The organism is Sphingobium sp. JAI105 (assembly GCF_015752145.1).
Lineage (GTDB): Bacteria > Pseudomonadota > Alphaproteobacteria > Sphingomonadales > Sphingomonadaceae > Sphingobium > Sphingobium xenophagum.
In genome coordinates this window covers 229,327-286,997 of the sequence record NZ_JADOUC010000002.1, presented here as the reverse complement: position 1 = coordinate 286,997, position 57,671 = coordinate 229,327, and the positions used below count along the sequence as shown (strand labels likewise).

Annotated in this window: 52 protein-coding genes and 2 pseudogenes (2 of these 54 only partly in view); 27 read left to right on the top strand and 27 right to left on the bottom strand. The window is 63.0% G+C overall.

All coding sequences use genetic code 11. From position 1 onward, the window contains the following. Positions 1 to 401 (bottom strand): annotated as a pseudogene (locus IWY39_RS18810) (helix-turn-helix transcriptional regulator) (it extends 687 nt beyond the left edge of the window). A gap of 364 nt (positions 402 to 765) precedes the next feature. Here IWY39_RS18810 and IWY39_RS18805 point away from each other — a divergent pair. Beyond that, positions 766 to 1,248: a nuclear transport factor 2 family protein gene (locus IWY39_RS18805; protein ID WP_107123914.1), complete on the top strand. Its 483-nt coding sequence runs from the start codon at positions 766 to 768 to the stop codon at positions 1,246 to 1,248. 20 nt (positions 1,249 to 1,268) lie between these two features. Further along, complete coding sequence (locus IWY39_RS18800) at positions 1,269 to 2,264, top strand: SMP-30/gluconolactonase/LRE family protein (protein ID WP_146147657.1); 996 nt, start codon at positions 1,269 to 1,271, stop codon at positions 2,262 to 2,264. Positions 2,265 to 2,783: 519 nt separating this feature from the next. Here IWY39_RS18800 and IWY39_RS18795 read toward each other — a convergent pair. From IWY39_RS18795 to IWY39_RS18785, 3 genes and pseudogenes are all read right to left on the bottom strand, one after another. Beyond that, positions 2,784 to 3,785 (bottom strand): IS30 family transposase, encoded by a 1,002-nt coding sequence (locus IWY39_RS18795; RefSeq protein WP_196871728.1) that lies wholly within the window; start codon positions 3,783 to 3,785, stop codon positions 2,784 to 2,786. Positions 3,786 to 4,411: 626 nt separating this feature from the next. Then, positions 4,412 to 4,501, bottom strand: a pseudogene (locus tag IWY39_RS18790) (enoyl-CoA hydratase); the annotation flags it as partial. 30 nt (positions 4,502 to 4,531) lie between these two features. Further along, positions 4,532 to 5,305 carry an SDR family NAD(P)-dependent oxidoreductase gene (locus IWY39_RS18785; RefSeq protein WP_181316735.1) on the bottom strand — a complete coding sequence of 258 codons (774 nt, stop codon included), beginning with the start codon at positions 5,303 to 5,305 and terminating at the stop codon, positions 4,532 to 4,534. Between the two features lie 178 nt (positions 5,306 to 5,483). On the opposite strand from IWY39_RS18785, the gene IWY39_RS18780 reads away from it, so the two are divergent. Together IWY39_RS18780 and IWY39_RS18775 are read left to right on the top strand one after the other, a co-directional pair. After that, entirely contained in the window at positions 5,484 to 6,224 is a 741-nt protein-coding gene (locus IWY39_RS18780) for an acyl-CoA dehydrogenase family protein (protein WP_181316736.1), read from the top strand. Positions 6,225 to 6,254: 30 nt separating this feature from the next. Further along, positions 6,255 to 6,686 (top strand): hypothetical protein, encoded by a 432-nt coding sequence (locus IWY39_RS18775; protein ID WP_107124819.1) that lies wholly within the window; start codon positions 6,255 to 6,257, stop codon positions 6,684 to 6,686. Positions 6,687 to 6,720: 34 nt separating this feature from the next. Here IWY39_RS18775 and IWY39_RS18770 read toward each other — a convergent pair whose 3' ends face one another. The 7 genes from IWY39_RS18770 to IWY39_RS18740 all read right to left on the bottom strand — a co-directional run bounded on the left by IWY39_RS18770 (position 6,721) and on the right by IWY39_RS18740 (position 14,713). Next, on the bottom strand, positions 6,721 to 7,209 hold the full coding sequence (locus IWY39_RS18770; RefSeq protein WP_107124820.1) for a MaoC/PaaZ C-terminal domain-containing protein: 489 nt from the start codon (positions 7,207 to 7,209) through the stop codon (positions 6,721 to 6,723). Positions 7,210 to 7,300: 91 nt separating this feature from the next. After that, the gene (locus IWY39_RS18765) at positions 7,301 to 8,224 is read right to left on the bottom strand and encodes an alpha/beta hydrolase (RefSeq protein WP_107124821.1); all 924 of its coding nucleotides are present in this window, start codon (positions 8,222 to 8,224) and stop codon (positions 7,301 to 7,303) included. A gap of 8 nt (positions 8,225 to 8,232) precedes the next feature. Then, on the bottom strand, positions 8,233 to 9,249 hold the full coding sequence (locus IWY39_RS18760; RefSeq protein WP_186441909.1) for a phytanoyl-CoA dioxygenase family protein: 1,017 nt from the start codon (positions 9,247 to 9,249) through the stop codon (positions 8,233 to 8,235). A 37-nt stretch (positions 9,250 to 9,286) separates the two neighbouring features. Further along, positions 9,287 to 9,862, bottom strand: coding sequence for a carboxymuconolactone decarboxylase family protein (locus tag IWY39_RS18755; RefSeq protein ID WP_145169841.1), 576 nt, complete (start codon positions 9,860 to 9,862; stop codon positions 9,287 to 9,289). Positions 9,863 to 10,030: 168 nt separating this feature from the next. After that, positions 10,031 to 12,550 (bottom strand): TonB-dependent receptor, encoded by a 2,520-nt coding sequence (locus tag IWY39_RS18750; RefSeq protein ID WP_107124824.1) that lies wholly within the window; start codon positions 12,548 to 12,550, stop codon positions 10,031 to 10,033. Positions 12,551 to 12,749: 199 nt separating this feature from the next. Then, a complete protein-coding gene (locus IWY39_RS18745; RefSeq protein WP_107124825.1) occupies positions 12,750 to 13,655 on the bottom strand; it encodes an NADP-dependent oxidoreductase in 906 nt (301 codons plus the stop codon). Between the two features lie 158 nt (positions 13,656 to 13,813). Continuing rightward, the gene (locus IWY39_RS18740) at positions 13,814 to 14,713 is read right to left on the bottom strand and encodes an acyl-CoA thioesterase (protein ID WP_181316741.1); all 900 of its coding nucleotides are present in this window, start codon (positions 14,711 to 14,713) and stop codon (positions 13,814 to 13,816) included. A 198-nt stretch (positions 14,714 to 14,911) separates the two neighbouring features. Here IWY39_RS18740 and IWY39_RS18735 point away from each other — a divergent pair, with 198 nt between their 5' ends. Together IWY39_RS18735 and IWY39_RS18730 are read left to right on the top strand one after the other, a co-directional pair. Next, positions 14,912 to 16,144 carry an MFS transporter gene (locus IWY39_RS18735; RefSeq protein WP_107124827.1) on the top strand — a complete coding sequence of 411 codons (1,233 nt, stop codon included), beginning with the start codon at positions 14,912 to 14,914 and terminating at the stop codon, positions 16,142 to 16,144. Positions 16,145 to 16,185: 41 nt separating this feature from the next. Then, complete coding sequence (locus IWY39_RS18730; protein ID WP_107124828.1) at positions 16,186 to 16,602, top strand: carboxymuconolactone decarboxylase family protein; 417 nt, start codon at positions 16,186 to 16,188, stop codon at positions 16,600 to 16,602. Positions 16,603 to 16,633: 31 nt separating this feature from the next. On the opposite strand, the gene IWY39_RS18725 is transcribed toward IWY39_RS18730, so the two are convergent. After that, a complete protein-coding gene (locus tag IWY39_RS18725; RefSeq protein WP_107124829.1) occupies positions 16,634 to 17,611 on the bottom strand; it encodes an NAD(P)H-dependent flavin oxidoreductase in 978 nt (325 codons plus the stop codon). A gap of 148 nt (positions 17,612 to 17,759) precedes the next feature. Between IWY39_RS18725 and IWY39_RS18720 the strand changes: the two genes are divergently transcribed. Together IWY39_RS18720 and IWY39_RS18715 are read left to right on the top strand one after the other, a co-directional pair. Further along, positions 17,760 to 18,572, top strand: coding sequence for an SDR family NAD(P)-dependent oxidoreductase (locus IWY39_RS18720; protein ID WP_107124830.1), 813 nt, complete (start codon positions 17,760 to 17,762; stop codon positions 18,570 to 18,572). Between the two features lie 5 nt (positions 18,573 to 18,577). Continuing rightward, complete coding sequence (locus tag IWY39_RS18715) at positions 18,578 to 19,390, top strand: NAD(P)-dependent oxidoreductase (RefSeq protein ID WP_107124831.1); 813 nt, start codon at positions 18,578 to 18,580, stop codon at positions 19,388 to 19,390. A gap of 52 nt (positions 19,391 to 19,442) precedes the next feature. Here IWY39_RS18715 and IWY39_RS18710 read toward each other — a convergent pair whose 3' ends face one another. Then, entirely contained in the window at positions 19,443 to 20,684 is a 1,242-nt protein-coding gene (locus tag IWY39_RS18710; RefSeq protein WP_107124832.1) for a cytochrome P450, read from the bottom strand. Positions 20,685 to 20,741: 57 nt separating this feature from the next. After that, entirely contained in the window at positions 20,742 to 21,374 is a 633-nt protein-coding gene (locus tag IWY39_RS18705; RefSeq protein WP_107124833.1) for a TetR/AcrR family transcriptional regulator, read from the bottom strand. A 185-nt stretch (positions 21,375 to 21,559) separates the two neighbouring features. On the opposite strand from IWY39_RS18705, the gene IWY39_RS18700 reads away from it, so the two are divergent. Both IWY39_RS18700 and IWY39_RS18695 read left to right on the top strand, forming a co-directional pair. After that, the gene (locus IWY39_RS18700; protein ID WP_107124834.1) at positions 21,560 to 22,933 is read left to right on the top strand and encodes an aromatic ring-hydroxylating oxygenase subunit alpha; all 1,374 of its coding nucleotides are present in this window, start codon (positions 21,560 to 21,562) and stop codon (positions 22,931 to 22,933) included. Between the two features lie 31 nt (positions 22,934 to 22,964). Continuing rightward, the gene (locus tag IWY39_RS18695; protein WP_107124835.1) at positions 22,965 to 23,576 is read left to right on the top strand and encodes a nuclear transport factor 2 family protein; all 612 of its coding nucleotides are present in this window, start codon (positions 22,965 to 22,967) and stop codon (positions 23,574 to 23,576) included. A gap of 4 nt (positions 23,577 to 23,580) precedes the next feature. Here IWY39_RS18695 and IWY39_RS18690 read toward each other — a convergent pair whose 3' ends face one another. Genes IWY39_RS18690 through IWY39_RS18680 form a run of 3 tightly spaced genes read right to left on the bottom strand, consistent with a single transcriptional unit; the run spans position 23,581 to position 27,324 of the window. Next, positions 23,581 to 24,354, bottom strand: a complete 774-nt coding sequence (locus IWY39_RS18690; RefSeq protein ID WP_107124836.1) for an SDR family NAD(P)-dependent oxidoreductase — start codon at positions 24,352 to 24,354, stop codon at positions 23,581 to 23,583. Continuing rightward, entirely contained in the window at positions 24,351 to 26,042 is a 1,692-nt protein-coding gene (locus IWY39_RS18685) for an FAD-binding protein (protein ID WP_196871677.1), read from the bottom strand. Before IWY39_RS18685 ends, IWY39_RS18690 begins: the two co-directional genes overlap by 4 nt. 13 nt (positions 26,043 to 26,055) lie before the next feature. Continuing rightward, positions 26,056 to 27,324, bottom strand: coding sequence for a metal-dependent hydrolase family protein (locus IWY39_RS18680; protein WP_107124838.1), 1,269 nt, complete (start codon positions 27,322 to 27,324; stop codon positions 26,056 to 26,058). Between the two features lie 163 nt (positions 27,325 to 27,487). On the opposite strand from IWY39_RS18680, the gene IWY39_RS18675 reads away from it, so the two are divergent. Genes IWY39_RS18675 through IWY39_RS18665 form a run of 3 tightly spaced genes read left to right on the top strand, consistent with a single transcriptional unit; the run spans position 27,488 to position 31,019 of the window. Further along, positions 27,488 to 28,591: a hypothetical protein gene (locus IWY39_RS18675; protein WP_107124839.1), complete on the top strand. Its 1,104-nt coding sequence runs from the start codon at positions 27,488 to 27,490 to the stop codon at positions 28,589 to 28,591. 25 nt (positions 28,592 to 28,616) lie between these two features. Further along, positions 28,617 to 29,327, top strand: a complete 711-nt coding sequence (locus IWY39_RS18670; RefSeq protein ID WP_107124840.1) for an SDR family oxidoreductase — start codon at positions 28,617 to 28,619, stop codon at positions 29,325 to 29,327. Between the two features lie 21 nt (positions 29,328 to 29,348). Further along, a complete protein-coding gene (locus IWY39_RS18665; protein WP_107124841.1) occupies positions 29,349 to 31,019 on the top strand; it encodes a GMC family oxidoreductase in 1,671 nt (556 codons plus the stop codon). Between the two features lie 21 nt (positions 31,020 to 31,040). On the opposite strand, the gene IWY39_RS18660 is transcribed toward IWY39_RS18665, so the two are convergent. From IWY39_RS18660 to IWY39_RS18645, 4 genes are all read right to left on the bottom strand, one after another. Then, positions 31,041 to 31,991: an NAD-dependent epimerase/dehydratase family protein gene (locus tag IWY39_RS18660; protein ID WP_181316745.1), complete on the bottom strand. Its 951-nt coding sequence runs from the start codon at positions 31,989 to 31,991 to the stop codon at positions 31,041 to 31,043. 7 nt (positions 31,992 to 31,998) lie between these two features. Further along, positions 31,999 to 33,213: a sulfotransferase family protein gene (locus tag IWY39_RS18655; RefSeq protein ID WP_107124843.1), complete on the bottom strand. Its 1,215-nt coding sequence runs from the start codon at positions 33,211 to 33,213 to the stop codon at positions 31,999 to 32,001. Positions 33,214 to 33,295: 82 nt separating this feature from the next. After that, positions 33,296 to 34,516, bottom strand: a complete 1,221-nt coding sequence (locus tag IWY39_RS18650; RefSeq protein ID WP_231377797.1) for a cytochrome P450 — start codon at positions 34,514 to 34,516, stop codon at positions 33,296 to 33,298. A gap of 142 nt (positions 34,517 to 34,658) precedes the next feature. Next, a complete protein-coding gene (locus IWY39_RS18645; protein WP_107124844.1) occupies positions 34,659 to 35,669 on the bottom strand; it encodes a LysR family transcriptional regulator in 1,011 nt (336 codons plus the stop codon). Positions 35,670 to 35,852: 183 nt separating this feature from the next. On the opposite strand from IWY39_RS18645, the gene IWY39_RS18640 reads away from it, so the two are divergent. The 6 genes from IWY39_RS18640 (at position 35,853) to IWY39_RS18615 (ending at position 45,363) form a co-directional block, all read left to right on the top strand. Next, complete coding sequence (locus IWY39_RS18640) at positions 35,853 to 37,088, top strand: CaiB/BaiF CoA transferase family protein (RefSeq protein ID WP_181316746.1); 1,236 nt, start codon at positions 35,853 to 35,855, stop codon at positions 37,086 to 37,088. Continuing rightward, positions 37,075 to 38,421 (top strand): MFS transporter, encoded by a 1,347-nt coding sequence (locus IWY39_RS18635; protein ID WP_196871676.1) that lies wholly within the window; start codon positions 37,075 to 37,077, stop codon positions 38,419 to 38,421. Before IWY39_RS18640 ends, IWY39_RS18635 begins: the two co-directional genes overlap by 14 nt. Positions 38,422 to 38,475: 54 nt before the next feature. Then, positions 38,476 to 40,662 (top strand): TonB-dependent receptor, encoded by a 2,187-nt coding sequence (locus tag IWY39_RS18630; RefSeq protein ID WP_181316747.1) that lies wholly within the window; start codon positions 38,476 to 38,478, stop codon positions 40,660 to 40,662. A 27-nt stretch (positions 40,663 to 40,689) separates the two neighbouring features. Then, positions 40,690 to 41,688 carry an NADPH:quinone oxidoreductase family protein gene (locus tag IWY39_RS18625; RefSeq protein WP_107124848.1) on the top strand — a complete coding sequence of 333 codons (999 nt, stop codon included), beginning with the start codon at positions 40,690 to 40,692 and terminating at the stop codon, positions 41,686 to 41,688. A 785-nt stretch (positions 41,689 to 42,473) separates the two neighbouring features. Further along, positions 42,474 to 43,655, top strand: a complete 1,182-nt coding sequence (locus IWY39_RS18620) for an acetyl-CoA C-acyltransferase family protein (RefSeq protein ID WP_107124849.1) — start codon at positions 42,474 to 42,476, stop codon at positions 43,653 to 43,655. A gap of 55 nt (positions 43,656 to 43,710) precedes the next feature. Continuing rightward, the gene (locus IWY39_RS18615; protein WP_107124902.1) at positions 43,711 to 45,363 is read left to right on the top strand and encodes an electron transfer flavoprotein-ubiquinone oxidoreductase; all 1,653 of its coding nucleotides are present in this window, start codon (positions 43,711 to 43,713) and stop codon (positions 45,361 to 45,363) included. Between the two features lie 77 nt (positions 45,364 to 45,440). Here IWY39_RS18615 and IWY39_RS18610 read toward each other — a convergent pair whose 3' ends face one another. Further along, positions 45,441 to 45,974 (bottom strand): nuclear transport factor 2 family protein, encoded by a 534-nt coding sequence (locus IWY39_RS18610; protein ID WP_181316748.1) that lies wholly within the window; start codon positions 45,972 to 45,974, stop codon positions 45,441 to 45,443. 165 nt (positions 45,975 to 46,139) lie between these two features. On the opposite strand from IWY39_RS18610, the gene IWY39_RS18605 reads away from it, so the two are divergent. Continuing rightward, positions 46,140 to 47,408, top strand: coding sequence for an MFS transporter (locus IWY39_RS18605; RefSeq protein WP_181316749.1), 1,269 nt, complete (start codon positions 46,140 to 46,142; stop codon positions 47,406 to 47,408). Between the two features lie 4 nt (positions 47,409 to 47,412). On the opposite strand, the gene IWY39_RS18600 is transcribed toward IWY39_RS18605, so the two are convergent. From IWY39_RS18600 to IWY39_RS18580, 5 genes are all read right to left on the bottom strand, one after another. Beyond that, complete coding sequence (locus IWY39_RS18600; protein ID WP_181316750.1) at positions 47,413 to 49,077, bottom strand: FAD-binding protein; 1,665 nt, start codon at positions 49,075 to 49,077, stop codon at positions 47,413 to 47,415. Continuing rightward, positions 49,074 to 50,105 carry an alpha-ketoacid dehydrogenase subunit beta gene (locus IWY39_RS18595; protein ID WP_107124853.1) on the bottom strand — a complete coding sequence of 344 codons (1,032 nt, stop codon included), beginning with the start codon at positions 50,103 to 50,105 and terminating at the stop codon, positions 49,074 to 49,076. The genes IWY39_RS18600 and IWY39_RS18595 overlap by 4 nt, the downstream gene beginning before the upstream one ends. Further along, positions 50,102 to 51,088, bottom strand: a complete 987-nt coding sequence (locus tag IWY39_RS18590; protein WP_107124854.1) for a thiamine pyrophosphate-dependent dehydrogenase E1 component subunit alpha — start codon at positions 51,086 to 51,088, stop codon at positions 50,102 to 50,104. The genes IWY39_RS18595 and IWY39_RS18590 overlap by 4 nt, the downstream gene beginning before the upstream one ends. 91 nt (positions 51,089 to 51,179) lie before the next feature. Next, positions 51,180 to 51,596, bottom strand: a complete 417-nt coding sequence (locus tag IWY39_RS18585) for a ketopantoate reductase family protein (protein WP_229380643.1) — start codon at positions 51,594 to 51,596, stop codon at positions 51,180 to 51,182. Beyond that, positions 51,496 to 52,173 carry a ketopantoate reductase family protein gene (locus tag IWY39_RS18580; RefSeq protein ID WP_107124856.1) on the bottom strand — a complete coding sequence of 226 codons (678 nt, stop codon included), beginning with the start codon at positions 52,171 to 52,173 and terminating at the stop codon, positions 51,496 to 51,498. Before IWY39_RS18580 ends, IWY39_RS18585 begins: the two co-directional genes overlap by 101 nt. 187 nt (positions 52,174 to 52,360) lie before the next feature. Here IWY39_RS18580 and IWY39_RS18575 point away from each other — a divergent pair, with 187 nt between their 5' ends. The 7 genes from IWY39_RS18575 to IWY39_RS18545 all read left to right on the top strand — a co-directional run. Continuing rightward, positions 52,361 to 53,113, top strand: coding sequence for an SDR family NAD(P)-dependent oxidoreductase (locus IWY39_RS18575; protein ID WP_107124857.1), 753 nt, complete (start codon positions 52,361 to 52,363; stop codon positions 53,111 to 53,113). 90 nt (positions 53,114 to 53,203) lie between these two features. Beyond that, a complete protein-coding gene (locus tag IWY39_RS18570; RefSeq protein WP_107124858.1) occupies positions 53,204 to 53,431 on the top strand; it encodes a hypothetical protein in 228 nt (75 codons plus the stop codon). A 59-nt stretch (positions 53,432 to 53,490) separates the two neighbouring features. Further along, positions 53,491 to 54,468: a TauD/TfdA dioxygenase family protein gene (locus IWY39_RS18565; protein ID WP_181316752.1), complete on the top strand. Its 978-nt coding sequence runs from the start codon at positions 53,491 to 53,493 to the stop codon at positions 54,466 to 54,468. Between the two features lie 24 nt (positions 54,469 to 54,492). Further along, positions 54,493 to 55,254, top strand: a complete 762-nt coding sequence (locus tag IWY39_RS18560; RefSeq protein ID WP_196871675.1) for an SDR family oxidoreductase — start codon at positions 54,493 to 54,495, stop codon at positions 55,252 to 55,254. 40 nt (positions 55,255 to 55,294) lie between these two features. After that, positions 55,295 to 56,497: a cytochrome P450 gene (locus IWY39_RS18555; RefSeq protein ID WP_181316753.1), complete on the top strand. Its 1,203-nt coding sequence runs from the start codon at positions 55,295 to 55,297 to the stop codon at positions 56,495 to 56,497. A 29-nt stretch (positions 56,498 to 56,526) separates the two neighbouring features. Then, on the top strand, positions 56,527 to 57,312 hold the full coding sequence (locus IWY39_RS18550) for a fumarylacetoacetate hydrolase family protein (protein WP_107124862.1): 786 nt from the start codon (positions 56,527 to 56,529) through the stop codon (positions 57,310 to 57,312). 144 nt (positions 57,313 to 57,456) lie between these two features. Continuing rightward, positions 57,457 to 57,671 carry the 5' portion of an aromatic ring-hydroxylating oxygenase subunit alpha gene (locus tag IWY39_RS18545; protein ID WP_107124863.1) on the top strand. Its footprint extends 1,222 nt past the window's final position, so 215 of the gene's 1,437 nt are visible here — the first part of the coding sequence; it begins with the start codon at positions 57,457 to 57,459; its stop codon lies off the right edge, out of view.

Sequence of the window (57,671 nt, the reverse complement as noted above, 5' to 3'; positions counted from 1 at the left end):
AGACAGCCGAGCCACGCTTCGGACCCGCCGGGTTCCGCAACGCGGATGCTCTGGCTATGGATCATGCCCCAAGGCAATATCAGTTCGTCCAGAAAAGCCCGGTGAAGCGGCTCGGCCGGGTCGATCAGCTCCTCGAAGCGATAGACGCGACCCTCGCGCATATTGCGATAGGGAAGCGGGTCGCGGACGAATTTTTCATGGAACAGCGCGCGCAGATGCAGGGGTGGGGATTCGCCGGTGGACAGCTCGAAAATGGGCTGGTCATCGATAGGACGGAAAATCAGCGAGACATAGCCGGCGTTGGTCCGCTCGCGGATGCGGAGCAGGAAGCTATGCCACAAAGGTTGTTCGAAAGCGCCTTCGTGTAAGGCGGTCAGCAGATTGCTGTCATCCAACCGCATAGAATTTTCACCTCATCTTGGCATCGTGGCCCGTCATGAACGCAACCGGTCTGCGCCCATAGTTGTTCACTCAGATGGCAGGATCAATATCGTCAGGCCGGGTAGAAAGGAAAGCAATGGGCAAATGCGGCACGCCTCCAGTCGTATCCGTCACGGCGCTCCTTGATGAAGCGCAGACGGCACGGCCGAACCGCCGCATCGACATTCGCGTGAATATCAAGGTGTGAATAATGTGAACACGATCTGACAGATATGCGATCAATCCGTTGACCATCGGGTTAGGATTGCCGGAACAGCGATATCCTATATCTTTTCGCTATAAATATGTCCGGCGGTGAATGCCCGGATAGGCAGGAGATGGACGATGGGATGCATTTCCACGATCGATTTGCAGGTCCGAATGGACTTGCACGAAGTGCTCAGCCGTTTTTGTATCGCCCTCGACCGGGGCCAAACAAATGCCTGGTCAAACCTTTTCACAGCTGATGCGACATTCGTCTGGCAAAATGACGAGGCTCTGCAAGGGCGGGATGCGCTAGCGCTAATCCCTGACAAATGTGCAGCTTTGGGGCTGCGGCATCACTTCTCATCCATCGTCCTGGATCGTCTCGAGTCTCCCAAATCCATGCGCTGCCAGGCAACCTGCATCGTTACGGATTGGCAGGACCGTGCCAAAATTTCAGACGTTCTCGATTGCGATATCGTTTTCCGCAAAACATCCAACTGGCAGATCGTCGAAGTCAATGCGCGGAGCGCCCATCATGCGCGGCCCGCCTGTCCGAAAAGGGAAGACCAGCCTGCGGCAGGTGAGGCGAAATCCAGCATCAATTCTCCGAGTTTCCACTAACGAGAAGGCGCGTCTCGCTATTGCATTTTCTCGCGTCGCTGGGGAATTGTCGCGTAAAACAGCGGGACAATCGACAAGTATGCGTTTCCTTCCGATACCGGCGGCATGATTCCATCTCAAGGGCGTACCGACCTGGAAGCATGGCTGAGAAGGGTGGAAATATGCGCCATTACAACTGGCACGATATCATGGATGGACTGATCTTTCCCGAAGGTCCACGCTGGCATGGTGATCGTCTTTGGTTTTCCGATATTCTCAATTTCAAGGTTCATGCGCTGGAGCCGGTGAGTGGGCGCACGACCTGCGTTGCCGAGATGGAGGATCGGCCATCGGGCCTCGGATTTCTTCCCGACGGCAGGCTGCTGATCGCGACGATGGGACGGCGTCACCTCCTGCGCTGCGATCCTGCCGGGACGACTTTGGTCGCTGATCTGTCCGCTCTGTGCGAATCGACGAACGACATGACAGTCGATCCATCAGGTCGCGCGTACATCAACGCCTATTTCGCGGATGGTACGGGTGGGCTTATTCTTGTTGAACCCGGTGGCGTAAGCAGGATCGTGGCCACCGGCATGAAACTTCCCAACGGCATGGCAGTCACAGCCGATGGAAGCACTCTGATCGTCGCCGATTTCTACGGTAACGCAATCCATGCATTCGCTATCTCAAACGATGGATCGCTCGGCCCTCGGCAGCTTTATGCCGATCTCGGCGACCGCTCACCCGATGGTCTGTGCCTCGACGCGGAGGGAGCAGTCTGGGTAGGGTTGCCGTTGCAAAATCGGTTCGAACGCATATTGCCCGGCGGAGAGGTCACGTCCGTGATCGAGTGTGGCCCGCGAAAAGCTGTCGCTTGCGTCTTGGGGGGCGAGGATCGGCGCAGCCTGTTTCTATGTATGGCCGAATTTCCTGTAGAACGGATCAAGGCGTTGATGCGCAATCCGCGCGATGCGGCCCGCCACTGCCGTGGCTGGATCGGTCGAGCAGACGATATCGCTATCCCCGGGCCGCCATAGACCTATTCCGCTTCTGTTCCCGCAATTTGGAGAAGTTCCAATCTTCGCCATCCCTGCTGAAAACGCACCGTGGAAGGTAAGGACCTGTTCCCGCTGCGAAGAGTGGGCCGGTCACCGGCTTTCGAGCAGCCGCTGCGCCGCTCGATTAGGGTGAGCCAACGAAGGGGAGAGCGTCCATGCTTGCGTATCACCGGCGAGTTCTCATTATCCCTCAGGCACCGTAAACAGGGAACGGCCTGTGAACGCCGACACGGCTCGTTGTTATTGCGTTTACGCGACGGCAGCACTGCCTTGGCCATCGCCAGCGCCGCTCCCGGTTGCTCCGCCGTCCGCGCTTCCAGAAAACCAGTGCCTTGGGACCGTCAGCAGACCCTCAGACGTCCCGCAGGTGTGACATCTCTAAGTTGCGAGGGGTGTCATTTCTATTCGGGCTGGCGGTTTCGATTTGAAGCGCGAGACCCGAGGTAATGCGTAGCATTTCATCCGGGGTGGGGCGAGCCCCACCCCGGATGGCAAAATTTATCCGGCCTTGAGCAGGGTGATCTGCTCTCCCAGGACTTCGTGCTGAGTGCGGTAGCCAAGGCACTTGCGGGGTGTGGTGTTGAGGCGATCGGCAACGGCCTGGATCTCTTTGTCCGACAGGAGCGCAATGTCGGTATCGGAGGGCAGGAAACGCCGTATTCGGCCATTGCAATTTTCCACGCCGCCTTTCTGCCAAGGTGCTGACGGCAGGCAGAAATAGCTGGTGATGCCGAGCCTGTTTCGCAGTGTCGCAAAGGCGGCAAATTCCGTGCCGCGATCGAAGGTGATGCTGCGCCGGAGGGGAGGAGGCATGCCGCGCAAATGCCGATCGATGCCAGCCATGACGCCGGCCGAATGCCGGGTCGGATTACGCGCGAGGAAAGTGAACCGGCTGCAGCGTTCGACCAGCGAGGTGAGGTTGGTTTTGCCATACTCTCTCCTGAAGATCAGGAGATCGCCTTCCCAATGGCCAAAGCTGCTGCGATCCGCGATTTCCTGCGGCCGTGCGCCGATCGTATTGGCCACAGGGATATGGAGACCGCGGGGCTTTCGACCATAACGTTGCCGGCGCGAACGGCGGGCAACAGGCAGGCGGCGCCACAGCTTCTGGTGCCGTCCATCAGGGCCATAGACATACTGGTAAATGGTTTCGTGGCACACCGCCTCGCGAACACCCCGATGGCGCCGTAGGTAACCTGCAATCTGCTCTGGCGACCAGGCTGCCGACAAGCGGTCCGCGATATAGGCGGCGAGTTCCGGCTGGCGGGCGATCTTCCCGCCACGGACACGACGCCCACGCGCCATGGTCTGCGCGACCGTTGGAAAATAGCCGCGAAACAGCGGATGCTCATCCAGATGCCGGTTACGCTTGAGTTTGCGATAGATCGTCGATGGATGACGCCGCAGCGCGTCCGCGATTTGGCGCACAGAACGTCCGGTTGCCACCAATCGATAGATATCGCGCCGCTCGTCCAAACCCAGATGCTGATAGCCGTTCATCATGTGCCTTCCTGGAAAAGGGATCAAACCCCTATAAATCCTAGGATTTCGCACTTCGAAATAGAATCCACCTGATCTCTCGTTCCGAGCCGATAATATATCTTATGTTAAATTTATCAATGGCTTAGCTGGACTGACTATTTCTCGGCAGCGCAAATTCGATGATACGGCTATATTCACTTTCATGAGAAGAATCGCCACACGCTGTAATGCGGTCTTTCCAGTGCAGGAGTTCGTTCCCGATGTGTCGGGTTCTATTCCGGACTTCCTCGAACTAATATACCCATCGGCATCCCGCGCCGAATTTTTGAACGATGATCGCGGGTCGACGCACCTAACTGATTCAATCCTCAGCACAAGATGGCTTCGACTTCCCGATCATCGACACATAAGGAACGACCTTCGCGCCTTCGGGAACGCAGCGCCGACATATCAGGAACGTTATGACGACATTTCGGGAACGGATGGCCTTCACGACTCGCCGTATTCCGGCCATCTTCACGACTAAATCGGCCGCTTAACCGTCTAACAACTTTATAAACCGTCTAACAGCAACGAGATATGCATTTTTGGGGGAGAAGGATGAAGGCTAGGCCCGGTCACCTCTGCACAGACAATCCGACATCTCAGCGGCCTTTCCATACGCCCGGCCGCTTTTCCACGAATGCAGCCATGCCTTCGCTCTTATCCTCCGTAGCCGTGAGGATCTGAAAGATGGGGCAGCTCCACCGCCAGCAGACGGGACATCAGAACAGGCTGTTGCCATATCCACCATCGATCCGGATCGTTTCGCCCGAAATATAGGCTGCGCGGGTCGAGCACAGGAAAGCGACGAGAGCGCCCATTTCGTCGGGTGTGCCCCAGCGGCCCATCGCGGTCTGCGCCATCATCTCCTCCTGTGTCAGCGCGCCCGTGTCGGCCATATAGGCGCGCGATAGCTCGGTCAGGAAGGGGCCGGTGGCAATGGTGTTTGCGGTGATGCCCAGCTTGCCATATTCATGGGCGAATGTCTTGATGAAGGCATTCACCGCTACGCGGATATTGCCGATATACATGGGATCGGCCAAATGCGGCGTTTTCATCGCGACGGACCCGATCGCGATCACGCGGCCCCATTGTGCCGCTTTCATAGCCGGGAGCAGGGCGCGCGCCAGCAGGGTGAGGGGATGCAGCCACGCATTCAGGCCCGCGCTGAAATCGGCCTCGCTGGTGTTTTCAAAGCCGCGCGGTCGTCCTGCCGCCGCCGGATTGACGACCATGATCAGTGGGTCGCCATAGCGATCGCGCACAGCCTCCACGACTTGCGCGACCTGGTCTGGATGCTTCATGTCCGCGCCCAGCCCGATCGCGTCATAGCCCTGCTCGCAAAGCGCGCGCGCCGACTCCTCTGCCAGCACGCCCTCGCGGCTGGTCAGCGCCACGCGCACGCCCTCTCGGGCGAGTTCGGTTGCTATCCCGAACCCGCATCCCCGCGCGCCACCGGTGACGATCGCCACCTTGCCCTTCAAGCCCAGATCCATGTCTTTACTCCGGTTGATGGACGCATCGTCGTTCAGACAGGCAGGGGTCGCCAGCCATCGCCCGCCGGCACCGCTTCTCATCGCATATGCGATTGTCCACGCGGCCCATGCGCGCTTTGGGCAGGTCGGCGGTATGCAGAGCGGACGCCGCTTGGCCGCGGAGCCAAAAGAGGGTGAAATGGGCAGCGTTTCTTCAACCGAGGCCGACACATCGGACCAGCTCGTTCGGCGCCGCGATGAACGCCAGTGCGAGCGGATGCGCGACGCCGACGCGCTGATTCCCGAATTGCAGGCTGCCGCCGCCGAAGCGGACGCGCAATGCGACCTTCCCGCGCCGCTTATCGCGCGGATGAATCGGCTTGGCATGTTGCGCATGTTGCAACCCGCACACTGGGGCGGGGACGCGGCGAGCCTGCGGGACTTTCTGGCGGTACAGCGCCGCATTGCCGAAGGATCGGTGTCGGCCGCCTGGGTGCAGGGGGTGTTCAGCGTCCAGGGCTTTGTTCTCGCCCAATATGACGCCCGCGCGCAGGAGGACATCTGGGCGGACGATCCCGCAACGCTGGTCTGTTCGTCTTTTCAGCCTGTCGGCCGGGTGATAATGACGGATGGCGGCTTTCGCCTGAGCGGGCGATGGTCCTTTTCCAGCGGTTGCGTCCATGCCGACTGGTCGCTGCTGGGCGCAATTGCGCCGGGGGAAGGGGAGGGGGATCGGCACATGCGCACCTTCCTGCTGCCCAAGGCCGATTATCGGATCGACCGCATCTGGAATCCCTCCGGGCTGCGTGCGACGGGAAGCCACGACATCATCGCCGACGACGTCTTCGTGCCTGATTACCGGACATGGCGGGTGACTGCGGGGTTGGTGCCGGAATCACCGGACGCGATATCGGGCGCTGCGGTACATCGTCTGCCCTGACGCTATGTTTTCTCTGCTTCCGTATCCAATCTGGGCATCGGCGCGGCGCGGCGGGCACTGGCGGATTTTCTGGCGATCGCGCGGGAGAGGCGCTCGCTGATGAGTGCGGAGGCCACGCGCGACAATCCGGCCGTCCACGCCATGATCGCGCGCGCGGAGATCGCCATTCGCGACGCAGAAGCGCGGTTTGATCGCCATTGCGACGATCTGGACGCCGCTGCCGCCGGCAGCCATGCCATGACCGAGCGGGAAGGGCTGATCATGCGCGCCGAATTGACGGAAATCATGCGCAAGATGGCCGAAATCGTGGACGGGCTTCAACTCCATCTGGGCGCGCGAGGGCTTTCGATGGCGTCACCGCTGACCCGTCCCTGGCTCGACCTGCAAGCCGCGCGGGTGCATCCGGGTAATGAGCCGGGTCCGAGCGCGCTACTCGCGGGCCGCGCGCTTCTGGACGCATAGTCCACCCCCGCGCGGAGGTGGACCAGCAACCAGCTCAACCGGTCGTGCGCGCCTTTACCATGCGGAGCGGGGTATAAGTCAGCACGAGGCTGCCATCCTGCTTGTAGACCCGGTTACGGGTACGAACGAGGCCGCGATTGGGCCGCTTGGCGCTACGGCGGCTTTCGATCACTTCACATTCGGCATGGATGGTGTCGCCGACGAAGGTCGGTCCCTCGATCTTGAATTCCATGCCCAGAAACGCAAAGCCGGTATGCTGCATCGTCGATTGGACCAGCAGGCCCTCGATGAAAGTGAAGACCATCGCGCCGGGGATCACCTGCTGCTTGATGTCGCTTTCTTCCTTCAGAAATTCAAGGTTGGTGAACAAGACTTCGGTCATGCCGGTTGTGGTCGTGAAATTAACCAGGTCGGCCTCGAACAGGGTTCGGCCGATAGTCTGGAACTTCTTACCGAGCGGCAGGTCTTCGTAAAAGCAGCCCAGTCCAATAACCGGATATTCTTGCGTCTGGTCGGTCGTCATAAATCTTCCTTGGTTCTATTAATCGAGCAGCACGGGCCGCGCTGAAAGTGGCTGGAGAAAATCGCGGATGAACGGCGCGGCGTTGCCTCCCTTATCGCGGCAGGCGTCGCGCGAGCATCTCCTCGAAAAAGGCGAGCGCGCGCAGATGATAGGCCCGCCCGACATGGTGAAGGCTGATATTATGGCCGCTGTCGGGTTGCAGGACGACGCGGGCATGGCGGTTGGCAGACAGCCATTCCGTCACGCAGGCAAGGATATCCGCGTCGAACAGCGAGGATCGCTCCTGTGCGGCAAACGTCCATTGCACCGGCAGGTCGAGAGCACGAACCAGCGCTTCCGCCTGTTCGACAATCTCACGCGCCGCCTCGGTTTCTACCACAGGGGTCGCGTGGATCACTGGATCACGCTCAACGACGTTCGGGTCGAAGCTGCCCTCGTCGCCGAAGAACATCAATCGCATGGCGGACGGGGTGAGGGGAGCGAGACACGCATGACCGGCCCGCCGCGCTTCGGCGGCGCGTTGACCCATCATTTCGAGCTGCATGGGGACGAACCGGATCGGCATACCGGCCACGTCGATACCGGCGAAGATGCCCCCGCGCGGATCGATCGCGGCGTGCGCCGCCAAACCGGCCCCCAGCGAATGCCCGATCAGAAAAATTGGCAGGCCGCGAGCGCGATAATGGGCATCAACCAACGAGAAGAGCAGGTCGATCTGGCGGTCGAATGCCAAACCTTCCGGAAAGGCGGCCTGGCTCTCGCCATTGCCGGGCCGATCAAGCGCCACGACCTCGAACCCCAGCGTCGCGCCCAATGTGAGCAGCGAACAGCCGCGCGCTAGCGGATGATGCCAATATTGCGCATCGTGGCCGCCGCCATGCAGGGCGATGACGATCGCGCGCGGCGCTTCAGCGGCAGCGACCAGCGCAGAGAGCGCCTGCCCATCAACGTCGTATGTGATGCGCCGTACCGAAGGCATGTTCCCTGCGACCACGCCAATCTCCTTTTCTGCCATCGCGACTATCAGTGTGAGGGGCGGATGAAGACCGCCGTGCCGTGGTCGGCCGCGACGTAGACCGGTGCGCCGACATGAACCAGTTGTGGAATCTCGTCGCGAGTCAGCGGCATTCCGCTCTGGCGGCCGCGATAGATGCGGCAGAATGTGTCGTCATCGATCCGAAACACATGATGCTGCCCGTCATCCGCATCGACGGCGATCGCGTTATGATCGATCGCCGCGACATGGCCGACGACCGGGATATTCGCCGATTTGGGCATACCCCGGACGTCCATCGACAGGCGGAAATATTTGTCCGACCGATTGGCAAGCCCGCTATGCGGCGTTTCCAGGCTGAACATCAGGACATCGCCCGGCGCATAGATTGCGCGCCGCCAGGCATCGACCGGAACATCGCTTTCTCTGATGCCTTGGGCGGGGCGAGGAAAATCGTTCATGCGCGGCTTGTGCATTCCTTCGGCCAAGGCGAGCCCGCCGGTCTCTTCATCGATGTCGCTGAGCGGGATCCAGCAGATCCGCAGCGCCAGACCCTTATTGTTGGCGCCATCGCAATGCACGAAGTTGAAACGTGACCCCTGATGCGCGGGATTGGGTGGGACCGCGTGGAATTCGGAATTGGGCACCCACATGACCTCGTCGCCGAACACCTGCTCGAAGAAGTGACGGATCGGCGGTTCGGCCAGAAAAGCGCCGCTGGGATAGCGGGCGAGCAGCGGATCGATCGTCGGATCGCCGCCCATCTTGATCGGATAATCGTCGAGCGCCGCGCCGTTGTACAGCGTCTGGTCCGGATCGCCGGCCTCGACCACATCGAGCGCTTCGAGCACCTCGCGATACGTCGCGCGCACCCGCGCGACCGCATCCTTGTCCAGCACGTCCCGGAAAAACCAGTAGCCGTCGCGCTCCCATGCCGCTTCGAGCGCAGCGCGGTCGCCAAGCAGGTGGTTGGAGACGTTGAATTCGCGTATCGTGGGCGTGTCGGCGAAGCGCGATACGATCCCGTCGCTGTGCTGCGATGCCATCATCATTCTCCTTGATCGGCGTTCTTCGACGCCCGGGTCATGCTTCGACCTTGGCCTGGCTCTTCCAGAAGCTGGCACCGACGACGCCATCAATCGGCAATTCGGCCACTTCGCTGATCCGCGCGAGCATCATGTAGTTGCCGATGACATAAGTGGTCTCGACGATCTGGCGATCGTCGTAGAAAGCAGCAAGCGCGGCATAGACATATTCATCGACGCGGACCGATTTCACCACCTGGCGCGTGAAGGCGAGTAAGGCACGTTCGCGCGCGTCGAACATCGGATCGCCATAGCGCTGCTCCTCGATCGCCCTGACCTTTTCGTCGGAAAAGCCCATCATGCGCGCGACTTCGCGATGCTGGGCGATCTCATATTCGCCGCGTTCCAGGAACAGGGTCGCGAGCGCCACGACTTCACGCTCGGCATGGGGCAGGGTGATGGTCGTGGCCATTGCGAGGTTCAGCGCCCTCAAATGCGGATACATGGTGTCGGCGACCGCGAACAAGCGCGACAAATTGGTCCGAGATGTCGGCTTCTCGTCATAATCGGCCTGCTGATCGGGCGTCATATCCTCTCGCGTGCGCAGCCGGATGCGGCCTTCCGTGTTCGTCATGGTCAGAGCCTTTTCCTGTTCGCGAAAACTTGTCAGGCACGGCCGCCCGATCGACAAGCGGGGACCGGCAGAAGGACAGATTCATCAGGCTTGTGTCGCGCAAAGACCGGCACACATAAGAACGGAGCCGGTTGCACCGGCTCCGTAAGCGTATCTTCCGATGATGGATCAGAAGGAAGCGGTGAGTTGTCCGCCAAAGGTACGCGGCGGCATGAAGAACACATCACCAAAGCCTGACCCGCCCTGACGAGCGTTGTTATTGGTGATGTTGTTCATGAAGAACGACAGGTTCAGCTTCGTTGCACCGACATCGATGTCGCGGACACCGATGCGGCCGTTCGCGGTCTGCAAGCGTCGCGGCACCAGATAGTTGCCGGCCGACTGGCGGTTGGTGGTCCGGAACATGCTGCTGTAGGAGCCATCGAGGTGGACATAGAAGGTGCCGAAGTCGGCAAACTCGGTGTCATAGTCGATGTTGCCGCTGATGGTGTGCGGCGGGCTGTTGCTCGGGAAGTACATCGCTGGCGAGATCTGCGTTGCGCCGGCTGGGATGAAGTTCGGCGCGAGCTGCGGATCGAGGGCGACCGGGATCACCGGAAGCTTCTGGTGCAGATAGGCATAGTTGAGGCCGATCGACAGCCCGCGCGTCGGGAACAAAGTCGCTTCCACTTCCGCACCATAGGTCTTGGTCTTGCCCGGAGCGTTGATCGTCGATGCGATCGGCGTGATGCCGCCCGGCGGAATAGCGAACACGTTGAGCTGCTGGCCCAGGATCTCGCTGTAGAAGCCCACGATGTTCAGTCGCAGGCGGCGATCGAAGAACTCGTTCTTCAGGCCGATTTCATGCGCGGTGTTCACTTCCGTGGTGAAGTTGATCACCCGCGGCACGCCGTTCAGCACGACCGACGACGACACCAGATTATAGCCGCCCGCCTTGTAGGCACGTGAGAAGCGGTAATAGATGTTGTTGTTCGGCGTTATGTCATAGGCGATCGTCGCGGCTGGATCGAACCGCTTGGCGGTAAGCACCGGGAGCGAAATATTGGTCAGGATGGTGCCGGCGACAGCCTGACCGTCCGTTGTACGCAGGCCCGACTTCTGGTCATCCGTATAGCGGATGCCGACCGTCAGGTGCAGCTTGCTATCCAAAGCCTCGGGGCTCCAGGTTTCCTGGCCGAAGATCGCGAACGATCGGGAATCGACCGTCGTGTAGAGGCCAGCCTTTTGCGCCGCATTGGTGTAGAAAGGGTTCGTGAACAGGAAGGTTCCAAAGTTGCGAACCACGGCCGCCCCGGTGTTCACGGGATCATAGAACACGCCAGCATTGGCGTTCGACGCCTGCTGACGGATCTTTTCGTTCGAGTAATAGAGTCCCGCGACCCACTGATGCTCGCCCATGTCGCCGACAACCTGAAGTTCCTGGCTGAAGAAGCGAGACTTCAGATAGGACTGCGAGTTGCCCGGAATGATGCCGTAGATGCGCGAACCCGTGGGAACGCCGGCGACGGCCTCCTTCCACGGCACCAACTGACTGACGTCGAACGTGATGCCGGGCAGATTGGTAGGCGCTACAATGGGGCCGCCATTGGCGGTCATGCTGTCCATGCGAAGATAGCCGAGACCGGTGATCGAGCGGATCGTGATGTCGTCATTCGCATTATATTCCATCCGCAACGACTGTTGACGCGACTGCGTGTCAAAGCCGTACAGGTATAGCGGCGTCCACGACTGGTCGGGGCGCGTTGCCCGCAACGGCACCGGACCGCGCCAGATCGGAATCGCGGTCGCGCCATAAAATGCCTGGGCCGCCGGCGTCGGCAGCGCGATCGCCGGAAGGAAGGACGGGCGCGGAATAGCCTGGTTCCATTCGGTCGTCGTGAAGGAGTCGATATAGTTGAAGGCGTAGACGGCCTTGAAATCGGGCGACGGCTGCCATTTTACGGAAACGCGGAAACCCTTGTCATCCTTGAGCGCAAAGTCGTTCGCGCGCGCGATGTTGGGCGACTTGATGTTCTTGGTGAAACCGTCGCGCTTGTCGATGACGCCATCGAACTTGAACGAGAAACCGCCAATGGACGGCAGGTTGATGTGCGCTTCATATTTCTGCGCATCATAATTGCCATAGCTGGCAGTGACGCGGCCGCCGAGTTCGCCGGTGGGCTCGCCCGAGACGATGCGCATCGCGCCGCCCGTGGCGCCGCGCCCAAACAGCTGGCCCTGCGGACCGCGCAGAATTTCGATGCGTGCCGGATCGACAAGGCTGAGCGCGCCGCTCTGGGCGCGCGGCTGATAGACGTCGTCCAGATAGATGGCGGTGCTGGATTCGCGGCCGGCATCGCTTGAGCTGGACGTGGTCGCACCGCGGATCTGAACTTCGATCACGCTCTGCTGGCCGCCAAAGGGTTGGATCTGCACACCGGGAAGGCCTGCGGTCTGTAGCCCTGCTATGTTGTTGATGCCACGATTCTCAAGTGCCTGGCTGCCCAGAGCCGTGATCGACAGCGGCACATCCTGCAGATTTTCCTGCCGCTTCTGCGCGGTCACGATGATGTCGGTCGATTCAAATGCCTGATCCGCCTGCGGCGACTGAATTTCCTGGGCATGAACCGAAGGCGCAAAGGCGCACAGACTGCCCGACAGCAGCAGTCCCAGCCGCATGAAGCGACGACGGGTTTGATGATATGTCATGAACTTGATCCTCCCTCTCGTTGCCGGCTGTTTTAACCGGCTCCCTGTAATATAGCGGTGCTCTATAGGCCCGTTGGGCCTGCATAATCCGGCGGCTTTGCGTCCACAAGCGAGATTGCCTGCGTTCCAAGCCGTTTATCCGTGGGTTTTCGTCAACACAGTTATTCCCGCGCGAACTCTTGCAATTGCGGCGAATTGGTCATGGCTCCAGCACCACCTTTCCCCGTTGCCGGCCGGTTTCGGTCAGCTGCTGGGCTTGGGCGGCGTCGGACAGCGGCAGTCGCATCGCGACCGGCACCGACATATGACCGGCCGCGACGTCACTGGCGAGCTGCGCGAGGCGCGGTGCGTCGGCATGGACCGGAAAGAAGACCGGCGTCGCGGGCAGGCCGTCGACGGGGATGGGGGTGGTGGACACGGTGCGGATCAATCCGCCCGCCCGAAGATGCCGGCAAAGCGGTGCGACGATCGCACCGCCGACCGTATCGGCCACGGCATCGAACGTCTCGCCGGCCCATGCCTCGCCCAGCACTGCAACGGCATCGGCCCCCATCGCCAGCGCTTCGGCGCGATACTCCTCGCGCACCCCCGCCACGACCTTGGCGCCGCGCGCCTTGGCGGCGTGGAGCGCGAAGCGCCCGACCGCTCCCGTCGCGCCGGTGATCAGGATGGTCTGGCCAGGCTGCACGTCCAGCTGCTCCTCGATCATCTGCACGCCGGTCAGTCCCGCCGTGGGCAGGGCGGCAGCGACCGCCAGGTCCAGATCGGGCGGAAGGATCGCGCAGTTGGCTTCGGGGGCCACCACCCATTCGGCATAAGCGCCCTGACGGTGCGAAGGGAGCATGGCCGCGACCCTGTCACCGCTGCGCACATCGCCCGCGTCCGAACTTTCGACGATGCCAGCGACATCATAGCCCGGCACATGCGGCAGGCTGAGCGGCACACGCTCCGCAAACATGCCCTGACGCCATTTGCAGTCGGCGGGATTGACGCCGATCGCCGCCACCCTGATCAATATTTCACCGGGACCAGCGACTGGCGTCTCGCGTTCGGCGAGTTGCAGGACGTCGGGACCGCCATATTGATTGAATTGAACGGCCCGCATTCGTCTTTTCCTCATCGCGCGTTGTTCGCGAACATGATTGTGGAACAAGGGCGGATTTTGACCCCGACCGCGCGCAATGACAATGGCGTCGCCCCGCCGAAGCGCTGCGATCACATATCTGCATTTTGCAGGACAAATGACCTTGATCAGGCGGGGGATCAGGCGGCAGGCGTCATCAGCCTCAGCAAGCCTTCCTGCGCGGCGCTGGCGATCAGGCGTCCGTCGCGGGCGAACAGATGGCCGCGCGTGAGGCCCCGCTGCTGGCCGGTCCAGGGCGATTCCGAGACATAGAGCATCCAGTCGTCGGCTGCGGGATCGTCATGAATCCACAGCGCATGATCCAGGCTCGCCCCGCGTATCTCGTCGCGATAGGAAATCAGCCCGTGACGCAGCGTTGCCGCCAGCAACAGCGCGGAATCGCTGGCATAAGCGAGCATGGCGCGGCGGGTGCGGACGTCATCGACCGCCAGCACGGAGGGCCGCACCCATGCGCGGAACGGCTGAATATTCTCGGCCTTATGGTCCAGCATCGCATGATCGACCGGCACCATCTCGACCAAACGCGGGATGCTCAGATAGCGGCGTAACGCGAATGGCAGCGCGTCGGCGCTGCGGGCAAAATCCGCCCGCAGACTTTCGGGCGACGGAACATTCGGCATGTCGGGCTGGTGGGACACGCCTTCGCCGCGACGATGCAGCATCGCGGAGAAAGTGAGGATCGTCACCCCGTCCTGCTCGGCTGTAACCCGGCGATGCGACACGCTGCCGCCGTCCATGTCGCGCGTCACCTGATAACGTATGCGTCGTGCTTCGTCGCCCTCCCGAAGAAACCGGCAATGCAGCGATGCGGCGGGTCGATCATGCGGCGCGGTCGCTTCCGCCGCAGCAAGCGCCTGCGCTACGACCAGACCCCCATAGACGCGGCCGCGGCCCAGCGAATTTTCCTGCGGGGTCATCGCGCCGAGAAACTCATTCTCGCCGACCTGCTCCAGCGTCATCAGCTTGATCAGTTTTTCCGAAAGAACCGCTCGATCCTCCGACATCATATCGCCCCGCATCACTCTGTCCACGCCACGCACTGCGCGGCACCGATCCATAGCGATTCATCGGCAGCCCTTGTCAAACCGATGGGGACATTCGCCCGCGCATTCAGCAGGGTTGTGATAAGCGCCCGCGCCTCTCGACTGGCACGCCTTCGCGCGCGAGACCATCTCGCCCCAGCTAAGGAAATTCTCGATGATGGTCGTCGATCAGCCATGAGCCAGCACGCACCCTCGCAACTATCCGTCGTCATCGGTGAATGGCGACAATCGTGGCGGCCCGGCGTCGCTGCCCTGGTCGGCGGCGCGGTCAGCTATTCGCTCTGGTCGGCGGTATCGAGCCTGTTCATCGAGCCGCTTCAGGCGGCGTTCGGCTGGAGCAGGGGAGAGATTGCCCTCGTCCACGCTTTCGGCATCGCCACCGCCTTTGCCGCACCGGTCATCGGGGCTCTGGTCGACCGGCGCGGCGCGCGGACGGTGCTGACGATCGGGCTGTGCATGACGGCCGCCCTGTATCTCGCCTTCGCGACAATGACCGGATCGCTCACCCAATATTATATCACCTATTTCCTGTTCTCGGCGACCGGCTACACATCGACCGGCATCACCTTCACGCGGATCATCAGCGGCTCTTTTGAAAAGAGCCGGGGATCGGCGCTCGCCATCGCGCGCGCGGGGCTGGCGATTTCGGGCGCGATCATGCCGCTGCTGCTTCATCCCGTGCTGGACCGTTTCGGCCTGCCGGGCGGATATATTTTGCTCGCCGCTTTCTTGCTGTTCGTGGCGCTGCCGCTGACTTTGCTATGGGTTCCGGGCAGGACGCCGCCGGCGGCGACCGGCACAGCGCCCGATCAACGAACGGGTCGATGGCGGCTGCTGGTGCGCGAACCCAAGATCCGCGTCCTCACGCTCGCCGCGTTGCTCAACTATATGCCGGTGGTCACCTTGCTCTCGCAGATGAAGCCGCTGGCGGTGGACAAGGGGCTGAGCGCCGGTCTGGCGGTCGGCGCGGTGTCGATGATGGGTCTGGCCGCAGCGGCGGGCGCACTTTTGAGCGGTGTGCTGGTGGATCGTTTCTGGGCGCCGGCGGTCGCGTTCGTGCTGAACGCCTTGCCGGCGATCGGCTGCCTGTTCCTGCTTCAGTCCGACGTGCCGCCGATCCTATTCTATGGCGCGGTGTTGCTGATCGGCGTGGGGCAGGGGGCAGAGATCGATATCGTCGCCTTCATGATCGCGCGTTATTTCGGATTGCGCGACTATGGAGCGATCTATGGTCTCACCACGCTGGGCATCGCACTCGCGGTCGCGCTCGGCGCGAGCCTGATCGGTCATGTCTATGATCTTTACCACAGCTATGATCCGGCGCTGATCGGCTGCTCGCTTTCCTTCGCTCTGGCGGCCTTCATGTATCTCGCGATGGGCCGCTATCCAAAGGAAACTGCGGCCTGAGCGGGGGCGGGGAAGCAATTTTCAAGAAGGAGAGAGACGCGATGGACTATCGGGAAAAGGGGTTTGAAACCTTTACCAAAATGATGGGCGAAGAAGCGGCGGGTCGCTTGCGCGATGCCGCAGAGCGCGAGGATTTCATGTCGGCGTCCGCCGCACTGTCGCTGGACTTCCCGTTCGGCGCGGTCTGGTCACGGCCAGGTCTGGGGATGCGTGAGCGCAGCATCGTGGTTATCTCCACGCTGATCGCCCAGAAATGCTATCCCGAACTCAAGAATCATATCCGCATCGGCATCCGCAACGGCCTGACCACGCAGGAGATCGAGGAGATATTGATCCAGGCGATTCCCTATTGCGGCTTTCCGGCGGTGGCGTCGGCGACCGGGCCGGTGCTTGAAGCGCTGCGGGAATTCGGCCTCGGCGGCGATGCCCAGACGCCGGAAGAGCGCAAGATGCTCTGACGCTCTTCCGGCCGGCCGCGTGAGAGAGGGGTCAGGCGGCCGCTATCTTGCCCAGCCGGCTTCGGATGATCTGGGATGCGTCGGCGATCATGCGGTCCAGCAAGGTCCGGCAATCGGGAATATCGTGGATCAGCCCCTGAATCTGTCCGCCCCAGATCAGGCCGGCATCGACATCGCCTGTTTCCAGCGCTTCGCGATTTTTCAGCCCTTTGACCAGATCGGCGACATGTTCATATTTCGCGTCCGGGTCTTTCAATATCTCCGCCACCTTGTTCGATACGGCGTTGCGCGCGACCCGGCCGGTGTTGCGGAACTGGCGATAGATGAGGTGCGTGTCGCGCTCGCTATTTTCCACCAGCAGCTGCTTCACATTGGGATGGATCGGCGCTTCCTGCGTCGCGCAGAAGCGTGTGCCCATGTTGACGCCCTCGGCGCCCAGCGCCATCGCCGCAACCAGACCGCGCCCGTCGCCGATGCCGCCGCTGGCGATCACGGGAATCTTCACCTTGTCGACCGTCGCGGGGATCAGGACGAGGCCGGGAACATCGTCTTCGCCGGGATGGCCGGCGCATTCAAAACCGTCGATCGAGATGATGTCCGCGCCCAAACGCTCCGCCGTCACGGCGTGGCGCGCGCTGGTGCATTTGTGGATGATGGTGATGCCGGCCGCCTTGAAAGCCGCGAAATGCTCCCTGGGGTCGCTGCTGACCGTTTCGACAACCTTCACGCCGCTTTCGATGATCGCCTGACGATATTCCGCATAGGGACGCGGCACGACGCTGGGCAGCACGGTCAGGTTCACACCAAAAGGCTTGTCGGTCATGCTTTTGCAGCGCGCGATCTCTTCGCGCAGCGCGTCGGGCGTCGGTTGCGCGAGCGCGGTCAGCATTCCCAGACCCCCGGCATTGGAGATGGCCGAGGCGAGTTCGGCGCGGCCGACCCACATCATCCCGCCACACACGATCGGGTGGCGAATTCCCAGCATCTCCGTAACCCTGGTCGACAGCATATCCTAAATTCCCCGTCTGCACGCGCCATGCGGCCAATTGGCGGTGTCACATCCCATACTGCGTCACAAGCGCCGGAGCGGGCGATGGCGACTCATCACATGGATGCTTTTGCACGCGGGCGGCTTTTGCTCTTAGCCCCGGCTCGCCATGCTGTTCGCCATCAATGGAACAATGGGATGGATGCGCATGAAACTGGCGGGAAAATCAGCGATCGTGACCGGTGCCGGATCGGGGCAGGGCCGGGCGGTCTCGGTCGAATTTGCGCGCGAAGGGGCCAGCATCCTGCTGTGCGACATCAACCTTGCCGGGGCCGAGGAAACGGCGGCGATGATCGCCGATGGGGGCGGCAAGGCGCTCCCGGCGCGCTGCGACATATCGAGCGGCGAGGATGTGCGCGCCGCGATTGCACTGGCGGTCGCGCAATTTGGCGGGATCGACATCCTCTATAATAATGCGGCGCGGAACCGGCCGACCGATCCCATTCCCGAGCGCGTCGGCGACATGCCGGAGGATCATTGGCTGGGCACGGTGGCGATCAACCTGACCGGCTATTATCTCTTTTCCAAATATGCGCTGCCGCACATCATCGAGCGGCGCGGGGTGATCATCAATGTCGCCTCCACGCTGGGGCTTGGCGGCGCGGAAAATCAGGGCGCCTATATGGCGACCAAGGCGGGCGAAATCGCGCTCACCAAGTCGATGGCGCTCGATTATGGGCCGCAGGGGGTGCGCGTGAACGCCATCGCGCCCGGCGCTATCGACACGCCCCGGCTGACGCGCGTTTCGACCACCTATGCCGCGACGAGCGCGATGGATACTCTGGTCGAGCGGGTGCCGCTCCAGCGGATCGGCACGCCCGATGAGATTGCCAAGGTGGCGCTCTTCCTCGCCAGCGATGATTCCGCTTATGTTTCGGGCGCCTGTATCCCGGTCGATGGCGGGCTGGCGGCGCGGAGGTAAGACGGATGAGCATGATCGGCTTCATCGGCCTGGGCAACCAGGGCGCGCCCATCGCCCGCCGGATCGCGGCGCGATTTCCCACGATGGTATGGGCGCGGCGCGCTGAGGCGTGCGCACAGGTGCCGCAAGCCGCCGTGGCGGCCACCGTCGCGGAAATGGGGCGGCAATGCACGACTGTCGCGCTCTGTGTCCGCAACGATGACGATGTGAAGGGTGTTGCCGCGAAGCTTGCCGAAACCATGCCGCCCGGCGGCATCCTGATCGTCCACAGCACCGTCTTGCCCGAAACGGTGATAGAACTGGCTGAAACAATGGCGAAGCGCGGCATTGCGGTCGTGGACGCACCGGTCAGCGGCGGACCCGATCGCGCCGAGCTGGGGGAGATGGTCGTTCTGGCCGGCGCGCGGCGCGCCGATTTCGATGCCGTGCGGCCGATCCTTGAAAGCTTCGCCAAGCTCGTTGAGCATCTGGGCGATGTGGGCGCGGGTCAGCGCATGAAGCTGATCAATAACGGCTTGTTCTTCGCCAATGCGGCGGGCGGCGCGGCGGCGATCGCTCTAGCAGGCGAACTGGGGATCGATGTCGCGGCGGCCTCGCGCATCTTGTCGGCAGGCACTGGCCAGAGCACCGCGTTCGACATGCTCAACATCGCGGGAGGGGGCTTGGAGCGGCTGGCTGACTCGGCGCTCGTTAGAAAGGATATCGATCATCTCGCCGACATCGCGGCCGGAGCCAGTCCAGCCGCGACGATGCTGGTCGAATTCGCCCGCCGATTGGGGGACCATCTGCACGAGCATAAAAAGCTCGCGCAAGCCTGAAGCATCGGGCCTTTTCGTCACGTGCGAAAAGGCCCTCATCGCTTATGTGGGGTCAGGCGGGTGTGAAGCGCACATGGATATGATCCGGCACACGCATGAAGCCGCCCTTCAATTGGGGTGGCGGCATGTCCGGGTCCAGTCGGATGTCGGCCATCGTGTCGAGCACGGCGTTGAGCGCGCGGGTCATTTCCACCCGGGCAAGATGCTGGCCCACGCACATGTGCGGCCCGCGTGCGAACGCGAAATGGGGTTTGCGATCGCGGAAGATATCGAAACGGTCGGGATCGGGCCAGACCGCCGGGTCACGGTTCGCCGCCGCGCCCAGCAGGTTGATCAACGATCCGGCCGGGATGTTGACGCCACCCAGTTCGACGTCCCGCGTCGCCATCCGAAGCATCACGCCGACCGGGCCGTCCCAACGCAAGGCTTCCTCGATCGCCTGCGGAATGAGCGCGCGATCGGCGCGCACCGCCTCGAGCTGGTCGGGATGGGCCAAAAGCGCGGTCAGCAACACGCTGGTGCCGCGATAGGTTGTGTCTCCCGCCGCATTCATCAGCTGGCGGAGGAAGGACACCAGCACATCTTCGGGCAAATGCTCGCTCTCGACTTCCGTCAGCGCGAGCAGCGACACCAGATCGTCGCCAGGGTTGGCCCGGCGCATCGCCACCAGTTCACGAAAATATTCGCCCAGCTTCTCTCCGGCCTCGACGGCCTTTTCGGGGCGCACATAGTCCGACTGGCCGATCGCGAGCCGCTGAAACGTGTCGCGGACAGCCGCGGGCAGGTCGAGTTGGCGATAAATGACGTGGAAGGGGAATAGGTGCGTGAATTGCTTGACCAGATCGGCGCGTCCGCTCGGCAGGAACGCCGCCATCAATTCGCGCACCGCCGGCTCGACGATCGTGTCCCCCCATTTCGAGACATATTGGGGCAGGAAGATTTTCTGGAAGATGCGTCGCCACGGCACATGTTCGGGCGGATCCATCGCAGTGATGGTCTTGCCAAACGATGTGCCCAGATTTTCCTCATAGGCTTTGTTGGAAAAAGTCTCGGAATCGACCAGCGCCTTGGCGACTTCCGCATGGCCGACCACGGTGAAGGTCCGGCGCGTTCCGAAAATCTTGTCGCCTAGACCCATCAGGGTGCGGAAACTGCCCTCATGCACCGCGCCTTGGCTGCGCATCTCTGCATAGAAGGGATAGGGATCATCGTGCGTGCCAAAGCTCAGCGCATCCATCAAGAACGGATCATAGCCCGCTTCGTCAAAATCGCGGATGCGTAACTGCGCGTTCATGTTCACCTCTCCAATTCTTATATAGTGGCACTATATAAGAATTGGAGAGGATGCAAGTCATGGGACGACTGACCGATCGAGATAATGGACCAGCGCCTTGTTGAGCGCCTGCGGATCGGGTTCCTCCTCAAACAGCCAGTCGGAGAAGAGCACGGACGCAACGACCATGCCGAAACCCACCCGCACGGTAAGGTCGATATCGGCGTCACCGCCACGCTTGAATAAAGGTTGCAGGCGTGAAACAAATCCCACCGACTGAACGAAATAATCGTGCAATACGGTCGCACCGGCAGAGGCCTTGCCGCGCACGTCGGGTTGCAGCGCGCGCGCTATGAGCATCCGGTTTTCACGCAGATAATGGGTTAGTTCTTCCACGAACAGCCGGGTATTGCGTCGATGGTCTTCCAGGCTGCCCGATGAGCCGTACCGGTCGTAGAAACTCTGGATGAGCGCGGTGAAGGGTGACAATGTCACCGCCTCCAAAAGGTCCGCCTTCGGCCCGAAATAGCGGAATAGCAGCGACTCGCTCACTGCCGCGCGGTCGGCGATTGCTTTGGTGCGTGCGCCTTCATAGCCGTGAAGCCGGAATTCCTCCTTCGCGGCATTAAGGATCAGCTTCCGCAGATCCGCTTCATTCCGGCGCGGCCTCCGCCGCCGTTTCACGGTCGGAGCCGTGCTGCTGTCCGTCATATCATCCTCATGTTCGCGCCGCTCGCGGCTGCGCCTTGCGATAAGCGGTAAATGCACGTCGCGCCACCGTCACAAGAGATGTTCCGTGCGACAGGCTCGTTCCGCCCGGGCCGCAAGCGTATAAATTACGAACGAAGATCGGGGCCGATCCGCACATGGCCCTGTGCATGGGGAAGGTGTGAACGATGTCGACTGTGGCCGATCGCCCGGGCCAGATAATCAGCAAGACCGGGACGCCAGCGGACCAGGTGCGGGAGGATTATGTCCCCAAGGAGAGTTTCATCTCGCCCCGCTTCGTCGCGCTGGAGCGTGAAAAGCTGTGGCCGCGTCTGTGGCAGATCGCGTGCCGTGTCGAGGAGTTGAAAAAGCCGGGCGATTTCGTCGTCTATGAGGTCGCCGGGCAATCGATCCTGGTCGTGCGCCAGCGCGACGAGAGCATCCGCGCCTTCCATAATGTCTGCCAGCATCGCGGCCGGATATTGGAGGATCGCCCGCACGGCAACGCGCCGGCTTTCCGGTGCGGCTATCATGGCTGGACATGGAAGATCGACGGCGCGACCCGCCATATCCAGGATGAGGGCGACTGGGCGGGCTGCCCCGCCTTCGGCAAGCAGGAATTGCGGCTGAAGCGGGTACAGGTCGATTGCTGGGGTGGGTTCGTGTTCATTTGCATGGACGAGACGGCCGAGCCGCTCGCCGCTTATCTGGGCGAGGCGAAGACCATCATCGACCCGCTGGAAATGCACCACTGGCGCTATCGCTGGTACAAGACCACCATTCTTCCCTGCAATTGGAAGACCGCGCTGGAAGGCTTTAACGAAGCCTATCATGTCGCGGCGACCCACCCGCAAATTCTGGAAACGTCGGGCGACGACCAGACGCGCAGCCGCGCCTATGGCCGTCACGGCACCTATCGCTACACCGTCGACCGCCGCCCGGTCGGCGCGCCATCCAGCCGGACCGGAAAGCCGATGCCCAATGATCTGCGGCCCGGCATCATCAAGCATTTCGACAATATGGAGGAAACGCTGCGCGCCATGTTCACGCCGCGCTCGACCGAGGCGACGCGGCGGCTGCTCGACGAGGTGCCGGGCGAAGCGCCGACGCAGCATATCCTGGCCGAAATGGGCCGCTTCCATCGCGAAGCGGCGGAGGCGGAAGGGGCAGGGTGGCCGGCGCTGACGGCCGAGCAGGGCTATGAGCTGGGCACCAACTGGCATATCTTTCCCAATCACGTCTTCCTGCCGACGCGGGACGGATCGATCGCCTATCGTGCGCGGCCCAATGGCGAGGATCCGCATAGCTGCATCTTCGATATCTGGTCCCTCGCGCGCTATGCGCCGGACAAGGAGCCGCCGCTGGAGCGGGAATATTATCCCGACTGGACGATCGACACGGTCGAGCGGTTCGGCCTGATCCTCTCGCAGGATTTCGCCAATTTCGGACAGGTGCAAAAGGGGATGCAGTCGATGGGATTCGAGGCCGCGCGGCCCAACCCGTTGCAGGAATCCGAAATTCCCAATTTCCATCGCCATTATCTCGAACTGCTGTTCGACTGAGCGGGATTTTCATGAGCAAAAGGAGAGAAATATGCGATGGAAGACCGGCTGCATTGCAGCGCTGATGGTGGTTTGCGGCTCCGGCGCGAATGCTGCGCCGGCCGCACCTCCGGTTCCTGTCACGGCGCAGCCCAGCTGGCAGGATTTCAACGCTGTCACCACGGTCGCCTATCGCTTCGCCGAATATCTCGACATGCGTAAATGGAGAGAGATGCGGACGATTTTCTACGATACGGTCGACACCGACACCACTGCCATCGGTCGCAAGACGCGCGGACCTGTGTCGGCCGATGAGCATGTGTGGCACGTCAAGATTCAGGAAACCGGCTTTGAAGGCACGCTCCTGATGCTCAGCAATCCCCAGGTCACCATAGAGGGTGATCGCGCCAAACTGGTCGCCACCTTTTATGGCGAACATGTCGCGGCAGTGGCGTCAGGCGACAATTTCTACACCGTCGGCGGCTACCAGACATTCGGTATGCGGCGCGTCGGCGGCCGTTGGCTGATCGATTCCTTCATTCTTTCGCCGACGTGGCAAAAGGGTAATCGGGAGATTATGAGCATCGGCATCAAGCGGGGCATCGAACGGCTGACCGCAGCGGGCGATCCGCCGCCTCCGGAATATCTGACCGGGCGCGATTGACGGTTCAGAGTATCGCGCCGCCGCTTATATGCAGGGTCTGTGCCGTGATCTGTCGGCCGGAGGGCAGGCACAGGAACAGGACCGAGGCGGCAATATCCTCCGGTTCCGACAGCCGGCGCAACAGGTTGGAGGTTGGCCCTTCGGTCAACAGCGCCGCTACTTCCTCCTCCGTAAAGCGGGTCGTGACCATGTTCGTCCGGGTCAGTCCTGGCGCGACCGCATTGACCGTGATGCCGTGGGGGCCAAGCTCGCCCGCCGCGACGCGCGACAATTGCATCAGCGCCGATTTTGAGCTGGCATAGGCCGCACGCGCGCCCCGCGCGCGATGCGCGGAGCTGGACGTCACATTGACGATCCGACCGGACTTGCGCGCGATCATGCCCGGTGCGACCTGTTGCATCAGCAGGAAAGGCGCGCGCACATTGACCGCATAGACGCGGTCCCAGTCGGCGATGTCGGTGTCCACCAGTTCGGTCGATGCGCCTGTGATCCCCGCGCAATTGACCAATATGTCGCAGCTGGCGTTGAGCTGCTGCATCCGTGCGACAATCAGGTCGGGGGCTTGCACGGCGGTGATGTCGATCCCCAATCCGTCATGGCGCCCGCCATGCCGCGCTTCCAGCATCGCGCAGGTTTCGGCCGCCGCGCCGGTGCCGGCGTCCACCGCAAGCACATGCGCGCCTGCCCCGGCGAGAGTTCTGGCGATCGCCCGCCCGATCGCGCCGCCGCCGCCGGTCACGATCGCGCCTTGCCCCGACAGGGCGGCGGCGACGCTCATCGTACCGCCTCCATATCGCGACTGGACGCGCGACCGGCGGCATGGATCGCGGCCAGATCGCCAAACACCATAGCCGGGCCGATCGTACCGCCGGGACCGGGATAGCTTGTGGCCATCACCGACCGGGTCATGTTGCCGGCAGCGTAAAGACCTTCGATCACGTCGCCGCCTTCCTTCAGCACGCGGCCATGCTCGTCGGAGATCAGGCCGCCATTGGTGCCCAGATCGCCGGGGAACATCGTCACCCCGTAAAATGGGCCTTGTTCAATCGCGCCGAGACAGGGATTGGGCCGACAGGTCGGATCGCCATGATAGCGGTCGAACGCCCGCGCGCCCCGCCGAAAATCCTCGTCCACGCCGGTTTGCGCGAAACGATTGAAGCGTTCGACCGTGGCGGCCAGCCCATCCGGGTCGATGCCGAGCATGATGGCTAACTCGGCCAGCGTGTCGGCCCTTTTCATATAGCCGCTTTCCAGCCAGGCGGCGGGCGTGATGCCGGGCATCGCGAAACCCCAGGGATATCGGCTGCGATGGCGCGCATCCATAATCCCGAAGCAAGGCACCGCCCCGGCGCGATACATCGCCTTGCCATTTTCGTGATAGGAACCGGACTCGTTGGAAAAGCGCCGGCCCGTGCGATCGACCATGATGATATGCGGCTTCGCCAGGTCGATATGGTGCATGAAGGGCAATTGCGCGCCCGGCGGCAGGCTGCCGTCCGGCATCGTCGAAGTCGGCGCGTACCAGGACAGGTCCATCCCGCAGGTCGCCGCGCCGATAGCGATCGCCGCGTTCAGCGCGTCGCCGGTGTCGGCCGGATTGGCATTGGTCCAGCGCGGCGTCGGCTTTGGCTGGTGACGCGCGCGCATTTCCGGATTGCGGGCGAAGCCACCGGCGTTGAGCAGGACACCATGCCGGGACGCGATACGGATCGTTCGTCCACCTTGCTCGGCAACTATGCCGGCCACTTGCCCGTCCTGAATATCGAGTGCGGTCAGGCGGGTTTCCATCATGATCGGGATGCCCGCCTTGAGCGCGAGGTCCAGCAGCCGCCCCTGAAGCGCGGCGCCCAGCCCGCGGCGACGGCTGCCGGTCAGCTTTTCATGCAACATGCGCGCGCCGACCCGCATTGCCGTCATCCGGCCGCGCCAAGTGCGCTTGGCCAGCACAAGTTTGGCAAGATCTGTCGAATTGGTAGGGAGCTTGTATTTTTCATGCACCGAAAGTCGCTCGCCCCATTCGCCGAGGCGAGTGAGGTCGAAGAGGGGCGCATATAGCCCCCGGCTGCGCTGTGATCCGCCCGGCAGATCGTCATGATAATCGGACCAGCCCGCCGCCTGGCGCAGCTCCATCCCCTGTGAGAGCAGGAAGGACACCATTTCCGGGCCATGATCGAGAAAGGCGGCCCGCTTTGCGAGCGTCGAACCCGGCCCCGGTGGATCGAGCAGCGCATCGAGATAGCGCGCCGCTTTCTCCCGCGAATCCGCAATGCCCGCCTCGCGCATCACCGGATTATTAGGCACCCACAGGACGCCGCCGGAATAACCTGTGGTGCCGCCGACCTTGTCGCGCTTTTCCACGATCAGCGGCTTTAATCCCATCGATCGGGCGCGCAGCGCCGCGACGAACGACGCCGCTCCGCTGCCGACGATCAGAAAGTCGTGACCGGATATGATTGGTTCCTCCACCGCGCGTCGGTCCTCAACCATGAACGGCGGGTTGAGGATTGCGATGGAAGATGCCGCGGCACATCACACCGGTGATCGCTTCGCGCCTTTGCAGCACAGCGACGTCGCGGGTCGGATCGCCATCGACCAGGATCAGGTCCGCGCGCGCGCCGACCCGGATCAGCCCGTCGGGCGTATCGTCCTGCCCGTGCGCGGCGCGCATCGCCAAGGCCCCGTTGCGCGTCGCGCAAGCCAGCGCCCCGGTCGGCGTATAGCCATAATGTTCGACGAACAGGGCGATGTCGCGCGCCTGCGTTCCCGCGGGCATCCATTTGACGCCATAATCGCCGCCGATGACATGCCTTATGCCTCTGCGGCGAAGCGCCTGATGCACGCGGATATTATGCGCCATGCAATCGTCGAGCCGCATCCGGTCGACCATCTTCTGCCCCAGGAAGCGCGGCCCTTCCTCCTGGGTCAGGCGCAGGAAGCCGATCGTCGGTGCGACGAACAGGCGATCGCGCGCAGCTTCCAGTAGGTTGAGCGCTTCCTCGTCGGCGAAGTCGGCATGGTTGATGATATGCGCGCCATGACGGACGGCATATTTGACCGCCTCCGCCGAGCGCGTGTGGCAGGTGATCAGCAGGCCCAGTGCATGGGCGGTTTCGGCGATGGCGGCGACTTCCGCTTCGGACATGGTGGTGGTGCGGCCCGCCGGACGCGGGAAGAAATCGTCGCCCGAAATATTGATCTTCACCACATCGACGCCTTCGCGAAAGCCCATACGGACCGCGCGGCGACATGCGTCCACGCCATCGACGATGATCGCGGGCGGCGCGATGTCCTGATGCATTTCGCGATTATCGTTGAGGCCGCCGGTCACGGTCAGCGTCGGCGTGGACGCCAATATGCGGGGACCGGGGAAATTGCCGGCCTCGATCTCGTTGCGAACGACGAGTTCCGCCCGCATCTTGGGCGAGCCCGCGCCGATCACGCCAGTGAAGCCCGCGTCCAGCATCGCGCGGGCGTTGAGGACGGTGGCGAGCACGGTTTCCTCGGGCGGCTGATTGTCGGACCCGCGCGGCGAACCGGGGACGGGAAAGCTCAGATGGCCGTGCGCATCGACGAGCCCCGGCATCAGCGTCGCCCCGCCGCCATCGACCTGCGCCGCGCCGTCGTCCGGCTGACCGCTTCCTCCATCGCCCACTGCAACGATATGGCCTTCATAGATGACGACGTTGCCTTGGGTCGGCACGGCCCGCTCCGCGTCCCACAGACGGACGTTGAAAATCCTTGTGCGCATCACTCTCTCCTCCGCTCGCGCCCCGGCTTGCCGCGGGCGGTGGGATGCGCCGGGTCACAGGTATGCGATGAGTGGCGATCATGCGCTTTTTGCTTGCGGCGATGAAGCGATGCGCCGGAATAACAGATGTAATCGATAAACAGATTTGAGAGGAAGCGGATCAGTGCACGCAAATTCGCGACTATCGGCCGACCCGTCGCCGGCTTTTCCGCTGCCGGTGGTGCCTCAGGACATCACGGCGGAATGGCTGACACGGGCGCTGGGCAGCACGCATCCCGGCCTGGTCGTCGAGCGCGCCGAAATTCGCGACGTCCTGCTCGGAACCTCGACCAAGATCCGCGTCGCAATCGACTATCGCGCCGGGACCAACCCGGAAGGCGTGCCGTCGAGCCTGATCGTCAAGGGCGGCTTTGAAGAGCATAGTCCGATGCTGGCGCCGATGTATCTCAATGAGATACGCTATTATCGCGACGTGCAGCCATTGGCCGATTTGCGCACGCCCGCCGCTTATTTTGCGGCGAGCGATCCCTCAAGCCACCAGTCGATCGTGATAATGGAGGATCTGGTCGCGCGCGACGTGATCTTCTGCAACCCGCTGCGGCCGCAAAGCTATGACGCCTGCGCCTGGCGGCTGCGCGACCTGGCGCGCTATCATGCGCAAAGCTGGAACTCGCCCGAATTCGCGCCCGGCGGTCGCTGGGACTGGGTGCGCAATCGTTTCAGCACGCATAGCTCGGTCTATAATGCACGCTATCTGAAGCCCGATGTGTGGGATCATTATATGGCCTCGCCGCGCGGCGCGGCGGTGTCGGTGACGCTGCACGATCGCGACTGGATGGAACATGCGCTGGGGCGCCTGGGCGAGATTGACGCGGTGAGCGACACCTGCCTGATCCACGGCGACACGCATCTGGGCAATCTCTATGTCGAACAGGACGGCGCACCCGGCTTTCTGGACATGCAGGTCACCCGGTCGAACTGGGCGCTGGAAATCGCCTATCATATCGGCTGTTCGATCGATGTCGCCGACCGGCGGCGCTGGGAATCGGGCCTGTTGGAAACCTATCTCGGCGCGCTGCGGCAGGAAGGCGTCGCCGCGCCCGGCTTCGACGAGGCCTGGCTCGCTTATGTCCGCGCGCTCGCCTACGGCTATTTCATATTCGTGATCAACGAAGTCCGTTTCCAGACGGAATCGGTCAATACCGCCAACGGATCGCGCATCGCCGCGGCGATGATCGATCATGGAACCAAGGCTTTGCTGTCATGACGATCCGCTATGAAAGGACAGGGCCGTGAACGACTTGAAGGACAGCCGCATATTGGTCATCGGCGGAAGCTCCGGCATCGGTCTGGAGGTCGCCCGCCTGTCGGCGGCGGCGGGGGCAGAGGTGGTTATCGCATCCCGCAATGCAGATCGTCTTGCGGCAGCACAGGCAGAACTGCCGGGGCTGGCAACACTGGTGCTCGACATCGCCGACGAGGATGCCTGCCGCACCGTCCTTGCGACGACGCAACCCTGGGATCATGTCGTTGTCAGTGCCGGTGGCGCTGCCCCCGGCATGATCCGTGGCCGTTCGCAGACGAAGGCGCGCCGGGGGTTCGACGGCAAATTCTGGGGCGCCTGGTCTGTAGCCGCCAACGCTCGACTGACAGACAAAGCGAGCCTGACCTTCATTTCCGGCATTTTCGCGGCGCGGCCTCAAGCCGGCAATCTGGCAGCGTCTTGCGTCAACGCCGCGGTCGAGGCGCTGGCGAAGGGGTTGGCGGTCGAACTCGCGCCGATCCGCGCGAACGCGGTATCGCCGGGCTATGTCGATACGCCGCTCTGGGCCGCGATGCCCGCCGAACAGCGCGACGCCATGTTCGCGCAGGCCGCCGCTCGGCTGCCCTCCGGTCGGATCACCACCAGCCGCGAGATTGCCGAGACGGTGCTGCTCTGTATGCGCAATCCCACGCTGACCGGCACGGTGCTGACCGTTGATGGCGGATATTCGCTGGCCTGAACATCATATAGGGAGCGATGGATGCTCGACAAGGACAGCGACCGCGTGGCCGATTATATCGTGGTGGGTGCGGGATCGGCTGGTTGCGTCGTCGCCAACCGCCTGAGCGCCGCGACGGGCGTGCGCGTGCTGCTGCTGGAGGCGGGCGGGGACGATCGTCCGCTGCACAATCCCCGGCAATTCTTCTCGAACATCAACATCCATATTCCCGCCGGCTTCGCCAACCTGGCGCGCGATCCCGCCGTTAACTGGAATTATGTGACGGAACCCGATCCGGGGACTGCCGGACGACGCCATAATTTCTCGCGCGGCAAGGTTCTTGGCGGTTCGTCGGCGATCAACGGGTTGATGTATGTCCGGGGGTTGCCAAGCGACTATGACGGTTGGCGGCAGCTCGGTTGCGTGGGATGGGGCTGGTCCGATGTCCTGCCGCTCTTCCGGCGCAACGAGCGTGCCCAGCGCGGCGAAACGGCGTGGCAGGGCGGCGGCGGTCCGCTGTCCATCGCCGATTTTCCCGAACGCTATTCGACGATCGACGCTTTTATCGATGCCTGCGGGGAAGCCGGCATGGCGCCGACCGACAATATCAACGGAGCGGATCAGGAGGGGGTCTGCTACACGCAGCAGACCACGTCACGCGGATTGCGCCATTCGACAGCCACCGCTTTCCTGAACCCGGCACGCAATCGCGCCAATCTGGAAATCGAGACCGGCGCGCTCGCCACGCGGATCCTGTTCGAAGGACGCCGTGCCGTCGGGGTGGAATATATGCGGAACGGTGAGCGCCGTCGGGCGCGGGCGCGGCGCGAAGTGATATTGTGTGGCGGCGCGATCAATTCGCCGCAGCTTCTGGAGCTGTCGGGGATCGGTGATCCGACGCTGCTGGCCGCTCATGGCATCGATGTGGTGGCCGCTCTGCCCGCTGTGGGCGAGAATCTGCAGGATCATCTCAACATCGCCATCACCAGCCGACTGAAACCCGGTGCCGCCAGCGTGAACCGGCTTTCGCACGGCCTTCCGCTTGCCGGCCAGATGTTGCGCTTCGCCCTGTCGCGACGCGGGCTGTTGGCGAGCTCTGCCGGGGTCGCCACCGGCTATATGCGGTCGCGGCCGGAACTTGATCTGCCGGACGTGCAGCTCTTCTGCACGGCGGCAAGCGTGGATATGGCCGCCACCTTGGCGCGTGGACGCACGGTATTGGAAACCAAGCCCGGCCTCACCATCGGCGGCTACATCATGCGGCCGCAGTCGCGCGGGTCGATCCATATTCGCAGCGGCGAAGCGCGTGAACATCCGCGCATCGCGCCCAATTATCTGGATGCCGAGGCCGACCGGCTTTCGATGATCAGCCAGATCCGCGCGATCCGGCACCTGCTGAAGCAGCCCAGTCTCGCGGCCATCGTACAGAATGAGCTGGGGCCGCTGCGCCGCATCGCCGATGAAGATGGCGAAGCCCTGCTGGATTGGGCGCGCGGCACGGGTTTCACCGCTTATCATCCGGTCGGCACCTGCCGCATGGGCGCCGACGCCGACAGCGTCGTTGATCCGGAGCTGCGCGTGCGGGGCGTGGAGGGGCTGCGCGTCGCCGATGCGTCGATCATGCCGCGTCTGGTGTCGGCGAACACGAATGCCGCCTGTATCATGATCGGCGAAAAGCTCGCGGACATGGTGCGCGTCACGCCCGGCGGATGAAGCCAGCGGCGCATGTGAGATTCATGCTGAACCGCGCGCCGCCACCGCGTCATACATGGTGCGATAAGCCGTCCGGAAAGGCTGGCGGCATGGCCCGGTCAGCGACAGGCGCAGGCTGTTGTCCGAAACATTGCCGGGCGGGTAGCCGGGCAGGGGGAGGACGTCGAGCTTCGCCGCGACCCCGGCCCATTGCGCGGCGAGCCGGGCATAATCCTGATAATCGACGACTTCATCGCCGCACCAGTTGACGGTCGTGGCATCGACCGACGCCGCGGCGAGCAGCGGTGCGACATGCGCGCACATGTCGTCGATATGGACGGGTGTGTGCGGGCAGGGATCATTGGGGAAAATGATGGTCTGGCCGGCCAGCACTTCCTTGATATAGCGCGCCGGGAACATGTCGGCGGTGCCATAGACGCTGTTCAGGCGCGCGATGGTCAGCGGCACGTCGAGCGATCGTGCGGCAAAGCGCGCCACGGCTTCGGTCGCGATCTTGGCTGCTGAGCTGGTTGGGTTATACAGCCGCACTGTCGCATTAGCGGCGAGAAATTCGTCGGTGCAACCGCGCCCCAGATAATGATCCTCGCGATAGCGGAAATATGGATCGGGATGGGGGCTGTAGACGCCCGTCGAGGAGGTGATCAATATGCCGCAGGCGCTGCGGCAATGCTGGATCACCCGGCCCGCGGCCTGCGAATTGACGCGCGCGGCCATTGCGAAGTCACCGGGGGTGCAGCGTATCCAGGCGAGATGCAGGACATGGGTGAAGTCGGTGGGCAGCGTCGACAGATCATCACCCGCCAGATCGATCGCCACCGCGCGGATGCCCGCAGCCTCGACCTTTTCGCGGCGGGACGGATCGCCGAAGCGGGCCGCGCCCCAGACTTCATTATTCCTTGCGAGGAAGGCGGCGAGCGGGGTCGCCACCGCGCCGCCCACACCAGTCACCAATATCTTCTGTCCGTTCAGCATGGCCGGTTCAGCCTTCGATCGGAACGCGGCACTGCGCGATATAATCGGCGAAGGCCGATCGCACCGTGGCGGCGTCGATGCCATAATCTTCCGCTTCATAGCGATGCGCGCCGAATTGGCCCTTGGGTCGTTCGTCGATATGCGCCTTCAGCCGTTCCGCGAAAGCCGGCGTGAAATCCAGGCCGACGCGCGCATAGGTCTCGGCGACGGTGCCAATCGGATCGCGCACCAGATCGACATTATAAACGTCGACGATCCGGCCGGGCGCCAACGCCGCCCGTGCCGCCAGAACCGGCGGCATATGCCGTCGGCGACGCTCCAGTTCGGCGACCCCGATCGCGGCGCGGTCCACGGACGGCACGAACTTCTTGCGCTCGGTCTCAATGAAGCTGGCGACCGACGGGATCGTCTTGCCCGGATCGCGATGCGTCCACACCAGCCGTGCATCGGGCCAGACCCGCAGGATCGCGGGTATAGCGAGGATGTCGGAGGGGTGCTTCAAATTCCAGTGCTGCGCGGGGCACTTCCATGATAGCAGCTTGAGCACGCGGTTGAGGTACGCATAAGCCGGCGTCAGATCCTGCTGCGAAAGCCAGGCATCGTAGGACGGAATATTATAATAGCCCCAATAGCGGTAGGACAGGAATGTATATTGCATCAACTGGCTATGTTCGCTGGGATCGCTTGCATCATAATTGATCTTCGTCTTGCGATCCGGTGCCTCGGCGTCGCGCCGGGCAAGATAGCGCTCCATTGCCGCGATGCGCGGATCGGTTTCATCCTCGCTCGCCACCGGCGGCGGCGCGGGCCATTCGACTTCCCAACGCCGGATCGACCGCATTGCCGGGTCGCGCGCGATATATTGCGATAGCGCGGTGGTGCCGCTGCGCGGTAGACCCATGACGATCAGCGGGGCATCGACCCGCACCAAATCGATTTCCGGATGGCGTCGATACCAGTCCTCGATATGCAGGCGCTGGGAGAGGATCTGGATCAGCCAGTCTGCGGTCCTGGTCAGCCCCTCGGCTTGCAGCCCGGCCTCTTCGCGCATCGAGCGGCAAAGGACCGTCAATCCCTCCAGCAGCGGCGCGTCGCCGAAATCGACGAGGCCGGTCAGGCGGATCGCGCGGTCGATCAGGGCTTCGGGCGTCAAGTCGATCGTCGCGTTCGTCATGCCTGTGGCCTCCACCTGCCCGGTGCCCGCGATGGTCGTGCGGGTCACTCTATCGGCCCTTGATGAACCGGGGAGGGTAGGGCGTCACCCTCCATATGAGGGGTGGCGGCAGCGGAGAGTGCCTGTGGCTTCAGGCGCGGTCGGTCGCGGGCCAGACCAGATGCAGTTCGGTCATGCCGTTCACCATGCCGGTCGCCATCCGCGGCGCGGTGCCGGGCGTAATGCCGAAATCGGGTATGCGGCTGAACCATTCGCGCAGGAATATGCGCAGTTCGCGTCGGGCGAGCGTGGCGCCCGGACAGGTGTGGATGCCCACGTCGAACGCCGCATGGGGATTGGGACGCGGCCGGTCCAGATCGACGTCCATCGCATATGGGACGACCCTGTCATCAAGCCCGATGAAGAGATTGGGCACCAGCACGACCTCGCCCTTCTTCCACGCGATCCCCTTGTAGATCATATCCTCTCGAACGACGCGGGTGCTGTTCGCGACGGCATAGCGGCGCAACAGTTCCTCGACGACGCGCCGACAATAAGCATCGTCGGTATAGCGCGCCGGCATCTCGCGGCGATGCTGCGGATGCAGCGCGAAGTGGCGCGCGACGAAGCTCAATGTCGCGGCGACGGTGTCCAGTCCGGCGACAGTTACCGTCATCATATAGCCCATCGCGTCCTCGAACGAGATTTTCTGCCCGCCGATCGAAATATTGACCAGCTTGCTCATCAGGTCGGTTCCGGGTTGCTCACGACGCCGTTCGACGAACGGGATCAGATATTTGAACAGCGCCTTCGACGCGGCAAGCCTGCGCTCGACCGAGGGCGCGCGTGCCGCCGTGTCGGCCAGCGGCAGCAGATAGGCGCGGTCCTCCGGGGGAAGATCGACCAGCGCCATGAATATGCGAATGGGAAAGACCTGAGCGAAAGCACCGACAAATTCGCACTCGCCCTGGTCGACAAAGCCCTCGATCAGTTCGGCAACGGTCCCGGTCACCGTATCGGACATGGCATCGACGATGGCGGGCTGGAGCGCCTGCACCAGCGGCCTCCGGAAGGCGCCATGCTCTGGCGGATCGGACTGGATCGGGAAATGACGATAGCGTCCGGTCGGCACCGGTGGGATGGCGAGTTGGGGCACGCGCGTGAAATTCTCATCGTCCTGCTGGACCGCCTGGACATCCTCCGACCGGGTGAGCACCCAATGCCCGCCATTGCGGGGCGTCCAGAAGATGTCGGGGCCATTGTCGCGAAAGGCGAGATAGGCGCTTTGCGGATCGACGATATTGGTCAGCGGCATATCGTATAGGTCGAAATCCACCACCCGATCGGACGGCACATGGTCCGGTCGCGGCAAATCCAATAGTCCTTCTCCCATGTCGTCATCTCCCATTTCGCGCAGATAGCTACAAAAGGGGAGCGAGCCTGATAAAGTGAATATGGCTCAATCAGCGCCAAGCCCGGCTCAGTTTTTGCGGCGCAACAGGGCAGGCAGGCTCTCAGCTTGCCTGATAGGCGGCGGTTCTGATCTTTTCCTGCGCGGAAATGTCCGAAATCATGTCCCGCAACCAGCACAGGCCCGGATCGTCGCGAAGCTTGCGGTTCCAGACCATGCTGATGGGAAAAGGCTGGGCCTCGAACGGGGGCTCGAAAAGCGCGATGGGATTGGTTTGCGAAAAATCGATTGCCGCCTGCCGGATTGACAGCGTTACCAGATCAGACCGCGCCACTACGCCCAGCGCACACATATTGTCACTGACCATCATCGCGACCCGGCGGCGCAAGCCATGCGCGTCCAGCAGCCTGGTGAGCGTACGCCGGTCGTCGGGTATCAGGAATTCAAGGCCGTCGACCGCGACATTGCCGCCCGCATCGATCGGACCGAAATCGCCGATCCGCACGTCGACATGCGACAATTGCCCCAACGTGTGAAGGTCGATGCCGTCTCTGCCGCGTTCGTGGCCCTTACGCAGCACCACGACCAGCCGCTCGCTCGATAGCGGAAAGGCTTCCATCCAGTCCGGCATCGTGCCGAAATTACCGATGACCAGATCGATCCTGCCGGTTTCCAGATCATGGACAACCGACCGATCCAGCGGATGCACCTGGATGAATATGCCCGGCGCATCGTCGCGCAGTCGCGCGGCCAGATTGGGAAGCAGGTTTGCGGCGCGGAACGGCAGACAGGCGATGTGGAACCGCCGATCGGATGTCGCGGGATCATATTGCGCGGGCTGGAAAACCTCCCCCAGCGATCGCATCGCATCGGCCAGCTTGGGTTCGAGTTCGCGCGCCCGCACCGTCGGGTGCATCCCCTCGGACGTGCGCAGGAAAAGCTCGTCGCCCAGCGTATCCCAAAGCCGTTTGAGCGCATGGCTGACAGCCGACGGCGTCAGGCACAATGTCTCTGCGGTCTGGCGCACGCTGCGTTCGCGGAACAACGTATGGAGAACGCGCAAATGGGTCAGTTCCAGGCCGCTCAGTTCGACAAGGCGCACGCTCCGGGCCACCTAAACCCGATCCGATCCGTGATATGTCAGGATCATCCTCTCCCCTCCCGTCGATCCAGCTTTCATAGCGCCTGTGCCGGGGCCTGAAGCTGTTGCAGCGCCGCAATGAAGCACTTTCATTCGCCTTTGCAGAGTCCCTGCATGTAGCCAGTCGACGGTATCACACATGAGGAGAGTGACCGGGTGCCAGTGGAAGACATCCAACGGCAGGAAGCGAGCGCCCTTTCGGGTGTGCGCGTGCTTGATCTCAGCAGGCTGATCGCCGGTCCCTATGCCGCGCAGCTTCTGGGCGACCTGGGAGCCGAGGTCATCAAGGTGGAAAAGCCGGGGTCGGGCGACGACACGCGGGCCTCGACCGTGCAGGGACGGGGCCATTATGACGGGCAGGCGCCGTCCCCCTTCTTCGAATCCGTCAACCGCAACAAGCGCTCGATCGCGGTCGACCTGCGCGCGGCGGATGGGCAGCAGCTGGTGCGCGACCTCGCCGCCCGCGCCGACGTGCTGATTGAAAATTTCCGCGCCGGGACGCTCGCCCGATACGGGCTGGATGAAGCGACTCTCCGCTCGTTCAATCCGCGCCTGATATATTGTTCGGTCACCGGCTATGGCCAAAGCGGCCCAAAAGCGAACGCGCCCGGCGTCGATCCGGTATTTCAGGCGCAAGGCGGCCTGATGAGCGCCTTTGTCGGCAAGGACGGAAGCGCCTTGTCCGGTCGCCTCGCGCTGACCGTCACCGACCTGGTGACCGGGCAGAATGCGGCTTCTTCGATCCTCGCCGCATTGTACGAGCGCGAACGATCGGGGGTCGGTCAATATATCGACGTGGCGCTGCTCGATTCCACGCTCGCATTGATGTCGCATGTCGCGCAGCATTTCCTGATCACTGGAGATGCCCCGCGCGGAACACAGCTGCTGGGGGGCGATTCGGGCTTTTCGGGCATCATCACCTGCGCGGACGGCGCCCTGATGGTGGTGGCGGTGCGCCAGCATCATTTCGAGGCGCTGGTGGGCGCGCTCGGAAAGCCCGAACTCGCTTTGGATAAGCGCTTCGCCACGCGCCGCGACCGCGGACGCAACGCTGCTACGCTTCAGCCGCTGCTCGATGCCCTTGTCGTGAACCGGCAAGTCGCGGACGTCGCCGCGACGCTCGAGGAGAAATTGCCGGTCGGCATCGTCAACGACATAGCAGCGGCGTTCGACGATCCCCAGGCGGTCCATCGCGGACTGAAGGTGGATGTCGGGAGCGACGATCGACTGGCGCCGGGCGTTGCCAGCCCTTTGCGTCTGACGCGGACGCCGCCCGCCTATCATCGGCGACCCCCGGCTCTTGGAGAGCATAGCATGGAAATCCTGCGCGACGAGCTTCGGCTGAGCGCGGCGCGGAGCGCCCAACTGGTCCGGTCCGGTGTCGTCGCCTGAGCCCAACGCGTCATCGCTGCGCGCCGCCTGGGCCGCGCTCGCGATCCTATGCGCGGCCTATCTCCTGTCCGTGTTCGACCGGCAGATCATCTCGCTAGTGATCGGCGAGATCAAGCGCGACCTATCACTCGACGACTTCCAGTCCAGCTTGGTGCTCGGCTCCGCTTTCGCGGTTACCTATATATTGTTCGGCCTGCCCTCGGGATATCTGGTCGATCGCTTCGGATCGCGCCGGGTGATCATGACCGGCGTCGCGATCTGGAGTTTTTCTTCCGCCGCGACCGCCTTTGTCGACAGCTTCTGGGGGGTCATGCTGTGTCGCGCCGGCGTGGGCATGGGCGAAGCGGCGTTGATGCCCGCCGCTTATTCGCTGATCGCCGGCACATTTCCGCGGCATCGCGTCGGGCTGGCGATGTCGATCTTCGTTTTCGGCGCGCCGGTCGGCGCGGGCCTGTCGCTGCTGATCGGCGGGCCGGCGCTCGACTTCGCGCTTCGGGTCGGGCCGGTCCACGTGGCGCTGGCTGGTACAATCCACCCGTGGCAGATGGTGATGATCTCCACCGCCGTCCCCGGTGTGCTGTTGATCGCACTGGCTAGCCGGCTTCCGGGCCGCGTGGCGCTCGCCGCCGCGACGTCGCCCGCCACCGTCGCCGCCATAACCCCCGATGCCGCGCCGCAGCCCGACGCCGGTCATTTCCGCACGCATCTCTGGCTCTATCTGCGGATTTTCCTGGGATATGGTCTGGGTGGCCTTGTCGGCGCGACCACCAGCCTGTGGGCGCCGCAATATATGATTCGCTCGCTCCACTGGAGCGCCACCGATGTCGGGCTTGTCTATGGCACGATCAATCTGGTTGGTGCGTCGGGTATCCATCTCGTCACGGGTGTCGTTCTGGACATGCTGGCGAAGCGGGGTTCGACCAACGCTCCGGTGTCAGTCTATCTCGCGATGGTCGTACTGGGCTTGCCTTTCTCGTTCCTGCTTTTCTCCACCGCTTCCTCCGTGCTGTTCGTGGTTGCCCTGATCGCTGTATCGATGCTGGTAAAGCCCAGCATGGCCTTCGGCTCGCTGGCCGTGCAATCGATCACGCCTTCGTCACTGCGCGGGCGGGCTGCGGGTGGCTATTCCACCGCAGTCGCCTTGCTCGCTTATGGCACCGGGCCGGCGCTCGTCGGCTATCTGACCGAACATGTGTTTCGCGATGGAGCCAAGCTGGGCGCCGCGCTGACGATTGTCCTGACATCGGCGAACCTTCTGGTCCTGGTGCTGCTGCTGTCGCTGTTGCGACCGATCGCCCGGCACGCCCTGTCAGTTCCCAGGCATGAAGGCTGAGCCTGAACCGAATTTCAAAACGAGCGATAATCGAAGAAAATGGAGGGGAAGAAAATGCGTATCAGAAAGACAAGCCTGTTACTGCTCGGTTCGGCCTTGTCCGCCGGCATGGCCCCCGCCAGCCTCGCGCAGACGAGCGGGCCGGTCGAAGCCGCTCCGGCGGAGGATGCGGCAACGCGCGGCGTCGGCATTCCGGACATCATCGTCACCGCGCAGCGTCGCGCGCAATCTTTGCAGGAAGTGCCGCTGTCGGTCACCGTCGCCAGCGGCGAGATGCTGGAAAAGGCCGGCATCGCGGACGTCAAGGCGCTCGGGCTGGTGACGCCGGGGCTTCAGGTCGTGCAGACGAGCAAGAACGTCACAGCTTTCATCCGCGGCGTTGGATCGCAGCAGGCCGCGCCCGGCGGGGAATCGGCGGTCGCGATCTATGTCGATGGCGTCTATTATCCTGCGCAAAGCGCCGCCATCAGCAGCTTCAACAATATTCGCGATATTCAGGTGCTGAAAGGCCCGCAGGGCACGCTGTTCGGACGCAATGCGTCGGGCGGCCTGATACAGATCAGCACCCTCGATCCGCAGCAGGATCCAGAGGTCGAGGCGATCATGGGCTATGGCAATTACAAGACCGCGAGCGGCAGCCTCTATGCCACGAGCGGGCTGGCGCAAGACTTGGCGGCGGACTTCGCCGGGCGCTTTGTACATCAGGGCGACGGGTGGGGCCGCAACCTGTTCCGTGGCAATGAAGTGAACCGCCAGCGCGAATATAATCTGCGATCGAAGCTGCGATGGACGCCGGGGGAGTGGGCGGTCACACTGGCGGGCGATTATTCGCGCAACACGACCGACATCGGCATCACGCGCGGCATTTTCCCGGGCTCCGTCGCTGTCGGCGGCGTCGTGCAGCGCGGCTCCATCTATAACAGCCAGGTCACGACTGCGCCCGAAGCCCTGACCCGCACGGGTGGCGCATCGCTGCGCATCCAGGGGCCGATCGGCGGCATTAATTTCAGCAGCACGACTGCCTATCGCAAAGGCAAGGATTATGCGCTGTTCGACAATGATTCGACGCCCGCCGACATCCAGACCGGCCCGCAATATGGCACGTCCCGTTCGATCCAGCAGGAGTTGCTGGGCAGCGGCAAGCTGGGTCGGCTCGATTATACGATCGGAGGTTTTTTCCTGAACAGCCGGCAGGGCGTCGAACCGCTGCTCGCGCGCAGTACGCTGACGCCGGCGGCCACCAACATGGACCAGTATAATGTCAGCTATGCGCGGTCATTTGCGGTCTTCGGGCAAGTGGACTTTCGCATCACCGACAATACTACATTGACCGCGGGCGTGCGGCACACCTGGGACCGGCAGAAGATAGCCGCCGACCGGTTCGGGGCGTCAGCCGCCAATGCGGGCGTGTTGCTATTCACGCGGCGCGAGAGCAAGTCGTTCCAGAAAACCACGTTCCGCTTCGCGATCGACCAGCAGATCGGCGCGGACGCCCACGCTTATGTCAGCTTCAATTGTGGCTATAAAAGCGGCTTGTACAGCCTGACCATCGCCACCAACCCGATCGTGAACCCCGAATCGATCGACGCCTATGAAGCGGGACTGAAAAGCTTCCTGTTCGATCGCCGCTTGCGGCTCAACGCGGCGATATTCCATTATAATTATAGCAATGTGCAATTGAGCGCGCGAATCGGCTTGGCTTCGCTGCTCTACAATGCGGCGGCGGCGAAGATTACCGGCCTTGAAGTGCAGGCGGACTTTTCGGAGCAGGTGGGGCCGGGGACGTTCAACCTTTCGACCGGCCTGTCCTATATTCCGAGGGCCGAATATACCGATTTCCCCGGCGCGGTGGTCAATGTGCCGCGTGCGGGCGGCGGCAACACCACTGTCACGCGCCCGGGCACCGGGCAAAGGATGATCAATGCCGCGAAGGCGACGGTGAATGTCGTGACGAATTACAGCTTCGACATAGGCGGCGGACAGGCGACGTTATTCGCGGCTTATTATCATAATAGCGGCTTCTTCACCGATCCGGAAAACCGGCTTCGCCAGCGCGCTTATGATCTTGTGAACGCGCGCATCGGTTATCAATTGCCCAATTCGCCGATCGAGCTACGGCTGCACGCGGAAAATCTGCTCAATACGAAATATTTCACCAGCTTCTATGCCAACACGTCGGCGGATTCCTTCATCCCGGGGGCGCCACGGACCTATGGCGCCGAAATGATCGTGAGATTCTGAGCATGACGCGCGTAAGGAGCTTGTCGAATGGCTAAGGCGATGATGTGCGAGGCATTCGGCCCGCTGGAATCCCTGACGTTGAAGGCGGTCGAGGTCGATGTGCCGAAGGCGGGCCAAGTGCGGATTGCCGTCCATGCTGCCGGCGTCAACCTGAACGACGCGCTGAAAGTGGAAGGGCGGCACCATGAAAAGCCGCAGCCGCCATTCGCGCCCGGTTCGGGCATTGCGGGCATCATCCTCGACGTGGGGGAGGGCGTGCAGGGCCTCGCTGCTGGCGACCGCGTAGTGGCATCGATGGACGGCGCGATCGGCGGTTTCGCGACCGAGGCGGTGACCTCGGCCGGCACTGTCGCGCGCATCCCCGATACATTCGACTTCGCCACGGCGTGCGGCTTCAGCGCAAGCTATGCCAGCGCCTATGAAGCGGTCGCCTCGGTCGGCAAGGTGGCGGCGGGAGAAACGGTGGTCGTCACCGGCGCGGCAGGCGGTCTTGGCGTACCGGCGATCGAGATCGCGCGGGCCCGGGGCGCGCGCGTGATCGCGATCGTCAGCACCCCGGAAAAGGCCCAGGCCGCGCGCCAGGCGGGCGCCGACGAAGTGATCGATCGGGTACAGGAGGATGTGCGCGCACGGATGCTGGCGCTCACCGGCGGGCGCGGGGCGGATGTGGTGATCGAACTGGTTGGCGGCGACGCCCTCCGGCTGGCGCTGCGCTATATCGCCTTTGGCGGACGCATCGTGATTACTGGCTTTACGTCTGGCGACGTACCGGAAATCCGCGCCATCCTCATGCTGCTGAAGGGTTTCGAGCTGCGCGGTTCCAACCTCTCGCTTGCCTCGCGCAAGATCCCCGGCCATTATGCCGCGACCTGCGCGGCCCTGTTCGAGCTGATGGCGCAGGGCCACATCAAGCCGCGCGCGCCGACCTGCTATCCGCTCGAAAAGGCCGTCGATGCGATCCGCGAACTCCAGGCGGGCAATGTGATCGGCAAGATCGCGCTGACGATGGATCATCTTCGCGCATAGTCCTGCCCGTCAATCTTTGCTGGACTTATTGTTTGCGGACGCCCTCGCGGGAGTGCGATGTCTGAATGGCCAGCTGGACATTAAACGCGCGCCGCCAGTAATAGGCGATCTCCTTGTCATGACCATAGGGCAGTTCGTGACAGGTCAGGGTCAGAATATTCCCGGATAAGTGGTCCAGACAGGGGCGGTAGTCTCTCGCGCCGATTCCGGAGAAATGTGCTGAACTGGATGCCGAGGCACCACTTCTCCTCGATCGTTTGGGTAAGGGTAAGGAGACGGTCTGGCGATGGCTAAGAGATGATGCCTGGATGTTTCTGCCGCTCCGGATCGACGCTGCGATAGTCAACGGATTGTCGTGAGGTGATTGATCGCATTTGCGATATTGAATGTGCCGACTGCTGCCAGTTGCCTGCCATCTTGGCATCCAGTCGCTGATTTCAGCCCATTCGGGCAGGATTTGGATTAGATTATACAGCTATATCCGACATCGCGATCATCCGTCACAACCTGCGTGACTGGTGAATGTAGGCGCGCTGATCGGAGGAGGGGATTGCTTATAACCCTGTCCACGTCGATATGGCCGTTCGGCATTGGTATGACTCGCGATGTAGCAAGGCACGCCATGTCTCAAGGGGTTCTCATCGGACAAAGGCATTGCTGAAAGATGCTGACCCTTCGTTAGCCGGGGGCGATGGCTGGCATCGACGTTATGGCGCGTTTGCGGCCGATGCTGGTCACTTCGCCTGTCTCAATGGCAGTCGCACCGCATTTTTTGAGGACCAAAGATGACCGATATATTCCTCGTTTCCGCCGCCCGCACGGCGATCGGCAGCTTTGGCGGCGCGCTCAAGGATCAGAAGCCGGGCGAACTGGCCGCGCATGTGGCGCGGGCGGCGATCGACCGCGCTGGAATCGACGCGGCGCTGGTCGGCAATGTCGTGCTGGGCAATGTCGTCCATACCGAGCCGCGCGACGCCTATGCCGCGCGCATCGCCGCGATCGGCGCGGGCATTCCGCAGGAGGTTCCCGCTCACACCGTCAATCGCCTGTGCGGATCGGGCTTGCAGGCGATCATCACCGCCGCGCAGTCGATCATGCTCGGCGATTGCGACATCGCGCTCGGCGCGGGCGTCGAGGTGATGAGCCGCGCGCCATACTTCCTCCCCGCCGCGCGCTGGGGTCAGAAGATGGGCGATGCCGTGGTGCAGGACGGGCTGACCGGCGCGCTGACCGATCCGTTCCAGTCGATCCATATGGGCGTGACGGCGGAAAATGTCGCCGCACGCCACGGCATCTCGCGCGAGGATCAGGACGCGCTGGCGCTCGAAAGCCAGCGCCGTGCCGCTCATGCGATCGCACAAGGCTATTTCCGCGACCAGATCGTGCCAGTCGAGATCATGGTGAAGCGCAAGCCCGTCGCGTTCGACACCGACGAGTTCGTGCGCGGTGAGACGAGCGCCGAGGAACTGGCGAAACTGCGCCCGGTGTTCAAGCGCGAGGATGGCACCGTCACTGCCGGCAATGCGTCGGGCATCAATGATGGTGCGGCTGCGGTGGTGTTGGCGAGCGCGAAGGCGGTGCAGGCGCATGGCCTGACCCCGCTCGCACGCCTTGTCAGCTATGGTCATGCCGGCGTCGATCCGGCCTATATGGGCATCGGCCCGGTGCCGGCGACGCGCAATGCGCTGGCGCGGGCTGGCCTCAGCGTGGCCGACCTCGACGTGATCGAATCCAACGAAGCCTTCGCCGCGCAGGCCTGCACCGTGTCCAGGGAACTGGGTTTCGATCCCGCGAAGGTCAATCCCAATGGCAGCGGCATCTCGCTGGGTCATCCGATCGGCGGAACCGGCGCGATTATCGTGACCAAGCTGGTCCACGAACTGCAACGGACCGGCGGACGCTATGGCCTGACGACCATGTGCATTGGGGGCGGTCAGGGGATTGCCGCGATCTGGGAACGTGCGTGATATTCGGGAGAGTCCGCGCCGTTCAGATGGTGCGACTTGCTGGAAGGATAGAATGATGAGTGAACGGGAATCGATGCCCTATGACGTTGTCGTCGTGGGTGGCGGGCCTGCGGATTTGTCGGCGGCGATCCGGCTGAAGCAGTTGGCGGATACGGCGGGTCGCGAGATCAGCGTGTGCGTGCTGGAAAAAGGCTCGGAAATCGGCGCGCATATCCTGTCGGGCGCGGTGATCGATCCCAAGGCGCTCGACGAGTTGCTGCCCGCCTGGCGCGAGCAGGGCTGTCCGCTCGCCGCCGTGCCGGTGACCGACAACCGGCATTGGGTGCTGACGAAGACCGGGCAATATTCCATGCCCCACATCGCGCTGCCGCCGCTGATGAGCAATGACGGCACCTATACCGGATCGCTCGGCAATCTGTGTCGCTGGCTGGCCGAGCAGGCCGAAGCGCTGGGGGTCGAGATCTTCCCCGGCTTTGCCGCCGCCGAGATTCTCTATCATGAGGATGGCTCGGTGAAGGGCGTCGCGACCGGCGACATGGGCATTGCCCGCGACGGCGAGCGGAAGGCTGATTATCAGCCGGGCCTTGAACTCCACGCCAAATATACCTTCTTCGCGGAAGGCGCGCGCGGGCATCTGACCAAAATCCTCAAGCGCCAGTTCGCGCTCGACGCCGACAGCGAGCCGCAGGTCTATGGCCTGGGCATGAAGGAATTGTGGGAGATCGATCCGGAGAAGCATCAACCGGGCCTCGTCATCCACACCCAGGGCTGGCCGCTGACCGACGCCTATGGCGGCGGCTTCCTTTATCATCAGGCCGATGGTCAGGTGGCGTTGGGCTTCGTCGTGGGACTGGGCTATCGCAACCCACATCTCTATCCGTTCGAGGAATTTCAGCGCTGGAAGCAGCATCCGGCGATCCGCGAATATCTCGAGGGCGGCCGCCGCGTCTCCTATGGCGCGCGCGCGATCAACGAAGGCGGCTGGCAGTCGATCCCCAAGCTAGCTTTCCCCGGCGGCGCGCTGATCGGCTGTACGGCGGGCTTCGTCAATGTGCCACGGATCAAGGGCACGCATACCGCCATGAAGTCGGGTATGCTGGCGGCGGAAACCGCGTTCGAGGCTTTGCTGAACGAGCGCGCCCGCGATGTGCTGAGCGACTATGAGGATCGCCTGCGGTCGAGCTGGATCGCCAAGGAATTGCAACTCGTCAAAAATGCCGAGCCGCTGGTGTCCAAGTTCGGCAATACGATCGGCACGGTGCTGGCCGGCATCGACATGTGGATGCGGACACTGAAGATCGGCCTGCCCATCACGATGAAGCACAAGCCCGACAACGAGAAGATTTGGCGCAAGGACGCCTGTGCGGAAATCCGGTACCCCAAGCCCGACGGCAAGATCAGCTTCGATCGGCTGTCGTCGGTCTTCATCAGCAACACCAATCATGAGGAGGACCAGCCGGTCCACCTCCAGCTCAAAGATCCGGCGGTGCCGATCGCCTATAATCTCCCGCTCTATGACGAGCCGGCGCAGCGTTACTGCCCGGCCGGCGTCTATGAAGTCGTAGGGGAAGAGGAAGGCGATCCGCGCTTCCAGATCAACGCGCAGAATTGCGTCCACTGCAAAACGTGCGATATCAAGGATCCGACCCAGAACATCAACTGGGTGGTGCCTGAAGGCGGTGGAGGTCCGAACTATCCCAATATGTAGGGTCGATCCGTCCGCAACGCTGCGTTACGATTTCATGCCAATCTGTGCCGGCATATCGATAGACAGATAATGCCGCTTCAAACCTCGCTGTCGTTCAGCAATTGGCTGCCCACATCTGTCGGGTCGCGGCGCCCGCCAGTGAAAAGATCAGGCGTAATAGCCCGCGCGCCTTTCGGCAGGGCGCCGTCAGGCTGGTTCTGTACCCAGTCTACCACGAGAGTGCGGTCGGCAATTCGCCATTCGCCACCTCGCCGCTCGAAGCGATCGACATAGCGGCCGGCGATGAGATTCAGCGCCCCGGCGGAAGGCGTTCCCAGACGGTGGAACGCCAGGACATAGGTTTCAACCGCCGCGACTTCTCCGCGCAGCACGATCGAAGACTGGCCTAGCATGTGCGTGGTGGCACTGTAAGCGCCGGTGACGAGCGGCAGGACGAAATCGATAAAGCCCTTCGCCGATCCGTCATAAGTGCCGTGATTGTCGCGGGCATCGTCCCAATAACAGCTTTCGAGCAACGACCGGTCGCATCTGTCGATGCCGCGACAATAGCGTTGGATCACATGGATGATCGCGCGCTCATCCATGAATTGGCGCACTCCCTGATCGTTCATGCCCTCTCCCGTCATGCTTGTTTAAGGTTACATATATGTCTACTTAAGTGCCACTGCGAACCGGTCAAGGCCGGGGTTGCAGATAGATCATATCAGCGGGAGACGATGCCGGTGCAGCAGGATGGGAAGGCGCGATCGGCAAAGGGTACAGAGCCGGATAGCGCCGTGAGCGCCTTGTCCGCGTGGAGTACGGTCTTCATCTTCTTCCTGCTTTACTCGCTGGCTTATGTCGATCGACAGATACTGAATTTTCTGGTCGATCCGATTTCCCGGACGCTCGGCATCAGTGATTTCCAGTTCAGCCTGGTGCAGGGCGTCGGCTTTGCCCTGCTCTTCACGCTGGCGGGCATTCCGATCGGCTGGCTGGTCGATCACAAGCCGCGGCGGCTGATCATGGGCGCGGGATTGACGATATGGTCGATCGCGGCAGGAATATGCGGGCTCGCCAGCCAATATTGGCAATTATTGCTGGGCCGCATCGGCCTGTCGGTCGGCGAAGCGACACTGGCGCCAGCCTCTTTCTCGATCCTCAGCGATATTTTTCCACCGCGCAAGCTGACGCTGCCGATGACGGTCATGACCTTGGGCGCGAACGCCGGGTCGATCCTGGCGGCGGCGGTAGCGGGCTGGGCAATGGCGGTGGTGCCGGCGGCGGGGGTGGAGGTTCCACTGCTCGGCCGACTGCACAACTGGCAGGTGGCGATGCTGGTGATCGCCGTGCCGGGACTGCTGATGGTACCGACTTTGTTCGCGATCAAGGAGCCGGTGCGACAGCGCGCGGTGGCCGCAGCGCGTCCGGGCAGCAGCGCGATGCTGGCCGCGCTTGGCCATAATCGCCGCTTTTACGGGGGATATTTCACCGGCCTCGGCTTTTATTCGATGGGCAATTATGCCGCGCTGTCCTGGCTGCCGACCTTCTTCATCCGCCAGCATGGCTGGGAAGTGAAGGAGGTCGCGCTCGCGATCGGATCGCTGCATATCGTCGCCGGGCTGACGGGGACGGTGGTCATGGGCTATCTGGTCGACCGATGGTATGCGGCCGGCCGCAAGGATGCGCATTGCCTTTTCCTCGGTATCACATCGATCGTCCAGCTGGTCGCCTTTTCCGCCGCCATGCTGCTCGACAACCCGATGCTGGCGCTGGCCGCGCTGGTGCCTTTCAAGGCGGTTTCCAATTTCAGCGGGATTGGCGCGGCGGGATTGCAGATCTGCACGCCGCGCGAGACGCGGGTTCAGGTCTCGGCGGTCTATCTGCTCGTCTACAGCCTGCTTGGCGCGGGGATCGGACCGACGCTGGTGGCGGTCTTCACCGATTTCATCTTTGCCGATCCGCAGCGGATCGGCAGCGCGATGCTGCTCAGCGTCGCCGGCTGCGCGATCCTGGCGACGGGCTTCCTGCTTTATGCTGCCCCGGCAATGCGGCGCGTGGAATAGGGATTCAGGTCCGGTCCGGCATCGCGGCATGACGCCCGGCGCGACGGCCCGAAAAGACGCCGTCGGCCAGCGACATGCCGCTGATATAGCCAACCGAGCACAGGCCGACCGCCGATCGTCCGGCGGCGAACAGGCCAGTCACAGGCCGACCGTCATCCCCCAGCACAGCGCCGCTCTCCTCGTCCACGCGCAGCCCGCTCAGTGTGAACATTTTCGAGAAGGACAGGCGGTTGGTGACCGACAGATTGACCGCGAAATAGGGACCACCCTGGATCGGCTGAAGATGCTCGGCGAGCTTGCCAAGCGGATCATGTCCTGCGCGCGCCGCGTCATTATAGGCTGCCACGCTCGCCGCCAGCGCTTCGGGCGCGACATGGATCCTGCGCGCCAGCCCCTTGATGCTGGCGCCCACGCGCGTGCCGCCGCCTGCGATATTGAGCAGGGTCGGCGCATAGATGGTCTTGAATTCGGCGCGGCGCGCGGACAGGCATTGCCAGATAGCGTGACGCATGTGCTTGCGATCCATGATCAGCCATGCGCGTCCCTCGGGCTGCCGGGCAATGGCGAGGCCCAGATTGCCGGTATAGGCGTCTTCGTTCAGAAAGCGTTCGCCATGCGCGTTGACGGCGATTCCCTTGATCAGCGCATCGGGCGGGGCGATCGAGCGGTTGAGAAAGACATTGTCGAGCATACCGACCGCGCCGGCGGCGGACTGGCCGAGTTCGATCCCGCTTCCATCGTCGCCAATCGATCCCAGCCGGACGACCGCATGATGATGCGCCGCCAGAAAAGGCTGAGCTTCGCGCAGCTTTTCGAGGTTGAATACATAGCCTCCCGCCGCGATGACCACGCCGCGCCGCGCGCGGATGCGGATGCGCGGGGCTTCGTTGGATTGCTCCAGCGCGCGGCAGGCAGAAATCGCCCGATCCTGTTCGGCCGGCCGCAGCGGCTTGTGCGGAGTGACCGATTGATAAAGGCGGCGATGCTCGTCAGCGGCGGACGGCGCGACAGGCGCAATCTCCACGCCCACCACCGCGCCGTCTGCGTCGAGGATCAGCCTCTTGGCGGGGCTGTGCGTCAACACAGGAATAGCGGCACGCTCGACTGCCTTGCGGAGCACGTCGAAAAAGACATAGCCGGTAAAGCCGGTGCCGATGGCGCGATGCCCGCGCGGGGCGGCAGGCGTGCCGGTCGCCTGCTTATATTGTTTCTCGTTGCCCGAATAATAAAGCGAGCTGGAATAAGGCGGATAATGGGCTTTGTCGGTAAAGACTTGACCGGTGAAAGGCATACCAAGACCGGCAAGCCAGTCGATGTCGCCACGGCTGCCCTGGCAGAAGCGGCGAAGCGCTTCCGGGCTGATCGCGTCACCCAGTTCGGATTCCAGATAGCGCTGCATGGTGTCCGCATCGTCGCGCACGCCCTCGCGCGCCTGCACGCTGGTGCCGCCGGCGTAGATGATGCCGCCGCTATAGGCGGTCGCCCCGCCGCCGTCGAACCGGTCGAGGATCAGCACCTCCGCGCCCTGCGCTTGCGCTTCGAGCGCGGCGCAAGCCCCCGCGCCGCCAAAGCCGATCACAACCACATCGGCTTCCCGGTCCCATTCGATCTGTTCCCCGGCCGCGAGCCGGATCGCCGGTTCGGCGACCGAGATGGCGGGCGCGCTCACGGTTTCACCATTGTCCTTGCGACATCGACGATGCGCGCGCGCGACGGCGCGAAGGCCGATTCCAGCGGCTTGGAGAAGGGGACCGGGCAATAAGCCGAGCCCACCCGCTCGATCGGCGCTGCGAGTGCCCCGAACAGGGCGTGTCCGACCGTCGCGGCGATTTCCGCGCCGACGCCGAACGGCGTGACCGCTTCATGCACAATCATTAGCCGCCCCGTGCGCCCCACCGACGCCAGCACGGCCTCCTGGTCCCAGGGCGAGATGGTGCGCAGGTCGATGACTTCGGCATCGATGCCCGCCGCCGCTAGTTCTTCGGCAGCAGTCAGCGCCTCGACCACCATGCGGGAATAAGCGACGATGGTGAGGTCGCTTCCCTCGCGCATCGTCAGCGCCTTGCCCAGTGGCACGCGCTCGCCGCGCACCAGTTCGCGGCCCCAGGCGGGTGCCCAGTAGCTCGGCATATTCTCGATCACCATCACCGGGTCGGGATCGTCGATCGCCGCGCGCATCAGGCTATAAGCGTCGGCGGGATTGGAAGCGGCGACCACTTTCATGCCGGCGGTATGGGCGAACCATGCCTCCAGATAATCGCAATGCTGGCCGCCACTCGAACGGCCCGATCCGGTCATGGTGCGGATCGCAATCGGTACGCTGGTCTGCCCGCCGGACATGAAGCGCAGCTTGGCGGCGTGATTGACGATCATGTCCATCGCGACGGTGGTGAAGTTCATCAGCATGATCTCCGCCACCGGTCGCCAGCCGCGCAGCGACGCACCGATCGCCGCGCCCATGATCGCCTGTTCGGCGATAGGGGTCGAGCGGACGCGGTGCGACCCGAAACGATTTTCGAGCCCACGGGTGATGCCGACGATGCCGCCGCCTTCGCGGTCGCCGACATCCTCGCCGAGGATCAGCACGCGATCATTGTCGGCCATCGCATCCGCCAGCGCGAGATTGATCGCTTGCAGGATGTTGGGCGCTTTTTGCGCTGCGGCGTCGGTGGTGACAGGTGCGGTTGCGGCCTTCATGCCAGCTCCTCCTCATAGACGTCGCGCTTCAGTTCGGCCTCGTCGGGCCATGCGCTGGCAAGCGCGAAGTCGATCGCCGCGTCGATCTCCGCTTCGATTTCGGCTTCGATCGCGGCGAGCGCCGCGTCGTCGGCGATGCCATCGGCGATCATTTGCGCGCGATAGCGGGGATAAGGATCGGCAGCCATCGCGGCGGCTTTCTCGTCCTTGTCCATATAGCTGTCATCGTCGCCGAAGATATGGCCAAAGAAGCGGAAGGTCATCGCTTCGATCAGCGTCGGTCCTTCGCCGGCGCGGGCGCGGTCCACAGCTTCGCGCGCGGCTGCGTGCATCGCCTTGGGATCATTGCCATCGACGCGCACGGCCGGCATCCCATAGCCGATGCCGCGATCCGCGATGCGCGCGGCCGATGTGCCGGCCGCATAAGCGGTATGTTCGGCAAAGCCGTTATTCTGGCACACGAACACGACCGGCAGCTTCCACAGCGACGCCAGATTGAGGCTTTCGTGAAAAGCGCCGATATTCGATGCGCCGTCGCCAAAATAGGCGACGGTGACGCGACCGTCCTTGTCGAGCTGCGATGACCAGGCAAGGCCGTTGGCGATCGGCAATGAGGAGCCGACGATGCCGGTCGTCACCATCAGCCCCTTGGCCGGGTAAGTGAGGTGCATCGGCCCGCCCTTGCCCTTGCAGGTGCCATCGACGCGCCCCGCCAGTTCAGCCCACAGATCCTTAAGCGGCAATCCCTTCGCCAGCATGTCGTGGATGCCGCGATAGATGGTGCAGATGAAATCCTCATCCGTCAGGCACGCCGACATCGCCGAGGGGATCACTTCCTGCCCGCGATAGCTATAATAGGGCATGACCAGCCGGCCGGCGCGGATGACCTTGCGCGCGCGTTCGTCGTTGAACTTAAGCAGCGCCATGCGGCGGAAGATGTCACGTTGCACCGACGCCGGGAATATATTGGGTCTTTCCGTCATGATTGCCTGCTCTCTCCCGCTCGTGCCGATCGTCGGTCGGCCAACGGCTTTGTATCAATCGACAGATAAATATACAAGTTCGTATATGTAATTACGGATTGGAAGTGGCTGCCAGCGCGGCGTCGAGGCCGCGCATCAGTGCCGTCACGGTGGCGAGGGTGGGGGCGGCTATGCCCAGATCGGCGGCGAAGCGGACCATCTGCCCCAATATCGCCTCGACTTCGGTAGGTCGGGCCTGTTCCACATCCTGAAGCATCGAGGGCCTGATCGCCGAGCGGTCCTTACTGGCGGGAAAAGCGGCGGGATCGAAATCATCGCGCAAATTCCAGCCCATTGCCGCCATGATTTCCAGCAACTCCTCGCGCAGAATGACGATCATGCGCCGCAGATCAGGCCGAAGGGCAAATTCATTCGGGACAAGGCGGGTAAGGGCGCTGATCGGATTGCTGGAGGCATTGTACAACAGCTTGAGCAGGATGATGCGCCAGATCCGGGGAGGGGCGGGCATTGAGGCCAGCGGCGACGAACAGATCGACCGTGCAGCTGAGGCGCGCCGTGGTCTGCCCGTCGGGCTCACCCAATATCCAGTCATTGTGACTGTCATGGACGATCAGGCCGGGCCGAATGATGCGGTTCGCGGAATAAGCGACGCCGCCAATCACGCGCGCGGGGTTGATCTCCTGCGCGATGCGATCCTCGAGGCTGGCGAGCGGAGGACTGTCCGGACAGGCGGCGCCAAGGCCGTGGTTCCACCACCAGGGGAGGCCGTTGGTGATGAAGAGCGCATGGCCATCGGGCGTGAGCAGGCGGCCGACCCGCTCCGCGACCCCGGCAAGCGCGTGCGCCTTCAGCGTGATGATCACCAGATCCTGCGGCTCCAGCGCGTCGGGACGATCGGTGGCGATGTGCGGGTGGAAGCAGGTATCGCCGTCGCCGTCGCCGTCCCGCAGCGTCAGCCCGTCACGCCGTATCGCATCGAGATGCGCGCCGCGCGCCACCAGCGAGATCTGATGTCCTCCGACTGCACCAAGCCGGACCGCAAGATGTCCGCCGATCGCGCCGGCGCCGAAGATGCAGAGCTTCATCGATTCTCACCCGTCCAGCCGGTCCGTCGGGACTCGATCTCCAGACTATATCCGCCACTGTATATGAATGTGCGTCGTGTGCGGACGACAGCCAATCCGCACACATATATGATGACTGCCGCCGGCATGTCGTGCGTTCTCCGCCCTGCGCTAGAATGACGAAGCAGGGCTGACGGGAGAGGCCGGAATGACGGATATGCAAGGCAAGGTCGCGCTGGTGACAGGTGGCGGGTCGGGGATCGGTCGCGCATCTGCGTTGGCGCTCGCGGCAAGTGGCGCTGCTGTGGCGATCGCGGATCTGGATGCGGAGGCGGCGGGATCGGTGGCGGCGGAAATCATCGCGGGGGGAGGGCATGCGCTCGCCCTCGCTGGCGATGCTTCACTCGAACCTGACGTCGCCCGGATGATCGCGGAGGTTGTCGAAGCGCTCGGCGGGCTGGATTATGCGCATAATAATGTCGGCATCGGCTCGTCCGGCCCGACCGTGATCGACCAGAGCGTGGAAGATTGGGATCGGACCATGAACCTGTCGCTCAAATCGGCCTGGCTGGGCATGAAGTATGAAATCCCGGCCATGCTCGCGCGCGGCGGCGGGGCGATCGTCAATACCGCCTCGATGGCGGGAGTGCGTTATTCCCCCGCCGCGTCGCCGGCCTACTCGGCGGCGAAGGCGGGCGTCGTCTTCCTAACGCGCTATACCGCCAATGCCTATGCCGCGCAGAATATCCGCGTCAACAGCGTGTCGCCGGGCCTGACCGCTACGCCGCATATCCAGCAGCATTTCACGCTTGAGCAGCAAGCGGACATGACGCGCGGCGGCCAGTTGATCACGCGCGCGGTGCTGCCGGAGGAAATTGCCGAAGCGGTGCTGTTCCTGCTGTCCGACCGGTCGGCGATGATCACCGGCACCAATCAGGAAGTGTGCGGAGGCGCGCGTTGAGGGCGGTCGCGCGCATTGTCTGAAGCGACCTTTATGAAGCCAGCGACGTATAGGAATGGGGGTGACATGACTTCTGTCTTGCCGGAGCACATGATCGGCATGGTGCGACACTATGCCGCACTGTTCAGCGCTGGGGATCGCGAAGGCTGGCTCGCCCTTTTTGTGGAAGCGCCGCTGATTACCGAGCCGGCTCACGCTGCACCCTGTGAGGGTCGCGCGCCGCTGGAGCAGGCATTCGACCGGACCCGGGCGAGCGGAACCTGCGTCGCGCTGGAAAGCCGCCATCCGGCCATCCGTAATGTATACGGACGTGTATAATTAATGGCGCGCGGGTAATCATGTCCGGGCCGGACATCGAATCCGACGGGAGAGGAGCAATGATGGTCAGCCAGAGCGTGTTCGACGTTCGTCCGATGAAGGTTGGAGCGGAAATCGTGAATTTGAGCCTGTCGGATATCGACAGGGCGGACGTTCGCGATGCGCTGTATCGGGCATGGATGGATCACGGCCTGTTGCTGTTCCGCTTTCCCGGCATCACCAATGCGCAGCATCTGGAGCTGAGCCGCGTCTTTGGCGAACTGGAGCGGCATCCGGTGCCGGAAATCTGGGCCAAGGACGAACCATTGCTGATCGAGCTGGGCGGCGACAAGCGCGGACCGGCCTATATGTTCGACGACGAACCCGAAGTGAGCATCGGCCGGCTGCCGTGGCATCGCGACACCGCCTACACCAAGGATATCTGCAAGGGCGCGATGTTGCGGATGGTCGATGTTGCGGAATCGGGAGGACAGACATTATTCGCCGACTCCGCGAAGGCTTACGACCTGCTGTCGCCCGAGATGCAGCGTAGGCTGGAGGGCTTGGAATATAAGGCGACGCTGCGGGTCGGACCGTTCGAGCAGACCCGGCCCGGCGCGCTCTGGAAGGCCGTGCGCGCGGCCACCGCAGAGGAAAATCCCGGCGGCAAGCTGAGCGAGAATGTGACGCCCGAAATCAAGGCGCGTTACCCGTCGGTCGTTCATCCTGTCATTGTCACCCATCCCGAATCCGGCCGCAATTGCCTGTCCCCCAGCCCGACCTATGTCGATCATTTCCTGGGCTTGTCGCAGGCCGATAGCGACGCGCTGCTGGGCGAACTGGCGGCAGCGGTGACGCGGCCCGAAGTGACCTACGCCCATGACTGGCAGGTGGACGACCTGCTGCTCTGGGACAATCGCCGCATGTTGCACGCCGCCGCCGGCTATCCGCCGCGCTGTTCGCGCAAAGGGCTGCGCACGACGCTGGCCGGTTCGATGCGCACGGGCCGCATGTTCGACGAGACGGCGGCCGAGGACTGGCCGGTCATGGCCGACTGACCTTCCAAAAGACGGAGTATCGCTTTGCGCACTACCATCATTACCGGGGCCGGGGCGGGCATCGGACGCGCGCTTGCCGATCTGTTGCGATCGCGTGGCGAGCAGGTCGTCGGGATCGACCTGAAGGACGCGGATTGCACAGCGGACCTGTCGAAAGAGGAGGAGCGCAGCCGGGTCGTCGCGCATATTCTGGCAACGCAGGCGCGGATCGATGCGGTGGTGACCTGTGCCGGCATTTCGCCGCCCGCTACGGGCGACCAGATCATATCAGTCAATTATTTCGGCTCGGTGCGCCTGCTTGAGGGGCTGCTGCCGCGCCTGCAAGAGGCGGATGCGCCGCGCGCAGTCGTCATTTCCTCGGTGGCGTCGCTCTATACGCCCGGAGACGAACTGGTGAACGCTTGCCTCGCGGACGACGAGGCGGGCGGGCGCGCCATCGCGGCCAATGACGCCAGCCTTGCCTATCGCTCGTCGAAGCGCGCGATGACGCAATGGGTGCGGCGGACGGCCGCGACGCCGCAATGGGGGGGGCGGGGCGTGCTGCTCAACGGCATCTCCCCCGGCATGGTGCTCAGCCGCATGGGGCAAGCCGCGCTTGCGACGCCGGAGGGGCGCGAGAATATCGCGCGCAACGTGCCCACCGCGGTAAGGGATTATGCAGATCCCGCCGATATCGCACCGACGCTGGCTTTCCTGGCGAGCGCGGACAATCGCTTCATGGTCGGGCAGGTGCCCTTCGTGGACGGGGGCGCCGACGTCCTGCTGCGCGGCGACCAGCCGCTTTGAAACGGTGCGGGTTATGACCGGAGAAGGGCTGAACGCTGACATGAACAGTGATGTCGGGCCGCGTTGGGCGGACTATGATCATTTGCAGATGGCCGCGATGGAAGATCCCGTGCCGATGCTCCAGACGCTGCGTGCGACATGCCCGGTCGGGCATAGCGAACGGTTCGGCGGCTTTTACGTGCTTACCCGCTATGCCGATTGCGTGGCGGCCGCGCTCGACCCGCGCCTCAGCAATTCGCCCGACAAAGGGCCGGGAGCCGGCTTCCCGTCATCGGGCAAGCGCGCTGCGGCGCTGCGAGTGCCGATGCATTCCGACGATGGCGAGCGGCATCGCCAGTTTCGGATGCAGATGCAGCGCATCTTTTCGCCCAAATTCGCCAGGTCGCTGCTTGGCGAAGTGCGGGAGATTTGCGACCAGCTGATCGACGGCTTCATCGAGACGGGGACATGCGACCTGGCGGACGGGTACAGCATCGAACTTCCCGCCATCCTGATCGCGCGCCTGCTCGACCTTCCGAACGACCGGCGGCGGGAGTTTCAGGGATGGGCGTCTGATCTGGTCGCGACCGCCAATCCTGAATCGCTCCAGAAGATGGTCGATTATACCGCCGAGCTTTACGAGGAACGCAGGCGCAATCCGGGTGCGGATGTGCCGAGCCAGCTACTGTCGCTCGAAGTAGAGGGGCGCGGCATCACCGCCGACGAGTGGCGCGGCATGGTCATGCTGCTGGTGCTAGGCGGGCTGGACACGACCGCCAATGCCGGCGGTTATATTTTTCACATGCTGGCGATGGACCCGGCGCTGCGCGCCTGGCTGGTCGAGGACAAGAGCCGCATTGCGCCGGCCATTCCCGAATTCCTCCGCCTTATCAGCCCTGTGCCGCAACATTCGCGCGGCGTGACCGAGGATGTCGAGATTGGCGGGCATATGTTCCGCAAGGGCGATGTGGTGCAGTTGAACTGGCTTGCGGCAAATCACGACCCGGAAAAATATGGCGATCCCGACAGCTTTCAGGCCGAGCGCAAGACGAGCGATCATCTGGGCTTCGGCTATGGGCCGCATCTGTGCCTAGGGCGGCATCTGGCGCTGGTCGAGCTGGAAATCATGATCGAGCGGGTGCTGGAGCGCCTTCCCGATTATGCATTGGTCGAAGGGGGCACCGAGCGCTTTCCGAGCCTGAACCGGGGCATGAGCCATTTGCGCGTGACCTTCACGCCAGGACTGAAGCTGGGGCAGGAATAGGCGCTGCGGCGTCGCGGAAAGGAAGCGGGATGTTGCTCGTTCGCTATGATCATGCCGGATCGGTGCAGGCCGGTTTTCTGGAAGGCGCGGAGATCCACCCCTGTGAAGGCAGCATCGCGGCGGGTTTCGCACCAATGGCGGAGGCAGCGGCGATTCCCCTTGCGCAGGTCCGCCTGCTCGCGCCGGTCGTGCCCGGCAAGATCGTGGCGGTCGGCCCCAATTATCGCGCGCATCTGGCGGGCCGGCCCTTGCCGTCGCGCCCGTTCCTGTGGATCAAGCCGCCGTCCACCCTGGCCAATCCGGGCGATCCCATCATGCTACCCGACGAGGATGCCGACGCGGTCTATAATCATGAAAGCGAACTGGCGATCGTCATCGGCCGGCGCGGACGGCACATCCCGGTCGAACGGGCGGCGTCCTATATATTCGGCTATAGCTGCATCAACGATGTGACGGCCGGCGACATGACCGACAAAGCGGCATTCCGCGCGTCCGCAGCCTTTGTCGATGGCAAGATTCACGATAGCTTCGCCCCGATCGGCCCGGCGATCGCGACCGGCTTCGACCCCGACGACGTCCGCATCCTGTGCCGGGTTAACGGTGAGGTCCGCCAGGATCATCGTTCGTCGGACATGATCTGGTCCTGCGCGGAACTGGTCGCCCGCATTTCCCGCGTGATGACGCTGGAGCCGGGGGATGTGATCGCCACCGGCTCGCCGCCCGGCTCCGCCCCTATGCGGCAAGGCGACAGGGTGGAAGTGGAGATTGCCGGGATCGGCATACTTGCCAATCCGGTCGTTGGGGGCGCGGCCTGAGCCGGAGCGTGCGCCCGGTCATCGCAGCGGCTGGACAAATGGCCGCTTTAAGTATACGTATATGTATATATTCTGACGATCCGCGCGAGGAGCCTTCCGCTGCGGAAATATGGCTTCGAGGGAAGCGCGGGAGAGGTGACTCATATGGTTGACGACGCTGGCCATCACGTAAATCGTCCTGACGATGGGCCGGTCCTGCCTTCCCAATGGAAGACCGGAGAATATGGCGTACCCGTCGCCCGCTACACCGCGCGCGAATTTGCCGCGCTCGAAGCGGAACGGTTGTGGCCCAAAGTCTGGCAGATGGCAGGACGCGAGGACGAGATCGCCAATCCCGGCGATTATCTGGTATATGAGAT

Coding starts and splice junctions, on each gene's coding strand:
- IWY39_RS18805 (WP_107123914.1), top strand. CDS start 766: ATGGGATGCATTTCCACGATCGATTTGCAGGTCCGAATGGACTTGCAC.
- IWY39_RS18795 (WP_196871728.1), bottom strand. CDS start 3,785: ATGAACGGCTATCAGCATCTGGGTTTGGACGAGCGGCGCGATATCTAT.
- IWY39_RS18785 (WP_181316735.1), bottom strand. CDS start 5,305: ATGGATCTGGGCTTGAAGGGCAAGGTGGCGATCGTCACCGGTGGCGCG.
- IWY39_RS18780 (WP_181316736.1), top strand. CDS start 5,484: ATGGGCAGCGTTTCTTCAACCGAGGCCGACACATCGGACCAGCTCGTT.
- IWY39_RS18770 (WP_107124820.1), bottom strand. CDS start 7,209: ATGACGACCGACCAGACGCAAGAATATCCGGTTATTGGACTGGGCTGC.
- IWY39_RS18765 (WP_107124821.1), bottom strand. CDS start 8,224: ATGGCAGAAAAGGAGATTGGCGTGGTCGCAGGGAACATGCCTTCGGTA.
- IWY39_RS18760 (WP_186441909.1), bottom strand. CDS start 9,249: ATGGCATCGCAGCACAGCGACGGGATCGTATCGCGCTTCGCCGACACG.
- IWY39_RS18755 (WP_145169841.1), bottom strand. CDS start 9,862: ATGACGAACACGGAAGGCCGCATCCGGCTGCGCACGCGAGAGGATATG.
- IWY39_RS18750 (WP_107124824.1), bottom strand. CDS start 12,550: ATGACATATCATCAAACCCGTCGTCGCTTCATGCGGCTGGGACTGCTG.
- IWY39_RS18745 (WP_107124825.1), bottom strand. CDS start 13,655: ATGCGGGCCGTTCAATTCAATCAATATGGCGGTCCCGACGTCCTGCAA.
- IWY39_RS18740 (WP_181316741.1), bottom strand. CDS start 14,713: ATGCGGGGCGATATGATGTCGGAGGATCGAGCGGTTCTTTCGGAAAAA.
- IWY39_RS18735 (WP_107124827.1), top strand. CDS start 14,912: ATGAGCCAGCACGCACCCTCGCAACTATCCGTCGTCATCGGTGAATGG.
- IWY39_RS18730 (WP_107124828.1), top strand. CDS start 16,186: ATGGACTATCGGGAAAAGGGGTTTGAAACCTTTACCAAAATGATGGGC.
- IWY39_RS18725 (WP_107124829.1), bottom strand. CDS start 17,611: ATGCTGTCGACCAGGGTTACGGAGATGCTGGGAATTCGCCACCCGATC.
- IWY39_RS18720 (WP_107124830.1), top strand. CDS start 17,760: ATGCTGTTCGCCATCAATGGAACAATGGGATGGATGCGCATGAAACTG.
- IWY39_RS18715 (WP_107124831.1), top strand. CDS start 18,578: ATGAGCATGATCGGCTTCATCGGCCTGGGCAACCAGGGCGCGCCCATC.
- IWY39_RS18710 (WP_107124832.1), bottom strand. CDS start 20,684: ATGAACGCGCAGTTACGCATCCGCGATTTTGACGAAGCGGGCTATGAT.
- IWY39_RS18705 (WP_107124833.1), bottom strand. CDS start 21,374: ATGACGGACAGCAGCACGGCTCCGACCGTGAAACGGCGGCGGAGGCCG.
- IWY39_RS18700 (WP_107124834.1), top strand. CDS start 21,560: ATGTCGACTGTGGCCGATCGCCCGGGCCAGATAATCAGCAAGACCGGG.
- IWY39_RS18695 (WP_107124835.1), top strand. CDS start 22,965: ATGCGATGGAAGACCGGCTGCATTGCAGCGCTGATGGTGGTTTGCGGC.
- IWY39_RS18690 (WP_107124836.1), bottom strand. CDS start 24,354: ATGAGCGTCGCCGCCGCCCTGTCGGGGCAAGGCGCGATCGTGACCGGC.
- IWY39_RS18680 (WP_107124838.1), bottom strand. CDS start 27,324: ATGCGCACAAGGATTTTCAACGTCCGTCTGTGGGACGCGGAGCGGGCC.
- IWY39_RS18665 (WP_107124841.1), top strand. CDS start 29,349: ATGCTCGACAAGGACAGCGACCGCGTGGCCGATTATATCGTGGTGGGT.
- IWY39_RS18660 (WP_181316745.1), bottom strand. CDS start 31,991: ATGCTGAACGGACAGAAGATATTGGTGACTGGTGTGGGCGGCGCGGTG.
- IWY39_RS18630 (WP_181316747.1), top strand. CDS start 38,476: ATGCGTATCAGAAAGACAAGCCTGTTACTGCTCGGTTCGGCCTTGTCC.
- IWY39_RS18625 (WP_107124848.1), top strand. CDS start 40,690: ATGGCTAAGGCGATGATGTGCGAGGCATTCGGCCCGCTGGAATCCCTG.
- IWY39_RS18620 (WP_107124849.1), top strand. CDS start 42,474: ATGACCGATATATTCCTCGTTTCCGCCGCCCGCACGGCGATCGGCAGC.
- IWY39_RS18615 (WP_107124902.1), top strand. CDS start 43,711: ATGAGTGAACGGGAATCGATGCCCTATGACGTTGTCGTCGTGGGTGGC.
- IWY39_RS18610 (WP_181316748.1), bottom strand. CDS start 45,974: ATGAACGATCAGGGAGTGCGCCAATTCATGGATGAGCGCGCGATCATC.
- IWY39_RS18595 (WP_107124853.1), bottom strand. CDS start 50,105: ATGAAGGCCGCAACCGCACCTGTCACCACCGACGCCGCAGCGCAAAAA.
- IWY39_RS18590 (WP_107124854.1), bottom strand. CDS start 51,088: ATGACGGAAAGACCCAATATATTCCCGGCGTCGGTGCAACGTGACATC.
- IWY39_RS18585 (WP_229380643.1), bottom strand. CDS start 51,596: ATGCCCGCCCCTCCCCGGATCTGGCGCATCATCCTGCTCAAGCTGTTG.
- IWY39_RS18580 (WP_107124856.1), bottom strand. CDS start 52,173: ATGAAGCTCTGCATCTTCGGCGCCGGCGCGATCGGCGGACATCTTGCG.
- IWY39_RS18575 (WP_107124857.1), top strand. CDS start 52,361: ATGACGGATATGCAAGGCAAGGTCGCGCTGGTGACAGGTGGCGGGTCG.
- IWY39_RS18570 (WP_107124858.1), top strand. CDS start 53,204: ATGATCGGCATGGTGCGACACTATGCCGCACTGTTCAGCGCTGGGGAT.
- IWY39_RS18565 (WP_181316752.1), top strand. CDS start 53,491: ATGATGGTCAGCCAGAGCGTGTTCGACGTTCGTCCGATGAAGGTTGGA.
- IWY39_RS18555 (WP_181316753.1), top strand. CDS start 55,295: ATGAACAGTGATGTCGGGCCGCGTTGGGCGGACTATGATCATTTGCAG.
- IWY39_RS18550 (WP_107124862.1), top strand. CDS start 56,527: ATGTTGCTCGTTCGCTATGATCATGCCGGATCGGTGCAGGCCGGTTTT.